Annotated in this window: 45 protein-coding genes (2 of these 45 cut by a window edge); 26 read left to right on the plus strand and 19 right to left on the minus strand. The window is 68.7% G+C overall.

Annotation, left to right across the window (positions count from 1 at the left end):
• From tssF to ACIGHN_RS15415, 7 genes are all read left to right on the plus strand, one after another.
• A protein-coding gene (gene tssF, locus ACIGHN_RS15385) for a type VI secretion system baseplate subunit TssF (RefSeq protein WP_056409710.1) crosses the window boundary here: on the plus strand, nt 1-309 show its 3' portion. The gene continues 1,566 nt to the left of window position 1, outside the view; the window shows 309 of its 1,875 coding nt (coding positions 1,567-1,875); its start codon lies off the left edge, out of view; the stop codon is at nt 307-309.
• Nucleotides 306-1,409: a type VI secretion system baseplate subunit TssG gene (gene tssG / locus ACIGHN_RS15390; RefSeq protein WP_396505058.1), complete on the plus strand. Its 1,104-nt coding sequence runs from the start codon at nt 306-308 to the stop codon at nt 1,407-1,409. The genes tssF and tssG overlap by 4 nt, the downstream gene beginning before the upstream one ends.
• A 69-nt stretch (nt 1,410-1,478) precedes the next feature.
• Nucleotides 1,479-4,253: a type VI secretion system ATPase TssH gene (gene tssH / locus ACIGHN_RS15395; protein WP_396505059.1), complete on the plus strand. Its 2,775-nt coding sequence runs from the start codon at nt 1,479-1,481 to the stop codon at nt 4,251-4,253.
• A 35-nt stretch (nt 4,254-4,288) separates the two neighbouring features.
• Nucleotides 4,289-6,604, plus strand: coding sequence for a S41 family peptidase (locus ACIGHN_RS15400; RefSeq protein ID WP_396505060.1), 2,316 nt, complete (start codon nt 4,289-4,291; stop codon nt 6,602-6,604).
• A gap of 82 nt (nt 6,605-6,686) precedes the next feature.
• Entirely contained in the window at nt 6,687-8,168 is a 1,482-nt protein-coding gene (locus tag ACIGHN_RS15405) for an AMP nucleosidase (protein ID WP_056409721.1), read from the plus strand.
• A gap of 287 nt (nt 8,169-8,455) precedes the next feature.
• On the plus strand, nt 8,456-11,017 hold the full coding sequence (locus ACIGHN_RS15410; protein ID WP_396505061.1) for an IPTL-CTERM sorting domain-containing protein: 2,562 nt from the start codon (nt 8,456-8,458) through the stop codon (nt 11,015-11,017).
• A gap of 329 nt (nt 11,018-11,346) precedes the next feature.
• Nucleotides 11,347-12,483 carry a GGDEF domain-containing protein gene (locus ACIGHN_RS15415; RefSeq protein ID WP_396505062.1) on the plus strand — a complete coding sequence of 379 codons (1,137 nt, stop codon included), beginning with the start codon at nt 11,347-11,349 and terminating at the stop codon, nt 12,481-12,483.
• Between the two features lie 171 nt (nt 12,484-12,654).
• Here ACIGHN_RS15415 and ACIGHN_RS15420 read toward each other — a convergent pair whose 3' ends face one another.
• Nucleotides 12,655-13,302, minus strand: a complete 648-nt coding sequence (locus ACIGHN_RS15420; RefSeq protein WP_396505063.1) for an FMN-binding negative transcriptional regulator — start codon at nt 13,300-13,302, stop codon at nt 12,655-12,657.
• Between the two features lie 309 nt (nt 13,303-13,611).
• On the opposite strand from ACIGHN_RS15420, the gene ACIGHN_RS15425 reads away from it, so the two are divergent.
• Entirely contained in the window at nt 13,612-14,556 is a 945-nt protein-coding gene (locus tag ACIGHN_RS15425) for an ATP-binding cassette domain-containing protein (RefSeq protein ID WP_396505064.1), read from the plus strand.
• A gap of 78 nt (nt 14,557-14,634) precedes the next feature.
• On the opposite strand, the gene purT is transcribed toward ACIGHN_RS15425, so the two are convergent.
• Complete coding sequence (purT, locus tag ACIGHN_RS15430; protein ID WP_396505065.1) at nt 14,635-15,849, minus strand: formate-dependent phosphoribosylglycinamide formyltransferase; 1,215 nt, start codon at nt 15,847-15,849, stop codon at nt 14,635-14,637.
• A 225-nt stretch (nt 15,850-16,074) separates the two neighbouring features.
• Between purT and ACIGHN_RS15435 the strand changes: the two genes are divergently transcribed.
• The 4 genes from ACIGHN_RS15435 (at nt 16,075) to ACIGHN_RS15450 (ending at nt 19,111) form a co-directional block, all read left to right on the plus strand.
• Nucleotides 16,075-16,839 carry a diguanylate cyclase domain-containing protein gene (locus ACIGHN_RS15435; RefSeq protein WP_396505066.1) on the plus strand — a complete coding sequence of 255 codons (765 nt, stop codon included), beginning with the start codon at nt 16,075-16,077 and terminating at the stop codon, nt 16,837-16,839.
• Between the two features lie 167 nt (nt 16,840-17,006).
• Nucleotides 17,007-17,597: a DUF3455 domain-containing protein gene (locus ACIGHN_RS15440; protein WP_056409741.1), complete on the plus strand. Its 591-nt coding sequence runs from the start codon at nt 17,007-17,009 to the stop codon at nt 17,595-17,597.
• Nucleotides 17,598-17,756: 159 nt separating this feature from the next.
• The gene (locus ACIGHN_RS15445; protein ID WP_056409744.1) at nt 17,757-18,326 is read left to right on the plus strand and encodes a sigma-70 family RNA polymerase sigma factor; all 570 of its coding nucleotides are present in this window, start codon (nt 17,757-17,759) and stop codon (nt 18,324-18,326) included.
• The gene (locus ACIGHN_RS15450; protein WP_396505067.1) at nt 18,323-19,111 is read left to right on the plus strand and encodes an anti-sigma factor domain-containing protein; all 789 of its coding nucleotides are present in this window, start codon (nt 18,323-18,325) and stop codon (nt 19,109-19,111) included. Before ACIGHN_RS15445 ends, ACIGHN_RS15450 begins: the two co-directional genes overlap by 4 nt.
• 165 nt (nt 19,112-19,276) lie before the next feature.
• Here ACIGHN_RS15450 and cynS read toward each other — a convergent pair whose 3' ends face one another.
• The gene (gene cynS, locus ACIGHN_RS15455; protein ID WP_396505068.1) at nt 19,277-19,720 is read right to left on the minus strand and encodes a cyanase; all 444 of its coding nucleotides are present in this window, start codon (nt 19,718-19,720) and stop codon (nt 19,277-19,279) included.
• 133 nt (nt 19,721-19,853) lie between these two features.
• On the opposite strand from cynS, the gene ACIGHN_RS15460 reads away from it, so the two are divergent.
• Nucleotides 19,854-20,714: an ABC transporter permease gene (locus tag ACIGHN_RS15460; RefSeq protein WP_056409752.1), complete on the plus strand. Its 861-nt coding sequence runs from the start codon at nt 19,854-19,856 to the stop codon at nt 20,712-20,714.
• 63 nt (nt 20,715-20,777) lie between these two features.
• On the opposite strand, the gene ACIGHN_RS15465 is transcribed toward ACIGHN_RS15460, so the two are convergent.
• Complete coding sequence (locus tag ACIGHN_RS15465; protein ID WP_396505182.1) at nt 20,778-22,367, minus strand: GMC family oxidoreductase; 1,590 nt, start codon at nt 22,365-22,367, stop codon at nt 20,778-20,780.
• Between the two features lie 178 nt (nt 22,368-22,545).
• Here ACIGHN_RS15465 and ACIGHN_RS15470 point away from each other — a divergent pair, with 178 nt between their 5' ends.
• From ACIGHN_RS15470 to ACIGHN_RS15505, 8 genes are all read left to right on the plus strand, one after another.
• Nucleotides 22,546-23,394: a 3-hydroxybutyryl-CoA dehydrogenase gene (locus ACIGHN_RS15470; RefSeq protein ID WP_396505069.1), complete on the plus strand. Its 849-nt coding sequence runs from the start codon at nt 22,546-22,548 to the stop codon at nt 23,392-23,394.
• Nucleotides 23,395-23,481: 87 nt separating this feature from the next.
• Nucleotides 23,482-24,312 (plus strand): crotonase/enoyl-CoA hydratase family protein, encoded by an 831-nt coding sequence (locus ACIGHN_RS15475; RefSeq protein ID WP_396505183.1) that lies wholly within the window; start codon nt 23,482-23,484, stop codon nt 24,310-24,312.
• Between the two features lie 194 nt (nt 24,313-24,506).
• Complete coding sequence (locus tag ACIGHN_RS15480) at nt 24,507-24,971, plus strand: MarR family winged helix-turn-helix transcriptional regulator (RefSeq protein WP_056409759.1); 465 nt, start codon at nt 24,507-24,509, stop codon at nt 24,969-24,971.
• 71 nt (nt 24,972-25,042) lie between these two features.
• Nucleotides 25,043-25,459 (plus strand): organic hydroperoxide resistance protein, encoded by a 417-nt coding sequence (locus ACIGHN_RS15485; RefSeq protein WP_056409762.1) that lies wholly within the window; start codon nt 25,043-25,045, stop codon nt 25,457-25,459.
• A gap of 76 nt (nt 25,460-25,535) precedes the next feature.
• Entirely contained in the window at nt 25,536-25,919 is a 384-nt protein-coding gene (locus ACIGHN_RS15490) for a DUF1304 domain-containing protein (protein ID WP_396505070.1), read from the plus strand.
• Nucleotides 25,920-26,170: 251 nt separating this feature from the next.
• The gene (locus ACIGHN_RS15495) at nt 26,171-27,271 is read left to right on the plus strand and encodes a DUF2855 family protein (RefSeq protein ID WP_396505071.1); all 1,101 of its coding nucleotides are present in this window, start codon (nt 26,171-26,173) and stop codon (nt 27,269-27,271) included.
• A gap of 124 nt (nt 27,272-27,395) precedes the next feature.
• Nucleotides 27,396-28,472, plus strand: coding sequence for a serine/threonine protein kinase (locus ACIGHN_RS15500; protein WP_396505072.1), 1,077 nt, complete (start codon nt 27,396-27,398; stop codon nt 28,470-28,472).
• A gap of 149 nt (nt 28,473-28,621) precedes the next feature.
• Entirely contained in the window at nt 28,622-29,338 is a 717-nt protein-coding gene (locus ACIGHN_RS15505; RefSeq protein WP_396505073.1) for a response regulator transcription factor, read from the plus strand.
• 139 nt (nt 29,339-29,477) lie between these two features.
• On the opposite strand, the gene ACIGHN_RS15510 is transcribed toward ACIGHN_RS15505, so the two are convergent.
• From ACIGHN_RS15510 to ACIGHN_RS15530, 5 genes are all read right to left on the minus strand, one after another.
• A complete protein-coding gene (locus tag ACIGHN_RS15510; protein WP_396505074.1) occupies nt 29,478-30,236 on the minus strand; it encodes a hypothetical protein in 759 nt (252 codons plus the stop codon).
• Between the two features lie 133 nt (nt 30,237-30,369).
• Nucleotides 30,370-31,191: a hypothetical protein gene (locus tag ACIGHN_RS15515; protein ID WP_156370505.1), complete on the minus strand. Its 822-nt coding sequence runs from the start codon at nt 31,189-31,191 to the stop codon at nt 30,370-30,372.
• Between the two features lie 688 nt (nt 31,192-31,879).
• Nucleotides 31,880-32,500 carry an exosortase H-associated membrane protein gene (locus tag ACIGHN_RS15520; protein WP_056409779.1) on the minus strand — a complete coding sequence of 207 codons (621 nt, stop codon included), beginning with the start codon at nt 32,498-32,500 and terminating at the stop codon, nt 31,880-31,882.
• 19 nt (nt 32,501-32,519) lie between these two features.
• Nucleotides 32,520-33,056, minus strand: coding sequence for an exosortase H (xrtH, locus tag ACIGHN_RS15525; protein WP_056409783.1), 537 nt, complete (start codon nt 33,054-33,056; stop codon nt 32,520-32,522).
• Nucleotides 33,057-33,263: 207 nt separating this feature from the next.
• Nucleotides 33,264-36,731: an IPTL-CTERM sorting domain-containing protein gene (locus ACIGHN_RS15530; protein ID WP_396505075.1), complete on the minus strand. Its 3,468-nt coding sequence runs from the start codon at nt 36,729-36,731 to the stop codon at nt 33,264-33,266.
• 332 nt (nt 36,732-37,063) lie between these two features.
• Here ACIGHN_RS15530 and ACIGHN_RS15535 point away from each other — a divergent pair, with 332 nt between their 5' ends.
• Entirely contained in the window at nt 37,064-37,372 is a 309-nt protein-coding gene (locus ACIGHN_RS15535) for a hypothetical protein (RefSeq protein ID WP_056409786.1), read from the plus strand.
• Nucleotides 37,373-37,628: 256 nt separating this feature from the next.
• Here the strand turns inward: ACIGHN_RS15535 and htpG are convergent, their stop codons facing one another.
• From htpG to ACIGHN_RS15570, 7 genes are all read right to left on the minus strand, one after another.
• The gene (gene htpG, locus ACIGHN_RS15540) at nt 37,629-39,605 is read right to left on the minus strand and encodes a molecular chaperone HtpG (RefSeq protein ID WP_396505076.1); all 1,977 of its coding nucleotides are present in this window, start codon (nt 39,603-39,605) and stop codon (nt 37,629-37,631) included.
• 214 nt (nt 39,606-39,819) lie between these two features.
• The gene (locus tag ACIGHN_RS15545; RefSeq protein WP_056409791.1) at nt 39,820-40,755 is read right to left on the minus strand and encodes a hypothetical protein; all 936 of its coding nucleotides are present in this window, start codon (nt 40,753-40,755) and stop codon (nt 39,820-39,822) included.
• A 96-nt stretch (nt 40,756-40,851) separates the two neighbouring features.
• Entirely contained in the window at nt 40,852-42,141 is a 1,290-nt protein-coding gene (locus tag ACIGHN_RS15550) for an esterase/lipase family protein (RefSeq protein WP_396505077.1), read from the minus strand.
• Between the two features lie 107 nt (nt 42,142-42,248).
• Entirely contained in the window at nt 42,249-43,271 is a 1,023-nt protein-coding gene (locus ACIGHN_RS15555) for a pseudouridine synthase (protein WP_396505078.1), read from the minus strand.
• 104 nt (nt 43,272-43,375) lie between these two features.
• Nucleotides 43,376-45,718, minus strand: a complete 2,343-nt coding sequence (locus ACIGHN_RS15560) for a putative bifunctional diguanylate cyclase/phosphodiesterase (protein ID WP_396505079.1) — start codon at nt 45,716-45,718, stop codon at nt 43,376-43,378.
• The gene (locus tag ACIGHN_RS15565) at nt 45,715-46,371 is read right to left on the minus strand and encodes a methylamine utilization protein (protein WP_396505080.1); all 657 of its coding nucleotides are present in this window, start codon (nt 46,369-46,371) and stop codon (nt 45,715-45,717) included. Before ACIGHN_RS15565 ends, ACIGHN_RS15560 begins: the two co-directional genes overlap by 4 nt.
• An 8-nt stretch (nt 46,372-46,379) precedes the next feature.
• Complete coding sequence (locus tag ACIGHN_RS15570; RefSeq protein WP_396505081.1) at nt 46,380-47,282, minus strand: DUF4394 domain-containing protein; 903 nt, start codon at nt 47,280-47,282, stop codon at nt 46,380-46,382.
• Nucleotides 47,283-47,732: 450 nt separating this feature from the next.
• Here ACIGHN_RS15570 and ACIGHN_RS15575 point away from each other — a divergent pair, with 450 nt between their 5' ends.
• Nucleotides 47,733-49,460: a methyl-accepting chemotaxis protein gene (locus tag ACIGHN_RS15575; RefSeq protein WP_396505082.1), complete on the plus strand. Its 1,728-nt coding sequence runs from the start codon at nt 47,733-47,735 to the stop codon at nt 49,458-49,460.
• A 111-nt stretch (nt 49,461-49,571) separates the two neighbouring features.
• Here ACIGHN_RS15575 and ACIGHN_RS15580 read toward each other — a convergent pair whose 3' ends face one another.
• The gene (locus ACIGHN_RS15580) at nt 49,572-50,318 is read right to left on the minus strand and encodes a Crp/Fnr family transcriptional regulator (protein WP_396505083.1); all 747 of its coding nucleotides are present in this window, start codon (nt 50,316-50,318) and stop codon (nt 49,572-49,574) included.
• A gap of 137 nt (nt 50,319-50,455) precedes the next feature.
• On the opposite strand from ACIGHN_RS15580, the gene ACIGHN_RS15585 reads away from it, so the two are divergent.
• Complete coding sequence (locus tag ACIGHN_RS15585; RefSeq protein WP_396505084.1) at nt 50,456-51,679, plus strand: ABC transporter substrate-binding protein; 1,224 nt, start codon at nt 50,456-50,458, stop codon at nt 51,677-51,679.
• A gap of 398 nt (nt 51,680-52,077) precedes the next feature.
• Here ACIGHN_RS15585 and ACIGHN_RS15590 read toward each other — a convergent pair whose 3' ends face one another.
• Both ACIGHN_RS15590 and ACIGHN_RS15595 read right to left on the minus strand, forming a co-directional pair.
• The gene (locus tag ACIGHN_RS15590) at nt 52,078-52,902 is read right to left on the minus strand and encodes a general secretion pathway protein GspB (protein WP_396505085.1); all 825 of its coding nucleotides are present in this window, start codon (nt 52,900-52,902) and stop codon (nt 52,078-52,080) included.
• 1 nt (nt 52,903) lies between these two features.
• Nucleotides 52,904-54,667, minus strand: a complete 1,764-nt coding sequence (locus ACIGHN_RS15595) for an ExeA family protein (protein WP_396505086.1) — start codon at nt 54,665-54,667, stop codon at nt 52,904-52,906.
• Between the two features lie 306 nt (nt 54,668-54,973).
• Between ACIGHN_RS15595 and ACIGHN_RS15600 the strand changes: the two genes are divergently transcribed.
• Together ACIGHN_RS15600 and ACIGHN_RS15605 are read left to right on the plus strand one after the other, a co-directional pair.
• Entirely contained in the window at nt 54,974-56,920 is a 1,947-nt protein-coding gene (locus tag ACIGHN_RS15600) for an AMP-dependent synthetase/ligase (protein WP_396505087.1), read from the plus strand.
• Nucleotides 56,921-56,955: 35 nt separating this feature from the next.
• Nucleotides 56,956-57,671 carry the 5' portion of an ABC transporter ATP-binding protein gene (locus ACIGHN_RS15605; protein ID WP_056411486.1) on the plus strand. It continues 70 nt past the right edge of the window, so 716 of the gene's 786 nt are visible here — the first part of the coding sequence; it begins with the start codon at nt 56,956-56,958; its stop codon lies beyond the right edge, outside the window.

Here is a 57,671-nt window from a genome sequence, read left to right on the forward strand (position 1 = left end):
TACCTCGCGCTGGGCAACCACGCGCTGGCGGGCCAGGTCGCGGGGCTCAAGGAGGTCAGCATCCGGCCCATCACCCGGCGCCTCGCACAGCACCGGCAGCTCGTCTACGGCCGCGGGGTGGGCGTGACGCTGACGGTGGATGAGTCCTCGTTCGCCGGCGTGAGCGCCTGGCCCCTGGCGTGCGTGCTCGAGCGCTTCTTCGCCCGCCACGTGGGCGTCAACAGCTTCACCGAACTGTCCTTGCATTCACGGCAGCGCGGGCCGGTGGCCAAGTGGGAAGTCCGCCCCGGACAGAGACCCAACACATGAGCGGCGCCGCCACGTCCCCCCAGCCCCGCGCCGCGCGGCGGCACAGCGAAACGGCAGACCTGTGGCAGCGGCTGCGCCGCGACCCCCATGCCTTCGACCTGTTCTTCACGCTGCGGTGGCTGCAGGCCCGCAACCCCGACCTGCCGCCCCTGGGCCGCGCCGCGCGCCCGCAGGCCGAGCCCATCCGCCTGGGGCAGGACCCCTCGCTCGCCTTCGCGCCGGCCACCATCGCCGAGCTGCTGCCGCCGGTGGCGGGCCAGCCGGAGCGACTGACCGTCTGGAACTTCGGCCTGTACGGACCCAACGGTCCCATGCCGACCCACCTGACGGAATACGTCCGCGAACGGCAGCGCCAGTTCGACGACCCGACGCTCGCGCGGTTTTCCGACATCTTTCACCACCGGCTGCTGCTGCTGTTCTTCCGGGCCTGGGCCGACGCGCAGCCCACCGTGTCGCTGGACCGCCCAGGCGACGGCATGTTCGGGCGCCATCTGGCCAGCATCGTCGGCATCGGCGAACCGACGGCACGCCAGCGCGATGCCGTCGAGGACCATGCCAAGCTGCACATGGCCGGGCACCTCACGCGCACCACGCGCAACCCCGAGGGACTGCAGCGCGCCATCGGGAGCTACTTCGGGGTGCCGGTGGTCCTGCAGGAGTACTGCCTGCACTTCCTGGAACTCGAGCCATCCCAGCAGACCCGCCTGTCGCGGCATCCGTGCAACTCGCAGCTCGGCGTCGACACCGTGGTGGGATCGCGGGTGCCGGACGCGCAGAGCAAGTTCCGCCTGCGCATCGGTTCCATGACACTCGCGCAGTACGAACGCTTCCTGCCCGGCCAACCCGATTTCAACGCCCTCGTGGACTGGGTGCGCAGCTACCTGGGCATCGAGTACGCCTGGGACTTCGAGCTGGTGCTGCAGCGCGAGGAAGTCCCCGGCACGCGCCTGGGCGGCGCAACCCGCCTGGGCTGGACCAGCTGGATGCTGGACGGCCCCGCGCCCCGCGACGCGGACGACTTCCGCATCGACCCGGAAAGCTGGCTGCAGTCGCGCGGCCGCCCGGTCAGGGCCCAGGCCGCCACGCCGCGGCCCGCATAGCCGGGCACCTCCTCGTCCAGCCTTCCAGCTTCAACCGTACTTTCTCTTCAACACACCGCCTTCACGCCCATGTCAGAGATCAGCCGCCTTGCCCTGTTCGGAAAACTCAACCCTTTGCTCTTCAAGTCGCTGGAGGGCGCCACGGTGTTCTGCAAGCTGCGGGGCAACCCGTACGTGGAACTGGTGCACTGGCTGCACCAGTTGCTGCAGGAAAACGATTCCGACCTGCTCAGGGTGTTCCGCCACTTCGAGGTGGATGCAGAGCAGCTTGCCGCGGACGTGCTGCGCAGCCTCGACCGGCTGCCCCGCGGTGCCACGGCGATCTCCGACTTCTCCGACCAGATCGAGATGTCGATCGAGCGCGGCTGGGTGTATGCCACGCTGATGTTCAACGAATCGCAGATCCGCAGCGCCTACTGGCTCTCCGGCATGCTGCGCACCCGCACCCTCGCCAATGAGCTGCGGTCCATTTCAAAGGAATTCGAGAAAATCAGCGAGCCCGGCCTGAGCGACGCATTCCCCAAGGTCTTGCCCCTGTCGCCAGAGGCCAAGCTCCAGGCGGCCGATGGCTCCGGCCTGCAAGGCACGCCCGGCGAGGCGAGCGGCGCGACATCGCCGCTGGGCGCTGGCAAGCAGGAAGCCCTGCAGCGCTACACCGTCGATCTGACCGAGCGCGCCCGCAATGGCGAGCTCGACCCGGTCACCGGGCGCGACGAGGAAGTGCGCCAGATGATCGACATCCTCATGCGCAGGCGGCAGAACAACCCCATCCTCGTGGGCGAGGCCGGCGTCGGCAAAACGGCGGTGGTCGAAGGCCTGGCGCTGCGCATCGCGTCGGACGACGTTCCGCCGCCGCTGCGCGGCGTGCAACTGCGCGTGATGGACGTCGGGCTGCTGCAGGCCGGCGCCAGCATGAAGGGCGAGTTCGAGAACCGCCTGCGCTCGCTGCTGGACGAAGTGCAGGCCAGCACGACGCCCATCGTGTTGTTCATCGACGAAGTCCACACGCTGATCGGCGCCGGCGGCCAGGCAGGCACCGGGGACGCGGCCAACCTGCTCAAGCCGGCGCTGGCGCGCGGCGTGCTGCGCACCATCGGTGCGACCACCTGGGCCGAATACAAGAAGTACATCGAAAAAGACCCGGCCCTCACACGCCGGTTCCAGCTGGTGCACATCCACGAGCCCGACGAACCCAAGGCCGTGCACATGCTGCGCGGCGTGGCCGCCAAACTCGAAGCGCACCACAAGGTGCGGATCGCCGACGAGGCCGTGGTGGCGGCGGTGAGCCTTTCGCACCGCTACATTCCGTCGCGCCAGCTGCCCGACAAGGCCGTGAGCCTGATGGACACCGCATGCTCGCGCGTCGCGATGGCCCTGACCTCCACGCCAGCGCGCCTGGAATCCGTGACCCGGCAGCAAGAGGCGATCCGGGTGGAGCTCGACGTGGTCGAGCGCGAGGCGTCCCTCGGCGTCACCGATGCCGGCCGCCTCGATGAACTGGCGGCCTCGCTCGAGCGCCTGCAGCAGGAACACGACACCCTGGCCGAGCGGCTGTCCCGCGAAAGCGAACTGGCCCAGCGCATCGTCGACGCAGAGAACGCGCTGATGGCCGCACGCACCGCCCGCGCGCCAAAAGAAACCGCCGCCCAGGCAGCGTCCACCGACGCGGCCCCCAACGGTACTGGCACCGGCAATGGCACCGAAGCCGGCGCGGCAGCAGCGGCAGCGCCCTCCCCGGCGGCGGCCCCGGCCCAGCCCGCGGTCACCGCGGCGGAGCTCGAAGCGCTGCGCAAGGAACTGCTGGCCCTGCAAGGCGACGACCCGCTGCTGCACCCCGTGGTCGACGCGGGCGTGGTCGCGGAGGTCGTGGCCGAGTGGACCGGCATCCCGGTGGGCCGCATGGTGCGCGACGAAGTGCAGTCGGTCCTGACCCTGACCGAGACGCTGGAAAAACGCGTGATCGGCCAGCGCCACGGGCTGGAGGCCATCACCCGCCGCATCCAGACCGCGCGCGCGCAACTGGACAACCCCGGAAAGCCCATCGGCGTGTTCCTGCTGGCAGGCCCTTCGGGCGTGGGCAAGACCGAAACCGCGCTGTCCCTGGCCGAGGCGCTGTACGGCGGTGAGCAGAACCTCATCACCATCAACATGAGCGAGTTCCAGGAAGCGCACACCGTGTCCACGCTCAAGGGCGCGCCGCCCGGCTACGTGGGCTACGGCGAGGGCGGCGTGCTGACCGAGGCCGTGCGCCGCAGGCCCTACAGCGTGGTGCTGCTCGACGAGATCGAGAAGGCCCACTCCGACGTGCACGAAATGTTCTTCCAGGTGTTCGACAAGGGCTGGATGGAAGACGGCGAAGGCCGCTACATCGACTTCAAGAACACCGTGATCATCCTGACCTCCAACGTGGGCTCCGAGCTCATCGCGGGCATGTGCAACGACCCGGACCTGATCCCCGGCCCCGAGGCACTGACCAAGGCCGTGCGCCAGCCGCTGCTCGACAAGTTCCCGGCCGCGCTGCTGGGCCGCCTGACGGTGGTGCCCTACTACCCGATCTCCGATGCGATGCTCGAGCAGATCATCCGCCTGCAGCTGCGCCGCATCCAGAACCGCATCGAGGCCAACCACGGCGCGCAGTTCCACTTCGACGACAGCGCGGTGCAACTGATCCGCGAGCGCTGCAGCGAGGTCGAATCCGGCGCCCGCATGATCGACGCGATCCTGACGCAGAACCTGCTGCCCCGCCTGGCCATGGAGTTCCTGCAGGCGTCGGTGGATGCCCACTCCATCGCCAGCATCGACGTGAGCGCGGCCGACAACGACTTCGTCATCCGCTACGCCTGAGTCCGAACGCCCTCCCCTTCGACGCCCAAGCCACCATGCCCATCGTCCGCCTGCTCCGCGCTCCCTCCCCTCCCCGCGCCGCGCGCGCCCTGCCCGGCCCTGCACCGCAGCACAGCGGGGCGCGCCGCGCGAGCGGTCGAAGAACCCGCGGCGCGCAGGCCGCCCTGGTGGCGGCTCTGGCGCTCGCGCCCGTGTGGGCGCTGGCACAGGCCGGGATGCTCGGCAACATCGGCCGCGCGGGCGAGGTGATGAGCCGTGGAGAAAGCGCGGTGTCCACCGGCCAGCAGGTGATGTCCACCGGCGGCCAGGTCATGGACGCCGGCCGCCAGGCCTGGAACAACCGCAACGGCACGCCGTTCCAGGCCCCCACCGGGCCTGCGGTGATGGCCCGCGACGAGGGCGGCCCCCTGCGGCTCATCGCGGCGCTGGAGCGCGGCGCCGGCGACCCCATGGCCGCTGGCAACACCCTCGTGGCCTTGCTGGACCAGGGCGCCTACTTCATACAGCGGCAGGCCGCGCACGTGACGCCTGCGCAAGACCAGTTGCTGGCCACGCCCCGCGCGGACAGCTCCGCCGTGTCCATCGACCTTCCGTCGTCGCCCCCGGGCACGCTGTTCGACCTGGGCTCGGGCCGTGCGCGCGCGTCGGGCCCGGGCGTGAAGATCTTCGCGCTGTCCGTGCACACCCACCTGCCGCGCCGCGCCGGCCGCAGGGCGCTGGATGCGATCGAGCAGCACGCCATGCTCACCACCAGCTCGGTGCAGATGGAATGGCCGCTGCAGCCGGACCTGGCCATGGAGCCCGTGGGCGGCAAGCTGCTGGTGTGGGCCAGCGAAGCCGGCGCGGCGTTCCCCGCCGGGTTCGGTGCGGACGGCAGGCTCTTTACCGCGGACGACCCCATGGTGCGGCTGCCACGCGGCTACACCGTGGTGACGCTGGACAGCCGTGGCTTCAGCTTCGACCGCAGCCGCGAGATCGCGCTGTCCCAGTACGGCGTGCAGTCCACCACCGACATCGACCTGTCCCGGCTGGCCCCCGGCGACGCTTTCAAGGCCTTCACCAGCGTGATGCAGGAGCGCTACCCTTTCCGCGGCGCGCAGCCCATGGACTGGGGGCGCCTGCACGGTGATCTGGCGGACAAGGTCCGCCAGGCGGGTGACCAGAAGGATCGCCTGGCGATGGGCCAGATCTACGCCGACATCGGGGCCCGCCTGCAGGACGGCCTGTTCCGGGTCGATGTGCGCGGGGCGGGCGGGTCGCCAGGACTTGCCGCCGGGCTCGATACGGGCCTGGCCGGGCAATGGCAGCCACGCGGCATCACCCCGCTGCCGCTGCCGGGCGTCTGGTGGCTGCCCGACGGGCGGGCCATGGTCGGCAGCGTCGCGCCGCGTTCTGCGGCAGAGCTGGCCGGGCTGCGCCCGGGTGCGGAGATCGTGGAAGTCAACGGCGAGAGCATCGCGCACTACATAGGCCGTGCGTCGCGCTACTCCAACCGGGCCACCGAGGCCAGCCGGCGCCACGATGCCCTCAAGCTCATGGCCTACGAGCGCGAAGCCATGGTCCTCAAGGTGCGGCAGGACGGCAAGGACCAGACCATCGATCTGCGGCAACGCATGGCCGAGCGGCCACAGTCGGCGGGCACGCCGCCCAACAATGAGTCGCTCTCGGGATTTCAGCTGCGCAGCCAGTCGGGCCGCCAGTATGGGTACATCGCGCTCAGCTCTTTCGCCGACGGCGGCGGCAACCTGGACGTGTGGGAGCGCAGCCTGGCCACGGTGAACCAGGCGCGGCTGCCCGGCCTCATCCTGGACTTGCGGGGCGCCAACCACGGCGCGTACCAGCTGGTTCCCCACTATGCCGCGTCGTTCTTCTCGTACGACCGCCCGCTCAGGCTGCAGGGCTATGCGCAGCGGCAGGTGGACGCGACCGCCAAGGTGTGGCGCACCCGGGGCAGCCTGGGCCTGCCACCGCAGCTGCCGCTGTTCACCCAGGGCGCGGGCTACTACAGCGCGCCGCTGGTGCTGCTGACAGGCCCGGACTGCACGGGCCCCTGCGAAATGTTCTCGGTCTGGCTGCAAAAGGCCGGCCGCGCGCATGTGGTGGCCACGGAAGCGACGCCCGGGGCGGTCGGCATGACCACCCGCGTCCTGCTGCCCGGCGACATCGTCGTGCACGCCCCCACCGTGGCCGAAATCGGCGCCAACGGCGAGCACTATGTGTTCGCCAAGGGCGTCGAGCCCAACCTGCGGGTACCCGTGGATGCCGGGTTCGTCCAGCGCGCCATGACAGGCGGCGACCCCGTGCTGGACGCCGCCGTGCAGTGGCTCGATGGCAGGCCCCAGGGCCGCTGAACGGCATCGCCGCCGCGGCGGCTTCTTCCCCCTGAAAAACCGCCCGCGCTCCTGCGGGACCGCGGGCAAGCGAAAATAGAGCATGCCCCTCATCCCCGAATTCCACGCCCCCACCCGCCACACCGATCCGGCCGAAGCGCTGGCCCAGGTGCAGCGCATCTATCAACAGCAGATCGGCCACCTGCGCGAGGCCATGCAGCGCTTCGTGGCGGGCGAGACGCCCACCAGTGCGGTGCGGGCCTTCTACCCCTTCGTGCGGGTGCACACCACCACCGTGGCGCGGGCGGATTCCAAGCTCGCCTACGGCTTTGTCGAGGGCCCGGGGCGGTATGAGACCACGCTGACCCGGCCCGACCTGTTCGCCCGGTACTACGCCGAGCAGTTCCGCCTGCTGCGGGCCAGCCACAACGTCGAGCTGGAGGTGGGCACCAGCGCCCACCCCATCCCCATCCACTTCTCGTTCGCCGAGCACGACCACATCGAAGGCACGCTCACGGCCGAGCGCCGCATGCTGATGCGCGACGTGTTCGACCTGCCCGACCTGGCTGCCATGGACGACGGCATCGCCAACGGCACCTGGCAGGCACGCCCGGGCGAGGCGCAGCCGCTGTCGCTGTTCACCGCGCCGCGCGTGGACTATTCGCTGCACCGCCTGCGCCACTACACCGGCACGGCGCCCGAGTGGTTCCAGAACTTCGTGCTGTTCACCAACTACCAGTTCTACATCGACGAGTTCGTGCGCCTGGGCCACTCGGAAATGGCCAAGCCCGACAGCGAGTACGTGGCCTTCATCGAGCCCGGCAACGTGGTCACCCGCCGCACCGGCCTGCCCGCGCAGCCCGGCGACGAGCTGGGCAACGCCCCGCCGCGCCTGCCGCAGATGCCCGGCTACCACCTGGTGCGCAAGGACGCGAGCGGCATCAGCATGGTCAACATCGGCGTGGGCCCGGCCAATGCCAAGACCATCACCGACCACATCGCCGTGCTGCGCCCGCACGCCTGGATGATGCTGGGCCACTGCGCCGGCCTGCGCAACAGCCAGCAGCTGGGGGACTACGTGCTGGCCCACGCCTATGTGCGCGAGGACCACGTGCTGGACGAGGAACTGCCGCTGTGGGTGCCCATCCCGGCGCTGGCCGAGATCCAGATGGCGCTGCAGCAAGCCGTGGCCGACGTGGCCCAGGTGCCCGAAGACCAGCTCAAGCGCATCATGCGCACGGGCACCGTGGCCAGCACCGACAACCGCAACTGGGAGCTGCTGCCCGACAACATGCCCCAGCGCCGCTTCAGCCAAAGCCGCGCCGTGGCGCTGGACATGGAAAGCGCCACCATCGCGGCCAACGGCTTCCGCTTTCGGGTGCCCTACGGCACGCTGCTGTGCGTGAGCGACAAGCCCCTGCATGGCGAGATCAAGCTGCCCGGCATGGCCAACCACTTCTACCGCGAGCGGGTGGACCAGCACTTGCGCATCGGCATGCGGGCCATCGAGATCCTGCGCAACGGCGGGGTGGACCGCCTGCACAGCCGCAAGCTGCGCAGCTTCGCCGAGGTGGCTTTCCAGTGAGTTTGCGGTGGGGCGTGGGGGAAGGCGCCTACACTTGCTCACACACTGCGTGAAAGCGCCCTCACTGAATGCATCTATTGAACTCCCCCCAACGCGCACATCGAAAAACATGGGGGGTAGTTGCAGCGTTGACGGGCCTCTTGGCTGCCAGTGGGCTCCACGCCTGGGCCGCAAGCCCTCCGGCCACGGCCAGCCCGACGCAGCCCACGCCCTCGCAGGTACGGCACCATGCAGACCACAGCATCGCCGTTCCCTTCGAGGCCAACCAGGGCCAGTTTGCACCCGAGGTGGCCTTCGGTGCACGAACATTTGCCGGTGCTCTCTACATCACCAAGGACGGCACCATAGTCCACGCTCTGGCCGGCCGGGCCACTGAGCCAATGCCCCGGTCCGCGGCCAGCCACGGCGCTGCCGCGCCAGCGCAGCGTGGGCCCGGCTGGGCCTTGGTGGAAAAGCTGGACGGCACGCCAGCGCTGGCACCTTCGGGCCTGAATCCCAGCCCGGTGCGGGTCAACCGCTTTCAGGGCTCCAACCCCGCGCACTGGCCGACGGACATCGCGACCTTCTCCAGCATCGCCCTGGGCGACGCCTGGCCGGGCATCAGCGTCTCTCTGGCCGCGCGCGGCAGCAATGTGGAGAAACTCTTCACGGTCGCCCCCGGTGCCGATCCGGGCAGCATCAGCCTGTCCATCGAGGGAACAACAGCGGGCTTGCGCCTGGCGCCCGATGGTGCGCTCATGGCCGCCACGGGCCATGGCGAGGTGGCGTTCACCGCACCGATCGCCTTCCAGCTCGACACCACCGGTCGACGCGTCGAGGTGCCAGTGCACTATGCGTTGCTGGCCGACCGCACGGGCTACCGCTTCCAGGTGGGCGACTATGACCGCTCTCGCGCCCTCGTGATCGACCCGCTGCTGCAGGCCACTTACCTGGGCGGCGGTGCCGCCGACGAGGCGCTCACCATCGCGCGAGACGCGGCCGGCAATATTCTGGTCGGCGGCTTCACAGGAAGCACCCCTTTTCCCGGCACGACCGGTGGGATGCAACCCGCCTTGGTCGGAAGCACGGACGGCTATGTCAGCAAGTTCAGCAGCGACCTCACGACCTTGCTGCAGACCACCTACCTGGGCGGCAGCGGCGATGACCAGATCCGCAGCATGCGCCTGGACGCGGCGGGCAACATCTATGTGGGGGGCAACACCTCCTCGACCAACTTTCCGGGTACCGCTGGCGGATTGCAGCCTGCGAAGGCAGGGGGCATGGATGCATTCCTCGCCAAGCTGAGCGGCGACATGGCCACGCTGCAACAGGCCACCTACCTGGGCGGCGGCGGGGACGAGTCGGACGGCGGCATCGTATCCATCGTGTTCGACGCCGGTGGCAACCTCCTGGTGGCCGGTACCACGCAGTCGGGTGATTTTCCGGGCAGGACCGGCGGCGGACGGCCGAACCACGCCGGCGCCCGCGATGCCTTCGTTTCCCGCATTGCGCCCGACCTGAAGACGCTCCTGCAGTCCACCTACTACGGCGGCAGCGGACTCGATTTCGCGTCGGTCATTGCGATCGACGGCAGCGGCAAGGTGCTGATCACAGGCACCCACTGGTCTACCGATCTCCCCATGACCGCAGGCGGTGCCCAGCCTGCGCACGGCGGGCGCTACGACGGCTACGTCGCCCGTTTCAGCGCCGATCTGACCTCGCTGGAACAGGCCACCTACTTCGGCGGCACCATGGACGAGAACACGGCCACCATGGCCGTCGACAGCGCCGGCCACGTATTCATCGCGGGTTACACCGCAAGCCCCAACCTGCCAGCGGCCGGAGCGGCTCAAAGCGCCCTTGGCGGCAGCGTGGACGTCTTCGTCGCCCGGCTGAGCCCTGACCTGACCGCGGTGCAAAAGGTCACTTACTACGGCGGCAACGGCTTCGACCTGGCCTCCACCATGGTGATCGACGCGGCCGGCAATGTCATCGTCGCCGGAACCGGTGAATCGACCAATCTGCCGGGAACCGCCGGTGGATACCAGTCCGTGTACCGGGGCTCCAGCGACGGGCTCATTGCCAAATTCAACAACGACCTCACGGTGTTGACCCAGGCCACCTATTTCGGCGGCAGCGGCCGGGAGGACATCCCTGCGATCCTGATCGATGGCGGTGGCAACTACGTCATTGCGGGTACCACGGCATCGAACAACCTGACGGGTACCACGGGCGGCGCCCAGCCAGTCTTCGGCGGCGGCGCCCGAGACGCCTTCGTGGCCCGATTCACGGCCAACCTGCTGGCCAACCCCGTCGTGACCGCAACGGCGGGCAGCCACGGCAGCGTGAACCCCGCCAGCCAGAGCGCGCTGCCGGGGCGCCCGGCCACGGTCACGGTGACGGCGGATTCCGGTTATGTCGCGAGCGCCACCGGGTGCGGCGGCACTCTGGCAGGAACGGTCTACACCACGGCGAACGTCACGGCAGATTGCAGCGTCACGGCCACTTTTCTGCTCGTGCAAACGATCAGCATCGGGCCCTTGCCGACGGTGCCAGCCTTTCGGGCAGGCACGAGCTTCGTACTTCCTGCAGCCACCAGCAGCTCAGGCCTGCCGGTCACCTACACCAGCACCACGCCAGCCATCTGTACGGTCGCGGGCACCACGGTCACCATGGTCGGTGCGGGCACCTGCGGGATCATCGCGACACAGGCGGGCAACGGGGCCTACGCGGCGGCGACGGCCAACCTGAACCTGGTATTGGCAGCTGCCGAGCCCGTCGGAATCCCCGCACTGTCGCCCTACGGTGTGGTCGCCATGTCGCTTTTGCTGTCGGGCCTCGCCTGGCGCAGACGGCGTGCTGACCGATAGGCCCAAGGCAGCTCCATCGACAATGCTACTGAATTAGGAGCTGCTTGCCCTTTCGTATACTGCCCGGACGTTCAATCTGATGCGCTGACGATGGCATGCACCCTTTCATTCATTGCACGGACCGAGCGCTGTGGCGGCAAGGTCGGGGTCGCCCGGGAACGGCGCCACGCCCGCACTGTCTGGCAACACGCGGGTGTTTCCAGTCCCCACCACACCGACGACCTCGCCGTCGGTGGGACGCGCACCGGCCCGGCGCAACGCCAGCGATGCCGTAGCCCGCGCAGTGGTGCCACGTGGGATTGCAGCCAACCGGACCGGGGCCGCAGCAGATGCCACTAGACTTCCTCACGCTCATGACCGCGATGGCGGCCAACCTGTTCATGATCTCGGCCGCGCTGCCGCTGATCATGGGCCGGGACGTGAGCCGGGCGGCGCGCCACGTGCAGGCCAGCCTGCTGCTGCAGGCGCTGGCCTGGGCGGCGATCATCGCGTCGAGCTCGCTGTGGGACCGCACGCTGTCCACCATCTCCATCGCCTGCAACGCCGCCGCGCAGTGGATGCTGTACCGGGCGCTGGAAGAGTGGCTGGGGCCGCGCCCGCTGCGCCGGGTGCTGCTGGCGCTGGTGGTCGCCGCACCACTGGGCTACGCGCTCGGCTTCGACCACTATGCCTGGCGCGTGGGCTGGGCCAACGGGCTCATGGCCGCCATCCTGTGCATCGTGGCGCGCGCCACGCTGTACCCGCTGATCCTGGCCGACGTGCGCTGGCGCAGCGTGCTGCTGGGCTGCCTGCTCACGTCCGCGGTGTTCACCCTGGCGCGCGGGCTGCTGGGCGCCTTCACCGACCAGTACCCGAGCTTTCGCTCGCCGCACCCGATCAACCTGGCCGCGGCCCTGGCGACCAACGTGAGCCTGGTGCTGGGCACCGTGGCCGTGCTGGTGGCCTGGCGCTACGAGGCCGAGCAGAAGCTGCGCACGCTGGCCATGACCGACGGCCTGACCGGGCTGCTCAACCGGCGCGGCTTCGCCAACCAGGGCGACAACCTGCTCGCCCACGCGTGGCGCCACCGGCTGCCGCTGACCGCGCTGATGCTGGACCTGGACCACTTCAAGCAGATCAACGACACCCACGGCCACGACGCGGGCGACCGCGCGCTGCAGCTGTTCGCGCGCCTCTTGGGCGACACCTGCCGCAGCGGCGATTTGATCGCCCGGCTGGGCGGCGAGGAGTTTGCCGTGCTGATGCTGCACAACACGGCCGCTGCGGGCGTGGCCTTCGACCGGCGCCTGCGCCACCGGCTGCACGATGCGAGTGCGGCCGAACTGGGCTTCGTGCTGGACTACAGCGTGGGCATGGCCGCCCTGGTGCCCGGCGAGGCCAGCCTGGCCGCGCTGATGGCCCGCGCCGACGGCGCGCTGTACGAGGCCAAGACCGCGGGCCGGGGGCGCCTGATGGCGGCACCGTAGTGCTGGGGCATGGCGCTACGCTATTGATAGCGCCTGGCGCGCTCCCATCCAGCGGTAGAGGCGTTTTTCCCGCTCAACATCCGGAACGGCGGCGGCGCTGGAACCTGCGGGGCATGCAGGTGGCATGCGGATCGCAGACGCGGGCACGGACCGGCGCCCGCAGGGTCAGCCTCAGGGCTTGATCAGCCCCGCCACGTCCCGCGCGGCACCGGCAGGTTCCTGCAGCAGGTGCGCGATCACGCTGCGCCGGTCGGCCTCGGTGCGCTGCTGCGACAGGAAGCGCTTGCCCACCAGCCGGTCCACCAAGACCTCGAACCCCACCAGCCGTGCCGCCGCCTCATCGATGAAGGCCGGCTGCGCATCGCCGATGGACCAGGGCTGCGCGCGGCCGCCTTCCTGCGCCGCGGCCAGCGCCCCCAGGTGGGTGCGCATCCAGCCGGCATCGTCCACCCAATGCAGGCGGCCACGGGCCTCGGCGGCGGCGTAGTTCCAGCTGGGTGCCAGGCGCCCGCTGCGCTGGCCGTTCACGTACCAGCGCGGCGAGATGTAGGCATTGGGGCTCTGGAACACCGCCAGCACCTCGGCACCGTCCGGCACCGACTGCGCCATGCCGTGCCGCCGCGCCACATGGCCGCGCAGGCGCACGGCGCCGCCCGGTTCTGCCACCACCTCCAGCGGCAGCAGGTCGGCCTGCAGCCCCGCGCCATCCGGTAGCGCAGGCAAGGTGGACAGCGTGACCACGGTGGCCAGCGGGTGGGCGCGCATCAGCGCGTGCAGTTCGCTCGGGTCGTCGGCTTGGAAGAGGGGCTGGCTGTGCATGGTTGTGGATTCAGATTCAGGTGGGGGTTTGCATGGCGGTCCGAAACAGGCGGCGTCGACGGGTTCAATCTGGCACCGTGCCGGCCCGCGCCCAGCGGGGCATAGCGCCCACTGCCTGCATGCGGGGAACGACAGCGCGGTGCCGCAGACCACTCCAACGCGGGTCTCATGGCATGCGGCGCGATGGGGCATGGGATGGCGTGGCAGGGCCTATGCCACGCACCATGCCGCAGGCCAGCGCCGGCGGCCGTCGCGGGCGCGACGCACGGGTGCCATGCCCGGGGCGCCCGCATCGCACACAATCGGTGCATGACCTCCGCACTCTTTGAAGTTGAGCAACTGCGCAAACGCTACGGCGAGACAACCGTGGTGAACGATGTCTCCTTTGCCATCGCCCCGGGCGAATGCCTGGGCGTGATCGGGCCCAACGGCGCGGGCAAGACCACCACCATCCGCATGTGCCTGGGCCTCACGGCGCCGGACGGCGGGGCGGTGCGCTTTTTTGCCGAGCCCGGCGCGCAGGCCCTGCATATGCCGCGCGACGCACTGGCCATCAAGGCGCAGCTGGGCGTGGTCACGCAGTTCGACACGCTGGACCCGGACTTCACCTGCGCCGAGAACCTGCGCGTGTTCGGCCGCTACTTCGGCCTCAAGGGCGCGATGATGGACGAGCGGGTGCCGCGCCTGCTCGACTTCGCCGCCCTCACGCACAAGGCCCACGCCAAGCCCGGGGAGCTGTCGGGCGGCATGAAGCGGCGCCTGAGCCTGGCCCGCGCCCTCGTCAACGACCCGCGCCTCTTGCTGCTGGACGAGCCCACCACCGGCCTCGACCCCCAGGCCCGCCACCTGATGTGGGAGCGCCTGCAACTGCTGCTGCAGCAGGGCAAGTCCATCCTGCTGACCACCCACTTCATGGACGAGGCCGAGCGCCTGTGCTCGCGCCTGTTGGTGCTGGACCACGGCAAGAAGATCGCCGAAGGCCGCCCGCGCGAGCTGATCGCCCAGCACCTGGAGCCCGACGTTGTGGAGGTCTTCGGCCTGGGCGCGGTGGCGCTGGCCGAGGACGCCGCGCTGCGCGCCCTGGCGGCGCGCGTGGAGATCAGCGGCGAGACGGTGTTCTTCTACACCCAGAACGCCCAGCCGCTGCTGCAGGCGCTGGGCGCGCACCCGCACCTGCGCACGCTGCACCGGCCGGCGAACCTGGAGGACCTGTTCCTGAAACTCACGGGCCGCCAGATCCGCGAGGACGGTTGACAGCGATTGCTACTGATCTAGTAGCAAACAAAGGCCGACCACCCAGCGGTAGCGGCCTTTTTCACCACAACCGCCCGCTTACGCCACCCGTGGCTTGACCTTGCTGGCCGCGAGCTTGGCATTGGTGCGGGCCGTCTCCACATCGGACGCACGCGCCAGGGCCACGCCCATGCGGCGCTTGGCAAAGCTCTCGGGCTTGCCGAACAGGCGCAGGTCGGTGTCGGGCACGCGCAGCGCCTCGTCCACGCCGTCGAAGACGATGCCCTGGGCTTCCACGCCGCCGTAGATCACGGCGCTGGCGCCGGGGTTGCGCAGGCGGGTGTCCACCGGCAGGCCCAGGATGGCGCGGGCGTGCAGCTCGAACTCGCTCTGGTGCTGGGTGCACAGCGTGACCAGGCCCGTGTCGTGCGGGCGGGGGCTCACCTCGCTGAACCACACGTCCTGGCCCTTCACGAACAGCTCCACACCGAACAAGCCCTGGCCGCCGAGGTTGTCCGTCACGGCCTTGGCGATCTGGCGCGATTTTTCGAGCGCGGCCGGGTGCATGGGGTGGGGTTGCCAGCTTTCCACATAGTCGCCGCTCACCTGCACGTGGCCGATGGGGTCGCAGAAGTGGGTTTCGATCTGGCCGCTGGCGCCCACGGCACGCACCGTGAGCTGGGTGATCTCGTAGTCGAAGTCGATGAAGCCCTCGACGATCACACGCCCGTGGCTCACGCGGCCACCGGCCATGGCGTAATCCCAGGCCTTTTGCACGTCGGCGGGGCCGTCGATCTTGCTCTGCCCCTTGCCGGAGCTGCTCATCACGGGCTTGACGATGCAGGGGTAGCCGATGCCCTGGCCATTCTCGCCATCGATGGCCGCCTGCAGCTCTTGGAGCGAATTGCAGAACTTGTACGGGCTGGTGGGCAGGCCCAGCGTTTCGGCCGCCAGCACGCGGATGCCTTCGCGGTCCATGGTGAGGCGTGCGGCACGGGCGGTGGGGATCACGCGCACGGTGCCGGCGGCTTCGAGCTCTTCGAGCATGGGGGTGGCGATGGCCTCGATCTCCGGCACCACGAGGTGCGGGCGCTCGGCTTCGATCAGCGCCTTGAGCTGTGCGGGGTCGCTCATGGTGATGGTGCGCGCATGGTGCGCCACCTGCTGGCCGGGTGCGTCGTCGTAGCGGTCTACCGCGATGGTCTCCACGCCCAGGCGCTGCAGGGCGATGAGCACTTCCTTGCCCAGCTCGCCCGAGCCCAGCAGCATGACTTTGGTGGCATGGGGCGACAGGGGGGTTCCGAGGGTGGTCATGTCAGGCTTTCAGAAAATCGAAGGGTTGGGGGCTGCACCCACGCGCGCGGACTCGGTCGATGGGCTGGCGGGTCGGTGCAGGCGACTGTAATGCACCCGCCCGCCCCGCCGACCGCGCCCCGGTCGCGCAAGTGCTTGCGCCCCTGCCGCCCTTTTCCTACGATAGCGGCCTGCCCCGGCCCGCCGGACAGCCCCCCGCCACGCGCACCCACCCATGGAGCCCCCTTGACCTCCGGCGACCACGACCAGCTTTTCCTCCAGCGTCTGAACGACGTGATGCAGCGCATCGCCCACCAGGGCGACCTGCATGCCGTCGAACCCCTGATGGCCATGACCGGCCAGTTGCCCCCGCACAGCACCCTGGCCCAGCTGGCCGAATCGTTCGCCCACATGGTGGTCAAGCTGGAGGCGCGCGAGTTCGAGCTCGAATGCCGCATCGAGGACCTGGACCAGACCCGGCGCGAGCTGGAGCAGGCCAACCTGGACCCGCTCACCAACCTGCCCAACCGCATGATCGCCCGCGACCGCCTGCGCCAGGCCGTGGCCGACGCCCGCACGCGGCAGGTGCAGTTCTCGGTGTTCTTCCTGGACCTCGACCGGTTCAAGAAAGTCAACGACACCCTGGGCCACGCCGCGGGCGACGAGCTGCTGGTGCAGGTCACCCAGCGCCTGTCGGCCTGCCTGCAGGAGGGCGACACCCTGGCCCGCCTGGGCGGGGATGAGTTCCTGTGCGTACTGCCCCGGTGCGCCGAGGCCGCGGCAGCCCAGGCCATCGCCAGCCAGATGGTGGCCGCGCTCAACCAGCCGTTTCCGCTGGCGGCGGGACAGGCCGACATCGGCACCAGCATCGGCATCTCGCACTTCCCGGAGCATGGGCAGACGGTGGACGAGCTCATCGCGTTTGCCGACGCGGGCCTGTACGAGGCCAAGCACCGCGGGCGCAATGTGTGGGCTTACTCGCCCAAGCAGGCGCCACTGCGCACGGGCTGAGGCCGGCAACGCGCCGGCCTGCGTGCACGCCGCCCACCCCGGCGGCGGGCCCATAAAAAAATATTTTGCGCAGCCTGCATCCAAATGGCGTTCTCGTGGGTAGTACCTGCAGCAGCCGATCTTCACCGGCCGCTGTCCTTTCCACCCAACTGAAGAAAGAGAACGCCATGAACACCACCCTGACCTTGTCCTCGCGCACCCTGGCCATCGCTGGCGCCGTGACGGCCGCCGCCCTGCTGACGGCCTGCGGATCGATGTCCTCGTCTTCCGCATCGTCTTCGCGCCCCATGATGTATTCGCAAGACGGCCTGCCCGACACCATCAAGGTGCCCGCGGGCCACAAGGTCGCCATGGAAACCGTGGGTGTGGGCGAGATCACCTACGAATGCCGCGACAAGGCCAACGCCCCCGGCCAGACCGAATGGTTCTTCGTGGGCCCCAAGGCCGTGCTGAACGACCGCAGCGGCAAGCAAGTGGGCACCTACTACGGCCCGCCCGCCACGTGGGAATCGCAAGACGGCTCCAAGCTCACGGCCACCCAGCTGGCCGTGGCGCCATCGGGCACCGGCAACCTGCCCTACCAGCTGGTCAAGGCCAACCCGGCCATGGGCTCGGGCGCGATGACGGGCGTGACCTACATCCAGCGCGTGGCCCTCAAGGGCGGCGTGGCGCCTGCCGCAGCCTGCACGGCCACGAACAAGGGCGAGCGCCAGATCGTGAAGTACCAGGCCGACTACATCTTCTGGAAGGCCGCGTAAGCCTGCGCCCCACCGCAGCCCGGCGGGGCCGCCCACTAATTCCCTTGGGCTGCGCAGGACTGCGCGGGTGTGGGGCGCATTGCCCGGTACGATGTGTGCCGCCGGGGCTTCCCCGGCAGACCCACCCATCCCGCCGACGCGCCCCCACACCTGCCCACCGTGCCCCACGAGCCGCCTGTTGACCTCGACTACGAAGCCACGCTGGCCGCCTGCGCGGCCGGCGACCGCCAGGCCATGCGCAGGCTCTATGAACACGAAGGCGCCCGGCTCCTGGGCGTGGCGCTGCGCATCGTGCGGCAGCGCGCCCTGGCGGAGGACATCGTGCACGACGCCTGCCTGAACATCTGGACCCGCGCTGCCAGCTTCGACGCCCAGCGCGGCAGCGCGCGCGGCTGGATCTACAGCGTGGTGCGCAACCTGGCGCTCAACGCCGTACGCGACGCGGGCCGCCATGCCGATGTGGACGACGACACCACCCAAGCGCTGCAGGACGCGCAGGCCGCACTCGCCCACCGCGAGGTGGCCGAGGCTTTCGAGCTGAACGCCAGCCTGGGCCGTCTGCAGCACTGCCTGGAAGCGCTGGACCCCGCGCGCCGCAATTGCGTGCTGCACGCCTACGTGGACGGCTGCTCCCACGGTGAGATCGCCGAGCGCCTGGGCGCACCGCTGGGCACCGTCAAGGCCTGGATACGGCGCAGCCTCACCTCGCTGCGGGAGTGCATGGCATGACCGGGCCCACGGACACCCACACGGACAACGCGGCACTTCTGCCACCGCAGGACGATGACACCCTGGCCGGCGAGTACGTGCTGGGCACCCTGCCCGCCGCCGCGCGCCGCGCGCTGGAGCAGCGCCTGCCCACCGACCCTGCGCTGCAGCACGCCGTGCTGGCCTGGGAGGCCCGGCTGCACCCGCTGACCCAATTGGCCGAGCCCATCGCACCGCCGCCCGCGCTGTGGGCGCGCATCGATGCGTCCCTGCAGGCCGCCCGCCCGGACACCGTGGCCGCGCCCCAGGCCACCGCCCCGCGCGGTGCCCGCACCAACCCCGCCAAGTCCGCATCGGCCTGGTGGAACCACCTGGGCCTGTGGCGTGCGCTGGCCGGATCGGGCTTTGCGATGGCCGCCGTGCTCGCTGCCGTGCTCGTCACCCGCACCGCCCCGCAGGTCGCGCCCACGCAGTTCATGGTGGTGCTGGTGGCGCCGCAGGACAAGGCACCGGGCTGGGTGGTGCAGGCCAGCGCGCCGCGCACCATCAGCCTCATCCCGCTGGGCGTGGCCGAAGTGCCCGCCGGCAAGGCGCTCGAATTCTGGACCAAGGCCGACGACTGGAACGGCCCCGTCTCCCTGGGCCTGGTGCAGCCGGGCCAGCCGCTGCAGTTGCAGCTCGACAAGCTCCCGCCGCTGCAGCCCAACCAGCTCTTCGAGCTGACCCTGGAGCCACCCACAGGCTCCCCCATCGGCAAACCCACCGGCCCGATCCAGTTCATCGGCCGCGCAGTCAAGGTGCTTTGACGGCTTGGGTCATTGACGTAACCAGTCGCCCCCGCACCTAAAAAAAGCACGCTCTCAACCAGCGACCGCCGCGCAAGGGCCGCCCCGCCGCGCTGGCGGTGTCCCCCTTCCCGAATTGCGCAGCAATTCGAGAGAAAGGGGGAAGGCGCGAAGCGACTCAGGGGGTTAGTACTGTTTATACGGGAGGAACTTGCCCGACAGCACGACGTTCACGCGGTCGCCCTTGGGGTCGGCCTCGCGCTGGATGTCCATGCTGAAGTCGATGGCGCTCATGATGCCGTCGCCGAACTCCTCGTGGATCAGCTCCTTGATCGTGGTGCCGTACACGCTCACCACCTCGTACCAACGGTAGATCAGCGGGTCGGTCGGCACCGGTGTGGGCAGCGAGCCCTTGTAGGGCACCACCTGCAGCCACTTCTGCTCTTCGGACGAGAGGCCGAAGATCTTGCCCAGCACCTTGGCCTGCTCGGGCGTGGCGGTCATCTGGCCCAGGCACAGCGCGGTGGTCCATTCCTTGGACTGGCCCACCTTCTTGGCGATGGCGTGCCACTGCAGGCCTTTGGCGACCTTGGTGCTGATGATCTTTTCGGTGACGTCGGTGCGGTTCATGCGGTCTCCTCGGGGGGGGGTGAAAGGGCTGGAAGGGGTACGCCCAGCCACAAGCAATGCCCATGCCCGCACGCCGCGCGGCCCTGCCGCGCAGGTGCTGGCGGCCGCCGGGATGACGCCGCACAATAGGCGCATGCAGACCCCACCTTCGTCCCCCGCCCACGGCATCGCCGACGCGCCGCAAGAGCCCTCCCACTGGCGCCCGCCACACCTGTCGCCCCGCTGGTGGCCGGTGTTCCTGCGCAACCTGCTGGTGTGGCGCAAGCTGGCCATTCCCAGCCTCGTGGGCAACATCGCCGAGCCGCTGATGTGGCTGGTGGCCTTCGGCTACGGCATGGGGGCGCTGGTGGGCCAGGTGAACGTGGGCGGCGCGGGGGGCACCACCACGCAGGTGCCCTACATCCTGTTTTTGGCCAGCGGCTCGATCTGCATGAGCGCGATGAACGCGGCGAGCTTCGAGGCGCTGTACTCGGCCTTCTCGCGCATGCATGTGCAAAAGACCTGGGACGGCATCATGAACGCGCCCGTGAGCCTGGACGACGTGGTGCTGGCCGAGATGCTGTGGGCCGCCTTCAAGGCGCTGTTCACCGTGTCGGCCATCCTGTGCGTGATGCTGGCGCTGGGCATCAGCCACAGCCCCAGGCTGCTGGTGGCATGGCCGGTGCTGCTGTTCGTGGGGGTGATGTTCTCCAGCATCGCGCTCATCTTCAACGCGCTGGCCAAGGGCTACGACTTCTTCACGTACTACTTCACGCTGGTGCTCACGCCGATGATGTTCCTGTCGGGCGTGTTCTTCCCGCGCGAGCAGCTGCCGCCCATCGTGCGCGCGATCTCCGACTGGCTGCCGCTGACCAACGCGGTCGAGCTGGTGCGCCCGCTGTTCATGGACCAGTGGCCCGCCCACCCCTGGCGCCACGGGCTGGTGCTGGTGGTGACCACGGTGGTGGCGTTCTGGGTGGCGCTGGCGCTCACCCGCAAGCGCTTCAAAGCCTGACGCAGAGCCCGGCAGTCCACCACGACGCGGGCGCAGGCACCCGCGCGGTGGACCGTCAGCCCTTCACGCGGCGGCGCGCAGCAGGTCCACGGCCTTCTCGGCAATCATCACCGTGGGTGCATTGGTGTTGCCGCTCACGATGCGCGGCATGATGGACGCGTCCACCACGCGCAGGCCCGCCACGCCGTGCACGCGCAGCGCGCTGTCCACCACGTCCATCACGCCCGGCCCCATGCGGCAGGTGCCCACGGGGTGGTAGATGGTGTCGGCGTACTGGCGGATGAACTGCTCGATCTGCGCGTCGGTCTGTGCACCAGCGGACGCAGGCAGCTCCCGGGCGCCGTACTGCGCCAGGGCGGGCTGGGTGAGGATCTCGCGCAGGCGCTGAAAGCCCCGCACCATGCGCTGCATGTCGTCGGGGTCGGACAGGAAGCGCGGGTCCACCAGCGGCAGCGCCATCGGGTCCTTGCTGGCCAGCGTGACGGACCCGCGGCTTTTGGGCTGCAGCAGGCACACGTGGGCCGAGTAGCCGTGGCCCAGCACCGTCTTGCGGCCATGGTCCACCAGCTTGCCGACCACGAAGTGCAGCTGCAGGTCGGGCACCGGCTCGGTGGGGTCGCTCTTGATGAAGCCGCCCGCCTCGGCGAAGTTGGTGGTCAGCATGCCGGTGCGGTGCCGGCGCCATTCGGCAATGCCGCGCAGCGCGTTGAGCATGCCGGTGGGCGACAGGCCGAACAGGTCGCGGTGGTTGGGTGCGTCGAGCACCTGCACCACGTCCGGGTGGTCGTGCAGATGCGCGCCCACGCCGGGCAGGTGGTGCAGCACCGGGATGCCGTGCCGCTGCAGCTGCGCGCCCGGGCCCACGCCCGACAGCATGAGCAGCTGGGGCGACAGCAGCGCGCCCGCGCTCAGCAGCACCTCGCGTGCGGCCTTCACCTGGTGCAGCGCGCCTGCCTGGCGGTATTCCACGCCCACGGCGCGCTGGCCTTCGAACAGGATGCGCGTGGCGTGGGCGCTGGTGATGACCTGCAGGTTGGGCCGCGCCCGGTGCGGCGTGAGGTAGCCCTTGGATGCGCTGTGGCGCTCGCCGTTCTTGTGGGTGACCTGGTACAGGCCCACGCCTTCTTGCGTGGCGCCGTTGAAGTCGGTGTTGTGCGGGTGGCCGGCCTGCACGCCCGCCTGGGTGAACAGGTGGCTGAAGCGGTGCGGGCTGCGCAGGTCTGCCACGTTGAGCGGGCCACCCTGGCCGTGCCAGGCATCGGCGCCGCGCTCGTTGTGCTCGGCCTTCAGGAAGTACGGCTTCACCTCGTCCCAGCCCCAGCCCGGGTTGCCTTCGCTCGCCCAGTGGTCGTAGTCGGCCTGCTGGCCGCGCACGTAGATCATGGCGTTGATGGAGCTCGAGCCGCCCAGCACCTTGCCGCGCGGCTGGTAGCCCTGGCGGTTGTTGAGCGCGGGCTGCGGCGTGGTGTTGAAGCCCCAGCCGTTGAGTTCGAACTTCGCCATGACCGCCAGGCCCGCCGGGCAGTGGATGAGCACGCTGCTGTCGGCCGGGCCGGCTTCGAGCAGGCACACGCGCACGGCGGGGTCTTCGGTCAGCCGGCCGGCCAGCACCGAGCCCGCCGAGCCGCCGCCGATGACGATGTAGTCGAACAACATGGTGTCTGTCTCCTCCGCCCTGCGGTGCCGCGGGCGGTTTGTGTAGAGTGAAATGCGGTTCGCACACCCCTGCACACGGGCAGGGCGAATCCACGCCAGGCCACGATAACCGAACGGTCGTGCGATTCGCTTTACCATCCCGTCCATCCGTTTCACTTTGAAGAGAGCTCTCTATATGACGATTCAGACCGTTGGCATCATCGGCGCGGGCACCATGGGCAACGGCATTGCGCAGGCCTGCGCGGTGTCGGGCATTGACGTGGTGATGGTCGACATCTCCGATGCGGCAGTGCAAAAGGGCCTGGCGACCGTGGCCAGCAGCCTGGACCGCCTGATCAAGAAGGAAAAGATCAGCGCGGCCGACAAGGATGCGGCGCTGGCGCGCATCAAGACCTCCACCAGCTACGACGACCTCAAGGCCGCGCAGCTCGTGATCGAGGCCGCCACCGAGAACTACGAGCTCAAGCTCAAGATCCTGAAGCAGGTGGACGCCATCGTGGCGCCCGAGGTGCTGATCGCATCGAACACGTCTTCGATCTCCATCACCAAGCTGGCGGCTGCCACCAGCCGCGCAGACCGGTTCATCGGCATGCACTTCTTCAACCCCGTGCCGATGATGGCGCTGGTGGAGATCATCCGCGGCCTGCAGACCAGCGACGCCACGCACGACGCCGTCAAGGCCCTGGCCGAAGCCCTGGGCAAGAGCCCCATCACCGTGAAGAACGCGCCCGGCTTCGTGGTCAACCGCATCCTGGTGCCGATGATCAACGAGGCCTTCTTCGTGCTGGCCGAAGGCCTGGCCACGCCCGAGGACATCGACGCGGGCATGAAGCTCGGCTGCAACCAGCCCATCGGCCCGCTGGCGCTGGCCGACATGATCGGCCTGGACGTGTGCCTGGCCGTGATGGACGTGTACCTGACCGAGTTCGGCGACAGCAAGTACCGTCCGTGCCCGCTGCTCAAGGAGATGGTCGCGGCCGGCCGCCTGGGCCGCAAGACCGGGCGCGGCGTCTATAGCTATTGAGTGTTCGAAAGGCGCTGTCCCACGCGGGACGGCGCTCGGGTTTCATAGCGTTTTCAATGGCGGGCAAGGAGACACCAAGCCATGTCCATGCCCGCCAGCGCTCACACCATCATCCCCACCACGCCCCCGCCCGAGGGCTGCATCGACACCCAGGTGATCGGCCATGTGCTGCTCATCGGCATCAACCGCCCGGCCAAGCGCAATGGCTGGACGCCGCCCATGTTCCGCCAGCTGGCCGAAGCCTATACCCGGCTGGACGATGACCCCGAACTGCGCGTGGGCGTGCTCCATGCGTTCGGCGACCACTTCACCGCGGGCCTGGACCTGCCCGCCGTCAGCGCCTACATGCAGCGCGGCGAAAAGGCCATCCCCGAGGGCCTGGTGGAGCCGCACGACTACGGCCTGCCCGGCTACCGGCGCCGCACCAAGCCCATGGTGGTGGCGGTCAAGGGCATCTGCTTCACGGTGGGCATCGAGCTTATGCTGGGCGCGGACATCGTGGTCGCGGGTGACGACTGCCGCTTCTCGCAGATGGAGGTGCAGCGCGGCATCATGGCCACGGGCGGCGCCACGCTGCGCATGGCCGAGCGCGCAGGCACGGGCAACGCGCTGCTGCATTTGCTGACCGCCGATGAGTTCGGCAGCAGCGAGGCGTACCGCCTGAACTTCGTGCAGAAGGTGGTGCCCGCCGCGCAGGTGCTGGACGAGGCCATCGCCATCGCCCAGCGCATCGAGGCCCAGGCGCCGCGGGCCGTGGTGGCCACGCGGCTCAATGTGCTCAAGGCCATCGAGCAGGGGCAGGCCGCGGCGGTGGCCGAGTTCATCCCGGTGCAAAAGCAGCTCTCCAACAGCGAAGACGCGGCCGAGGGCGTGCGCGCGTTCGTGGAGCGGCGGCCTGCCCGCTTCACCGGCCGCTGAACGGCCCACGGCCTGGGCCCTCACCCCGGCCTTGGCCCGAGCCTGGGTCATTCGCGGCTTGCACCCGCACGCGCGCCGTGCGTGAATAGCACCTTCGCCCGCCCACCGGCAGACCCGGCCGCAAAACCGCACGGGCAACAAAAGATTACACAATTGAATTGCGCACAATTCAAATTCGCCGCACAATTCACCCCATGGCCCGCAGCAAACCCACCACCGACACCCCCAGCCCAGCCCTGCTGCGCCTGGACAACCAGGTGTGCTTCGCGCTGTATTCCGCCTCGCTGGCGATGACCAAGCTGTACAAGCCGCTGCTCGAAGCCATCGGCCTGACCTACCCCCAATACCTGGTGATGCTGGTGCTCTGGGAGCGCGACGGCGTCACCGTGTCCGAGCTGGGCGAGCGCCTGTTCCTCGACTCCGGCACGCTCACGCCGCTGCTCAAGCGCCTGGAAGCCTCGGGCCTGATTGCCCGCCTGCGCGACGTGCAGGACGAGCGCCGGGTGCGCATCACCCTCACCCCCGCTGGCCGTGCGCTGCGCCAGGGCGCAGAGGCCATCCCGCCCTGCGTGCTGGAAAGCAGCCAGTGCACCATCCCCGAGCTCACGGCCCTGACCACCGAACTCAAGCAACTGCGCGACCGGCTGGGCCAGCGCTGACGGCAGCGGCCCAATTTTTCATCGATTCCCTCCCCGCCCGCCTGTGGGCAACAACCTCAAAGGAAGACACCATGACGCAACTCGAAAAAGTCCTGTACACCGCCAAGGCCCACGTGACCGGTGGCCGTGATGGCGCCGCCAAGACCGACGACGGCCGCCTGGACGTCAAGCTGTCCTCGCCCGGCACCTCCGGCACGGGCACCAACCCCGAGCAGCTGTTCGCATCGGGCTACGCAGCCTGCTTCATCGGCGCGATGAAGGCCGTGGGCGGCAAGATCGGCATCCCGGTGCCGCAGGACGTGTCCATCGACGCCGAAGTCGACCTGGGCCCCATCCCGAACGCCTACGGCATCGCTGCCCGCCTGGCCATCAGCCTGCCCGGCCTGGACAAGGAAACCGCCCAGAAGCTGGTGGACGCAGCCCACCAAGTCTGCCCCTACTCCAACGCCACGCGCGGCAACATCGACGTGACCATCACGCTGGTGTAAAGACCATGCCGACGACCCCGCGGTGGCCGCACGCCGGCCGCGGCGGGGTGGTTGGCGTGCGCTCGCCAGTCTTGCCATGAACCGCTTGCTGATTCCCCGCATCGCCGTGGCCCTGGTGGCCATCGAGCATGCGTACATCCTGGTGCTGGAGATGTTCTTCTGGAACAAGCCTCTGGGCCTCAAGACCTTCAACCTGACCCAGGAGCTGGCCGACGCCACCGTGACGCTGGCGGCCAACCAGGGGCTGTACAACGGCTTCCTGGCCGCCGGCCTGTTCTGGGGCTTGTTCACCAACAACCGGCTGTTCAAGATCTTCTTTCTGGCCTGCGTGATCGTGGCCGGCGTGTTCGGCGGCGTGACCGCCGTGCCCAAGATCTTCTTCACCCAGGCGCTGCCGGCCATCATCGCCCTGGCCCTGGTGCTGGCGCTCGACAAACCGGCCGCACAGCGCAGCCTGTAAGCTTCGGCCACCCGCCAAAGCTATCAAAACAATAGCTGCCAGCGCTTGCACAACAAGCGGTGGCGGCTATTTTTCATGGCAACCACGTGCCTGCAAACTGGCAGTCAGCCACTGCAAACGGGCTGGGCCCTGTGCGCTGCCCCGTGCGTGCACACGCGGCCGGACACGAGCGGATACCGCAGGGCGTGGCCGTGTCGCCCACGCGCCCGGGCCTGGTTGAGCCGTGCAGCGGTTTGCGCTAGCGTGTGAGGATGAGCACCACCACCCTTCTCGTGCGCCAGGACCAGCTGGCCACCACCCGCCTGCACACCGTGAATGACGACGCACCGCTGGCCGACGGCCAGATCCGCGTGCGCGTCGACCAGTTCGCGCTGACCGCCAACAACATCACCTACGCCGCCATGGGCGAGATGCTGCAGTACTGGCAGTTCTACCCCAGCGGCGAGGCAGGCTGGGGCATCGTGCCGGTGTGGGGCTTCGGCACCGTGGTGCAGTCGCAGTGCGCCGACGTGGCGGTGGGCGAACGCCTGTACGGCTACTGGCCCATGGCCGACCAGGCCGTGCTGTCGCCGCACCGCATCACGCCCGCAGGCTTCGCCGACGGCGCGCCCCACCGCGCCAGCCTGCACGCGGTCTACAACCAGTACCTGCGCGCTGCCGCCGACCCGTTCTACCGCACCGACAACGAAGACGTGCAGGCGCTGCTGCGGCCGCTGTTCGTCACCTCGTGGCTCATCGACGACTTCCTGGACGACCAGCAGTTCTTCGGCGCGCGCCGCATGCTGCTGTCCAGCGCATCGAGCAAGACGGCGTACGGCACGGCCTTTCAGCTGGCGCAGCGCGACGGCATCGAGGTCATCGGCCTCACATCGCCGGGCAACGTGGCCTTTTGCGAAAGCCTGGGCTGCTACGACCGCGTGGTGACCTACGACGCGCTGGAGGCCGAGATCGACGGTGCGACACCCAGCGTGTACATCGACTTCGCGGGCAGCGTGGGCCTGCGCCAGCGCATCCACGCGCACTTCAGCGGGCTGGCCTACAGCTGCGCCGTGGGCGCGAGCCACGTGCAGGACCTGGGCGGCGCAGGCCAGCTGCCCGGCCCGCGCCCGGTGATGTTCTTTGCGCCCGCACAGGTCAAGAAACGCAACGCCGACTGGGGCGCGCAGGGCCTGGGCGAGCGGCTGGTGCGCGCCTGGAACCACTTCAGCACCACGGTGCAGGCGCCGCCCGCGCCCTGGCTCACGGTGCAGCACCATGCCGGCCCCGAGGCCACGCAGGCGCTGTTCACCCACATGCTGGCAGGCAGCGGCGACGCGCGCACCGGGCACATCGCGACCTTGCAGGCCGGCTGAGCTGCACGTTATGGGCGGGGCCCGGGCGACCGCCGCAGGCCGTTGCCCAGGGACTTCCGGGCGCTCTGCAGCGGCGTAGCGACCCCACCGCCTGCACGGCGGCGGCGCACGGCGACAATGGGGCATGACCCGACCGCCCCCCGACAGCACGCCCGACGCCGCTGACACGACCGCTTCGCCTCACCCGCTGCACCCTTACGCCCAGCTCACACCCGACCATGTGCTCGACGCGCTGGCCGGCGTGGGCCTGTACGGCGACGGCCGCCTCATGGCCCTGTCGTCGTACGAAAACCGCGTGTACCAGGTCACCCTGGAAGACGGCCAGCGCGTGGTCGCCAAGTTCTACCGCCCCGGCCGCTGGAGCGAGGCGCAGATCCTGGAAGAGCACGCCTTCGCCGCCGACCTGATGGCCGCCGAGGTGCCCGCCGTCGGCCCGATGGTGCTGAACGGCCAGACGCTGCACCAGCACGACGGCTTCGCGTTTTCGGTCAGCCCCTGGCGCGGCGGGCGCCAGCCCGAGCTGGACGACTTCGAGGTGCTGGAATGGATCGGCCGCTTTCTGGCGCGCATCCACACCGTGGGCGCGGCGCAGCCCTTCGTGCACCGGCCGCTGCTGGACGTGGAGACCTTCGCCACCGCATCGCGCGACTGGCTGCTCGCCCACGAGATCATCCCGCTCGACATGCAGGCCACGTGGAAGGCCCAGTGCGACAAAGCTATTGAATTGATAGCTGCTAGCGCTTTACCATCGAGCGGTAGCAGCCCTTTTGGCTTGAAGGACGCCACGCCCATCCGGCTGCACGGCGACTGCCACCCCGGCAACATCCTGTGGACGCCGCTGGACGAATACGGCCGCGGCGGCCCGCACTTCGTGGACCTGGACGACGCCCGCATGGGCCCCGCGGTGCAGGACCTGTGGATGCTGCTGTCCGGCGACCGCCGCCAGCGCACCCACCAGCTCAGCGCCCTGCTGGACGGCTACGAGCAGTTCCGCAGCTTCGACCGCCGCGAGCTGGCGCTGATCGAGCCGCTGCGCACGCTGCGCCTCATCCACTACAGCGCTTGGCTGGCACGCCGCTGGCAGGACCCGATCTTCCCGGCCAACTTTCCGTGGTTCGGCAGCAGCGACTACTGGCGCGGGCAGGTGGACATGCTCATCGAGCAGTGCGAAGCAATGCAGGAAGAGCCGCTGGCGGCGTAGCGGCTGCGCGCGCTGCGCAGGCCTCGGCGCCACTGCAAACGATTGTCAACTCGCGCGCACAACCGGTGGATGTCGGGCAATATCAAAGCGCCTCCCCGAGAGGCGTTTTCGTATCGATTCCCAAGGGCTGACCCCCTCATCACACCACCATGCGCATTGCCGTCCTTGACGATGACTCCGACCTTCTGGAGCTCATCAAGGCCCACCTCGAACGCCATCACCATGTCTGCCACGTCTACGCGAGCGGCGCGAGCCTGCTCATGGACACACGGCATGAAACCTTCGACCTGCTCATCGTGGAGTGGCACCTCCCCGACATGGAGGGCATTGACGTGGTGCACAGCGTGCGCCAGGGCATCGGCCCGCAGTTGCCCATCCTTTTCGTGACCAGCCGCCACGACGAGCGCGATGTGGTGGAGGCGCTGAACCGCGGCGCCGACGACTACATGGTCAAGCCCCTGCGCATGGGCGAACTGGCGGCGCGGGTGGCCGCACTGCTGCGCCGCGCCTACCCCGAAGCGCTGGGTGCCGCTGCGCGGCAGGAGTTCGGCCCCTACCGCTTCGACCTGCAAAAGCGGCTGCTGCTGCTGCGCGGCACACCCCTGAACCTCAAGCACCGCGAGTACGAACTGGCGCTGTTCATGTTCCGCAACGCGGGCCGTCTGCTATCGCGTGCGCACCTGCGCGAAGTGGTCTGGGGTGAGATCAACGAAGCGCCGTCGCGGTCACTGGACACACATGTCTCGCGCCTGCGCAGCAAGCTGGAATTGACGCCGGAAAGCGGCTACACGATCACGTCGGTCTACGGCATGGGGTATCGGCTGGACTTGCCTGGAATGCAGCGGAGAGCCACCGCCGCAGGGTAAGGCGCCAGGCTGTGGCCGCTGGCGCGCAAGGCGCAGCGATCACCCCGCAGCCAGTACGCGCCAAAGAAAATGCCAGTCAGGGCTCGCCTGACCGGCATGGGACAGAACTCGCGTTCGTCGACCTCGTTCTGATGTTCTCCTATGGCCGCATGGCGCAACACGCATTGAAGATGACTTGCGCTCTGGCGACCACCTTGTCACGATCCACATTGCCGGCTGGCACATTACTGGGCAGCAATTCGCCCGCGATGTACGGATCGAGAATTTCAGCAGACGGATCTGGCGACAAAACCAATTTCCAGGCCGCAGACTCTACCGGGTCATAGAGATGATACCGGTCGGTGACCGTAATTTCATAGGCATAGGACATCGCGACTGGATCGCCGGTCATGGCCAAGCCGAGAAGTTCCTTGGCTGCGAGTTTGGCGTTTTCACTCGCAGGATCGTTCCACTTCTTGGACGACTCTTCATGGACAAGTTTTTCGATGGCCTTGAACGTTCTGGCACCCGGATCGCCTGCCAACGCGGCTTCCGTCATCAGCTTTTGAATGAGGGGGCGGTCTTCCGGCGGCACGTCCTGGCAAAGGATTTTGCGCACCTCTAAAAAAAATATCCTTTGCTGAACCTCCGGCAACTCAAGGTCTTGCACGGAACGGACTGGGCCAGCTGATTCCAGGTCGGAGATTTCATCCAGCAGATCCTGGCAATCCAGCATCTGCTGGGCCCTGACGTACGAGGGATGCCCTTTCGGAGGAGGCATATTTTGTACGAATATGTGCGGGTCCAGACCTGTGAAGTAATTTTGTTGTGCCCAGACGTTTCCAGCCGCCGTTCCACAAGCCAGCACAGCCATTGCCAGACCACTGCGCAGGAATAATTTTGGAGATTTGTACATCATGATTTCATCTCATGTTCGTTGGTGTTTGAAAATCAGGAAATCAGCAATCCGTCACCCCACGGATTCGAAGATTCCAACGGGAAACGCTCCCACGAAATCCAAGGCCCATTGACTGCCGACGGGTGCGCCCGCATCAAGGCGGGGCCAAACTATAATCAGGCTGCAGCTGATGAAAATATTCAACCGGGGTGTATCCCATAAAATACGGAAGATTGGGGTCCAATGGGTTCTGCCTGAAAGAAATGAATCCATAGAGAAGCCTATGCGTACTCACGACGGCCCCTCCAGAATCACCAGGCTGTACCGGCCGAAGTGTATTGATAGCCCCTTTGGCAACGCCTTCCGGTGGAGACTCCGGACCATGCGGAATGGGAGCACTGACCCAATCGCAAGTGATATTGGTGATAGCGCCGCTGGTACAAAACGGCAAACCCGGTGCGGGCGAGCCCACGCCTGCAAGAGGCAATGATGAAAATGTAGGTAATCCGAAGGGTACAGTGATCACCCTCCCTACTGCACGCGGTGTGGTCGTGTACGTCAAATGGCAAGGATTGTTCCATTTGGGGTCGACTACACACACGTGATTCCAGGTCACGTCAGGCGGCACACGCACCATGGCTACGTCCCGAATCTGATCCAACCAGACGACCTTCCCGAGCCACTGCCCGCTGTTGAAGCCAAGGCCCACCCTCACCTCTTCGTTTGCCACCACACAGTGCCTTGCAGTCACAGCGTACCGCGTATTCTTTCGGTACGCTGTAATGTTCTGCCAAAAGCCCCTTCTTCTGAAGACACCGCCTACCGTGCAGCTCTCCCCATTCTCCATGTGAATCTCAGTGCCAGCCATGGCAGGTATTTCCTGTCGTCGCTCATGCACGGCGAACGACATTGTCGATACAGTCGTTCCAGCAAAAAACACCAGAATTTTCAGTTTGTCGATTTTGCTCTTCTTCATTTTTTTCTCCAAAGTTGAAAACTTTTTGAACTATCGGTATCAGAAGGCGAAAACAGGCACCAGTCGAATTGCTTCATTCATATCAAACACTCCTTGTATCAAAATGCCAAATATTGCGTTGCAACAAAGCGTGCACCGATATCCCATGCACATATTGAATGTAGCTTTTGCAAAGAGTATGTTTATTCAAAAAAGCCGTCGACAAGAGCGACAAATGGCGATTAACTGCCGCTCGGCAAAATCTAAAGCAAGTTATTGAAATGGCGTCTCTGGACCGCGCAAGTGGGCGTAGGACCGGATCCAGAGTGAATCCTTCAACAGACCCAAGAAACGCACGGCAGGGCGCCTGAGCCGCGAGCATTGCGCTTGCGGCATCGGCTCTATCGCCGATTCGCCGGAGCCCAGTGCCGGGCTTCGTACAGGAACTGGTCCGCCGCGCCACCGCCCCTTCGGCACGGGGCCCGCTGTAGCCCGCAGGCCATACCCGTTCGAAGCTCGCAGTGGCAACGCCTGCGGCGCTGTCGGCGTGCGGGAATGCCGGTGTTTGCCTCACCGCCCGCGCCTGCCGGCCAAGACTCAGGGTCGGCTACACGCCACGGCGCCCACCCTTTCGATGGGGAGGTCGAACGCTCCCCCTCCCCACCACCACTTGAACGCTCTGCCAGCGCCCCCGCGAGTCCGCAAGCCCTCAGGACTGCGGGGGGGCCGATGGCGCCAGCGAATCGCGCCAGCCGCGCACCAGGACATCCTGGACGAACCGGCGATCCAGCCACAGCCACAGCAAGATGGGCACCAGGGTGGGCAGCACCAGCGAGCCCAGTTGGTAACCGTAGATGATGGCCTCCATCTGCCATTGAGAGACGCGCAGCAGCCGGATATTGGTCTGTGCCGCCATCACGATCTGCATGAGCAGGGACATCGTGAGGCTGAACGCCTGCCCCGGCAGCAGCAGGGCCCAGCCCGCCACCGCGCGCCAGCCAAGCCCTTTGCCCCGCGCCGCAAACAGCAGGGCCAGGAAGATCGGCAGTCCATAGGCATAACGCGCAGGGTTGGCCTCCACGGTGAGTTCTCCCCTGCGTCCGCCCTGCTCCGGCACGGGCACCGACACAGCGGTATCCACCTCGATATTGCCTGGCGTCACCGTCGCCTGGCGGATCCACATCGGCGCCCCCTGCTCCAGCGCGATGTGCGAGAGGACACCCACCGGATAGGACGTCCAGGCGGACACCTGCGACCACAGTGCGGTGAGCACCACGATCCAGCCAAAGGCCGAGAGCACGAAGACCGTGAGCGGTGAGAGGCGGCGCATGCAGTGGGTCTCCGTGGGGTCAGGCGGCGGCCGGGGTGTCGGGAGTACCGGGCTTGGGGGCCGGGTTGGCACGGGCCTGGGCCCTGGCGTCGGCCCGCACCCACAGCAGCCAGACGATGAGCACGTCCAGCATGATGAGCGCCTGCCACAGGTATTCGTGGGCGAAGTTGAACACCGGCGTGCTCCACTGGCCCAGGTAGAAAAGGCTGATCACGCGCACGATGTTCAGGCCCTGCACCGCCACGAAACCCACGACCAGGCCGACCAGCTTGTGGCGCCAGGACGCCGGGAACGCCATCACCGCCGCGAACAGCACGATGCACGCTTCGATGCCATTGCAGCCCGGCTCGATGGAGACACCAAAGCCCGTCACCGTGTTCCACAGCACCTTGCCCGCCGCGGCTGCGGTGGAGTCGAACAGCGTGACCAGCGCCACGCAGGCGCGGGCCAGCAGTGCCGTCCACGGCAGCACCACGTGCTGCTGCACCACCCCCAGCATGTTGATGCCGAAGAGCGTGAGTTGCAGGACCACAAAGGTAAGGAAGAAACGCAGCATGGGAACTCCGGGACAACAAGGCAGCGCCGGCGGCACTGGCAGCGGGTGCGAGCGAGCGGCGCAGGCAAGACAAAGCCAGCGATGCATGGCGAAGCGCGCATTATCGACAAACGCCACAGGCCAGCACGCCGGTGTCGCCGTGCTGGCCTGTGAAGAAGGCTCGGGGGGTTGGCTGCGGCCCGCTCGCGCGGGCCGCAGCGCGCCCTGTTACCTGCGGCGGATGGCGCCAGCGTGGCCGAAGGCCATCAGTGCCAGCAGCCCCGACAGGAGGATGAGGCCCCACTCGGACAGCGTGGGAATGCCGGTCGCGCCGCCGGGTGGCGTGGACACGGTGGTGGTGGCGCTGGAGGTGTTGTTGGCCGGGTTGGTGTCGCCCGGCGCGTCCAGGCTGGCGTTGTTCACCAGCGGCCGCGCGCCTGTGTAGGGCGAGCTCAGCGTCGTGCGAACGGTGAACGTGCGCGATGCACCCACCGCCAGCGGGCCGATCGCGCAGCGCACTGTTCCGGCGGCGTTCACGCAGCCCACGGCCGAGACGAAGTCCACGCCGGCAGGCAAGGCATCCACCACCTGCGCACCATCGCTCGCCAGGGGGCCGTTGTTGGTGACCACGAGGGTGTAGTCCAGGGTCGCACCGGGGGCCAGCGGGCCGCCGGGGGCCGTCTTGACCAGGGCCAGGTCGGTGGCCACGGTGAAGCGGCGTGCGGTGGTGTCATGCGTCACCACGTTGTTGGCCAGCGTGGTTTCGGTTTCGTCCACCGTCACGCTCGCACGGTTGAACGCGGTACCGCTGGTGGCACCTGCGACCGTCAGGGTCTCGGCGCGCATCGCATAGGTCACGGTGGCCGTCTGCCCGCTGCTGAGGCCCGGGAACACGCAGCGCAGCGTGCCGCTGGTGGAGCCGACCGAGGGCTCGGTACACACACCGCCGGCGTTGACCGTGAGGGCCCCCTGGTAGCTGAACGTAGCCGTGGGAGCGGAGCCGGGCGCAGGGAAGATGTCCGTCATCACCACGTTGGTACCGAACGACGGGCCGCTGTTGTTGATGGTGATGGTGTACGTCGTCGGCTGCCCCAGGTCCACCGGGTCGGCGCTGTCCACCTTGTTCACCAGGATGTCCAGTTGAGCGGCCGTGACGGCCGTGGTGGTGGTGGCGCTGTTGTTGCCCGCATTCGACTCGGCCGTGGCCGTGGTCGCCGCCAGGCTGTTGACCACCGTGCCGCCCGCCGCCGTGCCCAGGGGGCGCATGCGGTAGGTCACCGTCTGCTGCACGCCGGCGTTGATGCTGCCCCAGTTGCAGGTCAGCGTGCCGCCCACGGCCCCTGCGGTGATGGGCGTGCATGTGCCGCCGCCGCTCACCGAGACGATGTCGATGAAGGCCGCGTTCGATGGCAGCGTATCCACCATCTGCACCGTTTGCGCGTTCGAAGGACCGGTGTTGCCGATGGTGGCGACAAAGGTGATGGGTGCGCCCGCTGGCACGGAGGCCGGGGTCGCGGTCTTGGCCGCGGTCACGTCCACGATGGCCGTGACCTGGCTGGTCACGCTGCCGCTGTTGTTGCTCTGGACCGGATCGCCCACATCGGTGGAGCGGACCGTCGCGGTGTTGGTGCGCGGGCCGGTGGCGCCGATGCTGGGGCGCACCACCACGGTCACCGTGGCCTGCGCGCCCATGGCGAGGGCGCCCAGGTTGCAGCTCAGGTTCTGCTGCGTGCCATTGGTCACGCTGTTGGGCGTGCAGGTACCTTGCGATGGCGTGGCCGACTGGAAGCCCCCGGTGTTGACCAGGCTGGCCAGGGTGTCGGACACCACCACGTTGGTGGCGCTGGCAGGGCCCAGATTCTCCACGGTGATCACGTAGGTCAGGTTGGCACCTGCGACCACAGGGTCGGGCGCTGCCGTCTTGGACACCACGCGCAGGTCGGCCTGCGTGACGGTGGAAGACACGGCGACGCCCGTGCAGTTGTTGCCGCCGTTGCCGTCCACACGCCCGCCGCCGCCCAGGGCGACGCAGGCGTTGTTGGTGGCGGTGCCGGTGCCGGTCAGTACCGCAGACACGGTGATGGCGGGTGCATTGGTGTTGGCCGCAAGGCCCGAGTTGCGCGTGCAGTTCCAGGCGCCGGGGCCGGTGAAGGGCAGCGCATCGCAGGTCCAGCCCGAAGCGGTCAGGGGTGCGCTGAGCGTGACGCCCGCAGGCACCTGGTCGGTGACGGTGATGTCCTGGCCCGCGGGCACGGCCAGCGGACCGGCGTTGCGTGCGGTCAGTACGTAGTTGAACGCCTGGTTGGGCACGACGGGGTTGATGCTGGCCGTCTTCGTGAGCTGCATGTCCGCGTCGTTGCTCGATGTCACATTGATCGAGGCGGTGTTGTTGGCGGGCACCGGGTCCGACAACGCGGTGCTGATGCCAGCGGTGTTGGTCAGCGCGCCCGTGCTGGTCGCGGTGGCCACCACCGTGATGACCGGCATGTTGGTGAAGTTGGCGCCGGTGTACTCCGTGCGCGTGCAGGTGATGGTGGGATCGCACGTCCACCCGGCTCCGCTGGCGGAGACGAAGGACAGGCCGGCACCGAGCGTGTCGGTCACCGTGATGGGCTGGCCGGTCAGCAGCACACCGCCGTTCAGGCGCGGCGTGAGCGTGTAGGAGACATCGCTGCCCAGCGCCACATTGGTACCGCCGGGAGCGGACTTGGAGATCTGCACGTCGGCCCCGGAGGCGGACGTCACGTCGGCGGACACGGTGTTGTTGGACGCATCGCCATCGGGCATGGCGGAGTTGTCAGGCTTGATGCCGGCCACCGCGAACGCGGCGGTCACCGTGCCGTTCACATTGGACACCGCCGGTACCGTGAGCACGGACGATGTGGCACCGTTGGCGAGCGTGGCCGCACGCGTGCAGGCCACGGACGCACCGCTGGCCAGGGGATAGCCTGCGGAGGGGGTGCAGGTCCAGCCGCCGCCGCTAGGCGCCGCAGTCACCGAGGCCCCTGCGGGCACGGTGAAGCTGATGCGCTGGCTGCCGGTGGCCGCATCCGGGCCGTTGTTGGCCACCTGCAGCGCGTAGCTGTAGTTCTGGCCGGCGGTCACGTTGGCCAGCGACGGCGTGGCCGTGAGTGCCAGGTCCGCGGCCTGCGTGGCCGTGGTGTCCTGGATGCTGTTGACGTTGTTGCTGGTGTTGGGGTCGGACGTGCTGCTGCCCGCCGTGGCGGTGTTCGTCCACACGCCGGCGGAGGGCAGGCGCACGCGGATGGTCACCGTCTGGTTCGCATTGAACGGAATGTTGCCCAGGGCACAGTTGACGGTGCCGCCGGCCTGGTTGCAGGTGCCGGCGGTGGTGTTGACGTCGATGAAGGCCGAGCCCGTGGGCAGCGTGTCGACCAGGGTCACGGCGGTCGCGGCATTGGGGCCGTTGTTGTCGATGCGCAGGGTGTACGTGAAGATGCCGCCGGCAGGGCCCGGGTCCGGAGAGTCCGCATGGTTCACCACCAGGTCGGCCGACTGCGCCATCGCAGCCCCCGCGCACAGGCCACCGGCCAACAGCAACCAGCGCAGGCGCCGCACGGCGCGCGGTTTCACCGCGGCGCCCGGGGCGGCAGGCAAGGTATCGCCCGAGGCCGGCAGCTGCCGGCTGGGGGGATGTTCTCGCGCGAACAGGCGCGCCAATGAACTGAACAACATAAATGCTCCTGGGTGTGAATGGCTCAAGCCTTTTGGGTCACGCCGCAACCTCACCAAGCCCCTTTCGGGTTGGAACAAAGTCGGTGCAAAGGGAGTGCGTGAAATCTGCCTTGAGCACAGCGGCTGAAGGCTGGGACCGAATCTATCGGCACTACGGCCGGCAGGCCGCGTTGCAACAATCGTTCACATTCTACCGACTGGTAGCGTTGGGTTTGTGCCACGCCGCCACGGGCATTGAACAATTCGATCCGTGCAATCTGCTGCATGGCCGCATCTCGGCCACTGATATATGCTGCACCCATGACCAACCCTGTGAACGGACCACCCACCCCATGAAGGACTGGATTCGCAACGCCCTCTCGATTCGCCAGAAGCGCCGCGCCGCGCCCGTCGGCTCACTCCCCCCGGTGGGCGCCACCATCGTTCGGGGCCCGATCAAGATGACCATCACGCACGATGTGCCGCCCGACCTGTGGGACTGGCTGGTGCTTTCGGGCTGGCGCAACATGCCCGTCAAGAACGACCGGCGCAAAGGCATGCAGGCCTCCAAGAGCGCCCTCAAGGACCTGATCGACGCCGACCCGCAAGAGCGCAACCGCGCGCACAGCCGCATCCTGGAGCAGGCGCAGCCCGAGGAGTGAGCCGCGGGGTGCCACTCGTGCGCCCTTGGCACGGTTCGGGCACGGACCGGGCACGGATCGGGCACGAACTTGGCACGGACTTCGGCGTGCGCATCGCCCCCCTGCAGCCTGCGCCCCGCGTGCGTTGATGGCGCAAAAAAGCCCGGGTCCTTGCGGAGCCCGGGCTTGCTATCAAATAAGTAGCTGCTTGCGCTCTACCGGCCAGCGTCAGAGGCAGAGAGAGGCACAGGCCGATGCCATCACCAGCCCGGCCGCATCAGACCAGCAGCGCATTCACGCGGCGCACGTAGGCTGCCGGGTCTTCGGGCAGGCCGCCTTCGGCCAGCAGGGCCTGGTCGAACAGGATGTGCGCCAGGTCGTGGAAGTGCACGCTGCCGTCGAGCTTCTTGACCAGCGCGTGCTCGGCATTGACCTCCAGCACGGGCTTGGATTGCGGGGCCTGCTGGCCGGCCTGCTTGAGCATGCGCGCCAGCTGGGTGCTCATGCCGTCGTCCTGCACCACCAGGCAGGCGGGTGAATCCACCAGGCGGGTGGTCACGCGCACGTCTTCGGCCTTGTCCTTCAGGGCTTCCTTGAGCTTGGCGAGCAGGGGCTTGAAGGCCTCGGCGGCTTCTTCGGCGGCCTTCTTCTCGGCCTCGTCCTGCAACGTGCCCAGGTCCACCGCGCCCTTGGCCACGCTCTGCAGCGGGGTGCCGTCGAACTCGTGCAGGTAGTTCAGCGCCCACTCGTCCACGCGGTCGGTCATGAGCAGCACCTCGATGCCCTTCTTCTTGAAGACTTCGAGCTGCGGGCTGTTCTTGGCGGCGGCCAGGGTGTCGGCGGTGATGTAGTAGATGGCCTCCTGGCCCTCTTTCATGCGCGCCTTGTAGTCGGCAAAGCCCACCGTCACGGCGTCGCTGGCGGTGCTGGCAAAGCGCAGCAGCTTGGCCAGGCGCTCGCGGTTGCCGAAGTCCTCGCCCAGGCCTTCCTTGAGGACCGAGCCGAACTCGGCGTAGAACGCGGTGTACTTGCCTTCCTTGGCCTTGTCGTCGGCATCGACCACATCGGTGACGCCGTCATCGCCACCGGCTGCAGCTTCGTGCTTGTCGTGCTTGGCCAGGTCTTCCAGCATGCCCAGCACGCGCTTGGTCGAGCCTTCGCGGATGGCGCGCACGTCGCGGCTTTCCTGCAGCAGCTCGCGGCTCACGTTCAGCGGCAGGTCGGCCGAGTCGATCACGCCCTTGACGAAGCGCAGGTAGGTGGGCATCAGCGCCTCGGCGTCGTCCATGATGAACACGCGCTTGACGTAGAGCTTCACGCCCGCCTTCTTGTCGCGGTTCCACAGATCGAACGGCGCCTTGGCAGGGATGTACAGCAGCTGCGTGTACTCGGTGTTGCCCTCGACGCGGTTGTGCGCCCAGGTCAGCGGGGCCTCGTGGTCGTGGCTGATGGCCTTGTAGAACTCGGCGTACTGCTCTTCGGTGATGTCCTTCTTGGGGCGGGTCCACAGGGCGCTGGCCTTGTTGATGGTTTCCCACTCGCCGGTCTTGACCATGCCGCCGGGCTGGCGGCCGCCGGCTTCGTCGCCGGGGGTGATCAGCTCGCCGTCTTTCCACTCTTCCTTTTCCATCAGGATGGGCAGGCTGATGTGGTCCGAATACTTGGCGATGACGGACTTGAGCTTCCAGGCGTTGAGGTATTCCTCGGCATCGTCGCGCAGGTGCAGGATGATGCTGGTGCCGCGCTCTGCACGGGTGATGGTCTCCACCTCGAAGTCGCCCGTGCCGCCGCTCACCCAGCGCACGCCCTGGTCGGCGGGCAGGCCGGCACGGCGCGATTCGACCGTGATCCTGTCGGCCACGATGAAGCCCGAGTAGAAGCCCACGCCGAACTGGCCGATGAGCTGGGCGTCCTGCTTCTGGTCGCCCGAGAGCTTGCCCATGAAGTCCTTGGTGCCGCTCTTGGCGATGGTGCCCAGGTGGTCGATGGCCTCCTGCTGGCTCATGCCGATGCCGGTGTCGGTGATGGTCAGCGTCTTGGCGGCCTGGTCGAACGTCACGCGCACTTGCAGGTCGGGCGCGTCTTCGTACAGCGCGTTGTTGTTCAGCGCCTCGAAGCGCAGCTTGTCGCACGCGTCCGACGCGTTGGAGATCAGCTCGCGCAGGAAGATTTCCTGGTTGGAATACAGCGAATGCGTGACCAGGTGCAGCAGCTGGGCCACTTCGGCCTGGAAGGACAGGGTTTGCTTGCTCATGGGATGAATGCTCTGGATCAGGATAAAAAAACGTCAGCCGGCGCAGCCCCGCGGGAGCCGCCCGGCCTGGCAGGCGATGACGTGGGGGCACACGGCCCCATTTCAAGAGGACTCCGGGAACGGCCCGGACGCGGGTGTGGCAGCCAGCGATTGTTGGCGCCGCCGGGCACCACGGTGCGCGCTCCGGGCGGACACCCCGGGCGCGGCGTCGGCCTCAGCCTTCCAGCGTGATGCGCTGCACCAGCGACTGCAGGATCTTGTCGGCCCGGTCGTTGGCCACCTGGCAGGTGCCGGCCGCTGCATGGCCGCCGCCGCCGAACTCCAGCATCAGGTTGCCCACATGCACCTGGCTGCTGCGGTCCAGGATGGACTTGCCGGTGGCGAACACGGTGTTCTGCTTTTGCAGGCCCCACATCACGTGGATGGAGATGTTGGAGCCGGGGAACAGCGCATAGATCATGAAGCGGTTGGTGGCCCAGATGGTGTCCTCCTCGCGCAAATCCAGCACCACCAGCTTGCCGATGTCGATGCCGCAGCGCAGCAGCTGCTCCTTGGCCTTGGGGGCGTGTTCGCGGTACAGCTGCACGCGCTCCTGCACGTCGGGCAGGGCCAGGATCTCTTCGATGGTGTGGTCGCGGCAGTACTGGATCAGGTCCATCATCAGCGCGTAGTTGCTGATGCGGAAGTCGCGGAAACGCCCCAGGCCCGTGCGCGAATCCATCATGTAGTTCAGCAGCACCCAGCCCTGCGGGTCCAGGATGTCCTCGCGCGAGTACTGGGCCGAGTCGGCCTGGTCCACGGCGGCCATCATCTCTTCGGTGATGCGCGGAAACGCGGCCTTGCCGCCGTAGTAGTTGTAGACCACGCGCGCCGCGGACGGGGCGTGGGCCTCGATGATGTGGTTCTCGTCGCGGCGGCCCGAGTTGCGCACGGTTTCGGACTCGTGGTGGTCGAACACCAGATGGGCGCCCGGCACGTAGGGCAGGTTGGTGGTGATGTCGCGGCTGGTGACGGCGATCTTGCCGTCCTGCATGTCCTTGGGGTGGACGAAGGTGATCTCGTCGATGAGGTTGAGCTCATTGAGCAGCACGGCGCACACCAGGCCGTCAAAGTCGCTGCGGGTTACCAGGCGGTATTTCACGTCGCTCACTAGCTTCTCCTTGTTTCGGTTCTCACAGCCGCATGGTAGCGGCGTCTCCACGTCCGTCCGCACCGTTGGCATCAAAAAGGCACCCTCCGGTCGTTTTCACGCGGTCTCCAGCCATTGTTCGACCTGGCGGGCCACGCGCACGTCGTCCAACATCGCCAGATGCCCCATGTTGTGGAACACCGCCTGCCGCTCCTGCGCGAAGTGCAGGCAACGCCGCGCATCATCGTGGATCCCCAGGGCGCTGCGCAATGGCACCAGGCCGTCGCCCAGCAGGCGCTCGGCCACCGGGCTGCGCCGCGGCGCCAGCGTGGCCGCCACGGTGCAGCATGCCACCCCGGGGGGCAGCGGCACGGGGGTGCGCTGGTCGGGGCTTTGGCGAAAGCGGTCGCGCCCGGCCCAGTCGGCATCGCACACGTGGCCGTAGCGCAGGTCGGTGATGCCGGCACTGCGCAGTTGCGCCAGCCGCGCAAAGGGGCGCGAATAGGCAGAACTGCCCAGCAGCACGTCCACCCAGCTGCCGGCCCGCTCCAGCGGCGCGCCGTGGTGCGGCGTGCCCAGGCACACCAGGTGGCGCAGCAGGCCCCGCCAGCGCGTGGCCGGCGCCTGGTCGCCGGCCGCCGCGTGCTCGCAGGCGCTGCGGGCCACCAGACCGCCCATGCTGTGGGCGAGGATCGCCAGGTCCGTGACCGGCACGGGCCAGGCCGCCACCAGTGCGTCGAGCATCCGGGACAGTTCGGCACCGTTGGTGGAGGTGTGCAGGCCCGTGTTGTAGCGCAGGTAGACCGGCGTGTAGCCCAGCGCCTCTCCCAGGTAGGCGCCGTGGTCGTGGCCGCCGCGCTGCCACTGCAGGTCGTTCATGCACAGGCCGTGCACCAGCACCAGCAGCTTGCCGCTGGCGCACCCCGCAGCGCCCAGCGCGGCCGGGTCCAGCGGCAGGCCGTGCTGGTAAAAGCCCATGGGCGTGCACAGCGGGTTGTGGTCGGCCTGCAGCCGGTCGCCCATCACGCCGTTCAGCGCTGCCAGCACGGCCTGGCGCTCCCACTGCACGCCGGCCTCCGCCTGGCCCTGCACCAGGGGCACCAGGGGTTCGAGCCGCTGCAGTCCCGCCTGCAGGCCGGCATCCACCAGACGGGTCACGCCGCGGATGCTCTGGTAGACCAGCCCGGTGAACCCGCGCGCCTGGCCCGGCTGCGCGCCGCCCGGCAGGCCCAGCGTGCCCAGCACCGACTGGTGCACGCCCTCGACCACGCGGGTGATGCCCGTGGTGGCCTGGGTGGCCAGCCGGGCCACGCCGCGCAGGTCCGACGCCCGCAGTTGCCGCAAGGGGCGCGCCGCCGCCGGTGGGACCACCGGCGGGCGTGAGCGGGGGCGTGGCGTGGAGGGCATGGCGGTGTGTCCAATCCTGATCAAACGGGCTCCATGGCGGGCCCTGCGGCCCGCACCCGGCCAGCCGAATCCCCACCCGGCAGGCGGGCCTGTGCGCTCATGCGGCGTCAGAACTGTTCATGGGGCGAGAGGTAGCGCCACTGGCCCACGGGCAGGTTGCCCAGCGTCACCCGGCCGATGCGGATGCGCTTGAGCCCCACCACCTTCAGGCCCACCTGCTCGCACATGCGGCGGATCTGGCGCTTCTTGCCTTCGTTGAGCACGAAGCGCAACTGCTCGGGGTTCTGCCACTCGACCTTCGCGGGCTTCAATGCTTGGCCGTCCAGCGACAGCCCGTGGCACAGCAGCGCCAGCTGTTCGCGCGGAAACGCCGACTGCACATCGGTGGTGATGTCGCCGTACTGCACGCGCACCAGGTATTCCTTGTCGACCGTGGAGTCCTCGCCGATGAGGTGGCGCGCCACGCGGCCGTCCTGGGTCAGCACCAGCAGGCCCACCGAGTCGATATCGAGCCGCCCGCAGGGCGCCAGGCCGCGCAGCTGCGGCGGCGAGAAGCGGTTGCGGCTCGGGTCATCGCGCCAGTGGGTGCGGGGGTTGATCAGCGCCACGGCGGGCGTGTGGCCGTCTTCGGCCTGGCCGCTCACGTAGCCCATGGGCTTGTGCAGCAAGATGGTGACGCGCTGCTCCTGAAAGCTCTGCGCGACCTTGTCGACCTCGATGCGGTCGGTGGGCAGCACCTGCTGGCCCATCTCCGCCACCTGGCCATTGACCTTGACCCAGCCCAGCGCCACCCATTCGTCGGCCTCGCGGCGCGAGCACATGCCCAGCTCTGCCATGCGCTTGTTCAGGCGCGAGCTGACCAGGCCGTTGGGTGCCACGGTGCGTGCGGCGGGCGCGGGGGCCTGGCGCACCGGGGCGACAAACCCGGTGCCCGACGCGGTGCGGTAGCCCGACGGTGCAGGCGCGCGGGACGGCCGGGGCGGCGGCGCGGGCCGTGCAGGGGCGGCCTTGGCGGCCTTGCCCGCGATGACGGGACGGCGAAGCACGGGCCGCGGTGCGGACGGGCCACCGGCATCCGGGGCGGGGGCCGCGGCGGGGCCGGCGGGCGGGCGGGAGCTGGAAGAGGACATTGCGCGTATTTTCGCCTGTGGGCCGGTCGGGCCTTGCGGGCCCGGCGCCAAAAGACCGGAAACGGTGCCGCTGCGGCACCCGCCCCCGGTGAAAAACGGAAAGCTTACCCCTGGCGCGCCTGCCAGGCCAGGAAATCCTCCACCGGCAGCGGGCGGGTGATGTGGTAGCCCTGCGCCTCGTCGCAGTCGAGCACGCGCAGCCGCTCCAGGATGCCGGCCGTCTCCACCCCTTCGGCCACCACCGTGAGGCCCAGGTTGTGGGCCAGGTCGATGGTGGAGCGCACGATGGTGGCGTCGTCCTCGCCCACCTCCATGCCCATCACGAAGGACTTGTCGATCTTGAGCTCGTCCACCGGCAGGCGCTTCAGGTACGCCAGCGACGAGTAGCCCGTGCCGAAGTCGTCAATGGACAGCTTGAAGCCCTGCTCCGACAGCTTGTTGAGCATGGCCTCGGCGCGCAGCGGGTCGTCCATGATCGCGCTCTCGGTGATCTCCAGGCAAAACGACGCGGCCTGCACGTTGTGGCGCACCAGGATGGCGCCCAGGCGCTGGCTCAGCTCCGGGTCCAGCAGGTCGCGCGTGGACAGGTTCACCGACACCCGCAGGGGCAGGCCCTGCGTGCGCGGGTCGGCCAGCAGCCGGGCCACGGCCTCGAACATCCACAGCGTGAGCTGCCGCACGAAGCCCGTCTGCTCGGCAAACGGGATGAACTCCATCGGCGGCACCAGGCCCCGCTGGGGGTGCGCCCAGCGCACCAGCGCCTCGGCCGCCAGGCCGCCCTGCCCGTGCAGCGCCACCTTGGGCTGCAGGTACAGGCGCAGCTCGTTGTGCTCGACCGCGCGGCGCAACTCGCTCAGCAGCGACAGGGTGAGCGAGCTGGCCGAGTCGAACGAGGCGTCGTACTGCAGCGCGCCGCTGAGCTTGCGCTTGGCCGCGTACATCGCGATCTCGGACCGGCTGAGCAGCGTGTCGGCATCGTCCGCATCGCCCGGCCAGCACGCGATGCCGATGCCCGCGCTCAGGTCCACCGTCTGGTCCGCAAACGCCAGCGGCTCCTCGAACGACCGCGTGATGCGCTGCGCCATCTCGTGCGCCGCTGCGGCATCCGCGTCGGGCAGCAGCACCCCGAACCCGTTGCCCCCCAGCCGCGCCACCATGTCGTCGCCGGAGCGCACCTGCTGGCGCAGCCGCTCGGCCACGGCCTGCAGCAGGCGGTCGCCGAACGCGTAGCCCAGCACGTCGTTCACGTGCTTGAAGCGGTCCAGGTCGAGCGTGAGCACGGCCAGCGGCTGCGCGGGCGCGCCCTGGCGGGTGCTTTGCGTGATGGCCTGCACCACGGCTTCGCGAAAGCGCTCGCGGTTGGGCAGGCCGGTCAGGCGGTCCCAGTAGGCCAGGCGGCGGATCTCGGTTTGCTGCGTGCCGATGTCCACGCGCATGCGGTCGAACGAGCGCGCCAGGTTGCCGATCTCGTCGGTGCGCTGGGTGTGCGCCAGCGGCACGTCGTACTCGCCGCGCGACAGCCGCTGCGTGGCCCCGAGCAGCGAGCGCAGCGGCGTCGCCAGGCGCTGGGCCATCAGGCCCGTGCCCACCGCGAACAGCAGCACGCCCGCCACGGTGATGATGGCCAGCAGCACCTGCAGCTGGCGGTACGGCGCCAGCACATCGTCCACGGAGCGCAGCAGCAGCGCCTGCACCTCGCCGCCCACGCTGTCCATGCGGATGGCGCGCGCCAGCAGCGTGCCGTCCGCGGTGGTCAGCTCGCCGGCCCCGGCGCCCTGGCGCTTGAGCTGGGCCAGCGGCTCGGGCGGCAGGGTGGAGACCGGCATGGTCACCACACCGTTCTTGTCCTGGAGCGCCAGCACCACGTGCACCGACAGCAGGCGGCGCATTTCATCGGCCAGCGGCTGGTCGATGGGAAAGCCCATCAGCACCCAGCCGATGACCACGGGCGCGCGCAGCGGCACCATCACGAACTGGTAGGGAACGCCGCCCATCACTGCGATCTGGCTGCCCTGCGGCTTGGCGGCCAGCGGCGGCACGATCTGGCGCAGCGTGGCCGGAAACTCCTCCATGCTGTCCGACAGACTGGCCGCGCGCAGTTCCAGGTCGGTGCCCAGCAGCGCCGTCACGGCCGCGCCGATGCGGCTGCCGTGGTTCTCCAGCACCGACTGGATGGTCTGCGCGTCGCCCGAATTGACCGCCGACCGAAAGCCGTAGTCGGCCGCGAGCAGGGCCGAGCCCTGGCGCAGCTTGTCGGCGTTCTGGTCGAGCAGGCGCAGCCAGACGTTCTCGTCCAGGTCCAGAGCCTGCGCGATCTGGGTGCGGGCATTGCGCTCGATGCTGGCGCGCACCACCGCGAAGCCCGCCGCCTGCACGATGAGCAGCAGCAGGAGCGACAGCCCCACCAGCCGCACGATGAGGCTGCGCCGGGGCCAGCGCAGCGTCAAGGCAACAACCCCGTCATGCGCACCGATGCGGTGCCGGTGCCCGTGGCGGGCACGGTGATCGCCTGCTCCAGCGCGGGCGCGCCCACGGGCAGGCGGCTGTGCCAGGTGCGCAGCGTGTAGCTGCCGGGCGGCACGTTGTCGATCTGCGCCCGGCCGGTGGCCGCCTGGCTGCGGGTGTAGAACGGCGTCTCCACCACCAGGATCCAGCCCACCATCTGGTCATGGATGTTGCAGCCGAGCACCGCCACGCCCGGGCGGTCGAACAGCACGGGGTTGGCAGGCGTGCCGGCATAAAGCTTGAGCTCGAACTTCTTGGTTTGCGAGAACGAATACACGTGGTGCCGCACCGAGTCGTTGTTCGGAAAGCGCACCTCCGAGCCCACCGGCACCACCAGCACCCCGGGCACGAACTGGCGCTTTTCCTGCGCCATCTCGGCGTTGGCCAGGGGCTTGGCCAGCTTCTTCGCATCGGCCGAATCCAGAAGCACCACGGCATCGGCCACGGGCTTGCCCGCGGCGTCCAGCACATCGACCTGCACGGTGGCGGCGTGGGCGCCGGCCACCGCACCGGCCAGGCCCAGGCAGGCCAGCGCCGCGCGCACCGCGTGGCCGGTGCGGCCGCGGGCCTGGGTGGCAATGGAAGGCGCGCGCATGGGCGGCCTCAGGGCTCGATGGCCATGCCGACCAGCGGCGCGCCGTCGCCCACCTGGCCCAGGGGCTGGGCTGCGCCGGTCTGAAGGTTCACCAGCACCAGGCGCGTCGGGTTGTCGGCCGCGGTGCGCACCACCGCCAGCGCCGCGTTGCCCACGTCGGCAATGTCGAAGGACACGTCGGTCAGCCGCCCCAGGCCCAGCGGCCCCACGGTGCGCAACTGGCCGGAGTTGGGTGAGACCACGGGCGTGGTGCCTTCGAGCGAGCCCTGCATCACCAGCACGCCCAGCGCGCGGTCGATGGCGTAGTTGGTGGTGAGCTTGCTGTCCTGGGTGTTGTAGGTGTAGGCGGCGCCCGCGATGCTTGGCGTGCGGCCGGCGTTCACGTCGCTGGCGGCGTAGCGCAGCCAGGGGTCGGCCTGCACGCCGTCCACCGCCGGATCGCCGTCCACCACGGCGCCGGTGTCGGGGTGCAGCCGCAGGTTGAGGCCCGCGTCGGAGACCACGCGGATGCGGTCGGCCGCGGGGTTGAAGTCGAAGCCGAACACCTGGCCCCTGAGCGGCACCACCGCGGGCGCGGCGCCCACGGGCCGCAGCGCGCCGGAGGGAATGTCGAGCGTGTACAGGCGGCCCGACTGCGCCAGCGCATACAGCACGCCGCGCGCCACGCGAAAGTCGATGCCCACGAGCCGGTCGCCCGCGGCCAGGCCCGTGACGGGGCGGCGCTCGAGGATGCGACCGGGTTCGCCGGCACTGAAGGTGATGAGTTCGTGCGAAGCCGTGACGGCCACGACGAGCTCGCGCCGGGCCGGGTCTGCAGCGGGCGGCGCGGCACAGCCGGCGATGAACGCAGCCACCGCCAGCAGCACACCCGCGGCCGGACGGCGCGCGAAAGAGAGGGATTTCAGTGACATCGACGGCCTCGAATCTGTAACATGGTTATAACCCAACGGCCCTGCCGAAATGCGGCACAGGGTATTGCAGGCCACCGGAGTTGCTATTATTTTAATAGCTACAAACGATTTAAAAACAAGCGTGAAAGCCTATTTTGAATCATAATTTCAGACTTGCACAGGTCCATCTATCGTCGCACCATCCGGCCTTGCGTGGCGCGGCCATTTGTAACAGACAGGCTATGCGCTTTGGGCATGCCGCTATCCGCAAGCGTCATGCCGCAAACAGCACTTTCTGCCTACACTGCCCGGCGGGTATGGGCATCGATATTGCTTCCGCCGTTGTTACCGCGCGGTAGCACCGCCCGCCTTGCACCCTGACCGACCGATGGACCTTGGTGGGTTCGCCCGTTGTTTGTTCGTTTGCTTGTTTGTTGTTCGCTTCTTTACCGAGACCCAAGGAAAAAAACCATGCCGGCCGCCTCCTCCTTCAAATCCTTGTCGATCTCCACCCGCCTGGCCCTGGGCTTTGGCTGCCTGCTGGTGCTGCTGCTGGCCGTGGCCGCGGTGGGCCAGTGGTCCATCGGCAAGGTGCACGACCAGATGCTCCAGATCACCGGTGCGGGCGCGAGCAAGGCCAAGCTGGTCAACGGCATGCTCGAGAGCGTGAGCGCCATCGGCATCCAGGGCCGCTCGGCCGCGATGCTCAACGACATCGACCCCAAGCAGGCGCGCGAGCAGATCGTGAGCGTGGGCAAGACGCTGACCGAATACGCACGCCAGGAGGCCGCCCTGGCCGATCTGCTCAAGCCCGACAGCGCCACGCCCGCCGAGGTCAAGCTGCTGGGTGAAGTGCAGGAGCTCGGCCGCAAGGCGCGCCCCGAACTGGACACGGCGATCAAGGCCGCCGACGACGGCGACACCGTGAGCGCATCGCTCGCGCTGATGACCCGCGTGGCCCCGGCAGAAACCGCCTGGCGCGCCAAGCTGCGCGAGCTCATCGACCTGCAGAACACGCTCAATGCCGAGGCCACCGCGTCGGCTGAAACCACGCAGAGCCGCTCGCGCGCCGTGGGCGGCCTGCTGGTGCTGCTGGCCATCGGCCTGGGGGCGCTGATCGCCTGGCGCATCACCTCCAGCATCACCGCGCCCATCGGGCGTGCGGTGGTGCTGGCCGAGCGCATCGCGCGCGGTGACCTCACCTCGACGGTGGAAGTGCGCATCCACGACGAAACCGGCCGCCTGCTGGAAGCCATCGCCGCCATGCAGGAGCGCCTGCGCACGCTGGTGGGCGAGATCGGCCAGACAGCGGACTCCATCCTCGTGGCCAGCTCCGAAGTCGCCTCGGGCAACCTCGATCTGAGCCAGCGCACCGAGCAGACGTCGCACAACCTGCAAAGCGCCGCCACGTCGCTCGTCGACCTGACCGGCACCGTGGCCCAAAGTGCCGACTCTGCCCGCCAGGCCAACCAGCTCGCCTCCACCGCATCGGACGCCGCCACGCGCGGCGGTGAGGTGGTGTCGCAGGTGGTGCGCACCATGGACACCATCAGCGCCAGCTCGCGCAAGATCGCCGACATCATCAGCGTGATCGACGGCATCGCGTTCCAGACCAACATCCTGGCGCTGAACGCCGCGGTGGAAGCCGCCCGCGCCGGCGAGCAGGGCCGCGGCTTTGCGGTGGTGGCGGGCGAGGTGCGCAACCTGGCCGGCCGCTCGGCCAACGCCGCGCGCGAGATCAAGGCGCTGATCGGCGCCAGCGTCGACCAGGTGCAGGAGGGCAGCACGCTGGTGAACCATGCGGGCAAGACCATCGAGGAGCTGGTGCTGTCGGTGCGCCGCGTGTCCGACATCATGGGCGAGATCACCGCCGCCACGCAGGAGCAAAGCCAGCGCATCGGCCACGTGAGCCAGTCGGTGGGCGAGCTCGAAGAGATGACGCAGCAGAACGCCGCCTTGGTCGAAGAAGGCGCGGCCGCAGCCGACAGCCTCAAGGACCAGGCCGGGCGGCTCACGCAGATGGTGGGCGCGTTCCGCCTCTCGCGCAACGGCGGCGACGCCGACAGCTGGGAACCCCCGGCCATCGGCGCCCTGCCAGCATCCGCGCCCGTGCCGGCACCGGCTGCGCGCAGGCCCGGCACGGCCGCCCATCCGCTGCAGGCACCGCGCCGCAACCTGCCGTCGCTGCCGCGCCACTGACGGCCCCCGGCGGGCTGGCGGGGCGCGCGGCGGCCTGTCTGCCAGCCCGTCCTCCTACCGGCCTACGGCCCCGGCCTGCGACCGCGCAACGTCATCTCGCGGTGCGCCGGGTCACTCCGCGCCCTGCTGCGCCTGCAGCTGGAAAATGCTGGATCGCAACGCCGCCAGCTCCAGCACGCGCAGCCCGCCGTACTCCACGCGGATCGCGCCCTGCGCCTCCAGCGCCTTGAGCGCCTCGTTCACCCGCTGGCGCGACAGCCCCACCAGGTAGGCCAGCTCCTGCTGCGTGATGCGCAGCACCTCGCCCACCCCCGGGTACAGCACCGGATTGAACAGTGACGCCAGGCTGCGCGCCACGCGCACGTCGGGGTTGCCGAAGCGGTCGATCTCGCGCGCGGCGATGAACTGCCCCAGCCGCTCGTTGAGCTGGTTCATCACGAAACGGTTGAAGCCGATGGAGTGGTCCAGCAGCCAGTGGAAGGTGTCGATCGGCAGGCCCGCCACCACGCTCCTCCTCAGCGCCTGGATGTTGTAGCGGTAGGGCTCGCGCTTGAGCGCCGTGCCCTCGCCGAACCAGCCGCCCGGCGGCACGCCGGTGAAGGTCATCGTCTGGCCTTGCGCGTTGTCGCTGCTCATCTTGAGCAGGCCCTCCACCACGCCGAACCAGTACGTCACCGGCCGGCCCACGCGGCACACATAGTCGCCCGCCTTGGCATCGCCCACCAGCAGCGCCGCCACGGCGCGCTCGCGCTCGGGCGGCTGCAGCTGGTCCAGCCACGGGATGCCGTCGAGCTCGTCGGCCGTGGGCGGCCTGCGCCGCTGGTGCAGCGACAGGTCCTGGTGCGTGCGGGGGTCCATGGGGGGATGGGGTCGGTTCGGTGGGTACGGGAAATCCTGAGACCAATTGTCGTCAGAAAGACAAAAAAATGCCAATCTCCGCCGGATGATGGCGCCTCCCCGGGCCGCAGGCCCGGGTCCACCGAGGAGACAACAACATGAAAAACCAACGATCTACCGGGTGCGGCACAGCCACGGGCACCGGGCCCGGCCCCGCCGCGCCCGCCCACCGCAGCGGCCTGGGCCGGCGGCAGCTGGTGGCGGGCGCCGCCGCACTGCCGGTGCTGGGGCTGGCGGCTTGGACCGGCCGGGCCCGCGCGCAGGACGGCGCCACGGTCCGCATCGCCCAGTCCACCGCGCTCACCGGCCCGCTGGGCGATCTGGGCTCGGCCATGCACCAGGGCGCGAAGGCGGCGTTCGCCGGCATCAACGCGCGCGGCGGCGTGAACGGCCGCACCATCGACCTCGTGACCCAAGACGACGCCTACGAGGTGCCCAAGGCGCTGGCCAACGTGGAGCAGTTCCTGGCCGACCGCGACGTCTTTGCGCTGTTCAACTGCATGGGCACGCCGATGATCGATGCCATGCTGCCCAAGGTGGTGGACAGCGGGATTCCGTTCTTTGCACCGTTCACGGGCGCGCAACTCAGCCGCACCAAGAGCGCGCGCAATGTGTTCAACATCCGCGCCAGCTACGCCGACGAGGCCGAGAAACTGGTGCAGCACCTGTCCACCATCGGCATCCAGCGCATCGGCATCGTCTACCAGAACAACTCGTTCGGCAAAGAGGTGTTCAGCGCTGCCAAGCAGTCGATGGACCGGCTCAAGCTGCCCGAGGCCGTGGCGGTGACCGTGGAGAACAACGCCTCCGACGCGGGCAGCGCCGCCGCCAAGCTGGCCGCAGGCAACCTGGAGGCCATCGTGATCGGCCTGGCCGGCAAGCCCACGCTGGAGTTCGTCAAGTCCTTCCGTGCCCTGAAGCGCGGGGTGACGCTGTACGCGCTGTCGGTCATGGGCACGCCCGCCACCGTCAAGGCCCTGGGCGCCGATGCCACCGGCATGGCGATCTCGCAGGTCGTGCCCCTGCCGTCCAACGTGGTGATGCCGGTGGTGCGCGATTTTCAGGCCGCGTGGAAGGCCTCGGGCGCCACGGCCGAGCCGTCGCACCTGGCGCTGGAGGGCTACATCAACGCCCGCGTGTTCGCCGAGGCCCTGCAGCGCGCCGGCCGCAACCCCACGCGCGCGGCGTTCATCGACGCGAGCTGGAACCTGAAGAAGTGGGACCTGGGCGGCTTCGAGGTCAGCGCCAGCACGCCGGACCGCAATGCCTCGCGGTTTGTGGAGCTGACGCTGGTGGGGCGGGATGGCAGATTCATTAAATGACCCCCTGAGCCGCTGCGCGTCTTCCCCCAAGGGGGACGCACCCCCTGGCCCGGAGAAGCCGGTTCCACGGGTGCGCTCGCGGTGGCGGCGTGGGGGTTTGGAGGGTGGTGGGCTGTAGTGGGCGTTTTTTACGGCGCTATTTATTTGATAGCTGCTGGCGCTTTCTGGATGGGCGGTAGCAGCCGGTTTTTATCTTGCAGCTGCTGCTCTGGGGACCGGGCCTCACTCACCACGCCTCGGCGGTGGCACTACGGTGGCGGTGTGCGCGGTGGTGGGGCTGGGGCGCCGCGGCAGGGCGGAGAGGGGGCCGCATGGCGGGCTACTTTGCCACCCACTATATTTTTGATAGCTGCTAGCGCTTGCCAGACAAGCGGTAGTGGCCTTTTTTAATCAAAACCCTATTGCGACGCGACCCCGTAGCGGTAGCCGCGGAAGGTCCAGACGGTGCGGCCGGGCTCGACGCGTTCGAGCACCAGGCCGGGGGCGGCCAGGTCGCCTTCGTGCAGGACCTGGCCGTTGACGATGGCCATGCGGTAGGCCGGGTTGTTCGAGTGCGTGGCGCCGCTGATCTTGAGCGTGGGCAGCTGTGTGCGCACCGACTCGGGCAGGTCGGCCTGTGCGAACACGGGGCCGCCGGAGGGGGCGGCGACGGGCTGGTCGGCCGCGGGGCGCTGTGCGGCGGCGGGCTCGCGCGGGGCGGGTTCGGCGCGCGCGCGGGTGGGCTCCGGCAGGGGTGCGGGCAGGCGGGCGGCGGGCGGCTGCGATGGCGGCGCTGCGGCCACGGGCCGCTCGCGCGGGGGCGCTGCGGGGCGCTTGTCCACGGCACGCGGCCCGGGCGATGCAGGTGCGGCCGCCACCACGGGCGGTGGCGCGGGGGCCGCTGCGGGGGGAGCGATGGGCGCTGGCGCTGCGGCCACCATGGGTGCCTGTGCAGCAGGCGCGGTGGTGGACGTGGCCGCGGGCACGGGCGGCGTGGTGGCGACCGCCACGGCGGCTGCGGCCGGCGCCGATGGCCGCGGCTGCATCACCCACCAGGTTCCGGCCACGGCCAGCACCGCCACGGCGGCGACACAGGCCACGCCGATCCACAGGCCGGAGGCGCCGCTGCGCCCTGCCGAGGGCGACAGTCCGGCCGTGGGCGCTGCATGCGTGTGCAGGCCGGGCACAGCGCCCCGGCCCCGTTCGGCGTCCGCGCGCCGCAGCGCATCAAGGATGTACGACATATCAGTTTCCGTTGCGCAGGCGCGGTTCGTTCACGCCGGTGGCGCGGTTGAGCAGCATGAGGGTCAGGGGGCCAGCGCGTCCATCGGGCGTCACGCCCTGGGCCAGCTGGAAGCGGTGGATGCGCGACTGGCGCAGCGCGGGCGTCATGGCCTTGGCGGGCGCGGCACCCGTGCCGCCCGCGGCCTTGCTGGCCAGCCGCTGGTCGAGCCAGGCGGCGCCCGCCGGCGACTCCGCGATGTCGCCCCGCTCGGGCATGCCCTCGGGGGTGCGCCACAGCGTGGCGATGTCGCCGCGCCAGGCCTGGGCGAGTTCGGCCACCGGCACCCGCAGGGTGCGGCCCGCGCCCTCCAGCGTGGCGGTGTCGTTGTCGAGGCCGCGCAGCACCACCGAGACCGGCGCCTCCGCGTCTTCGGACGCATACAGCGCCAGCAGCACGGGCCGGTCGATCTGGCGCACCAGGTTCAGGCCCGCGCGGCGGTTGCGGTAGCAGCGCAGGCCGTCGCGCGGCAGGGTGGCGCAGGCGTCTGCGCCAGCGGGCAGGGTCACGCCCCACGCCGACGCCAGCGCCTGCCAGGCACCCGCATCGCTGGCGGGCTGGGCCTGCACGAACTGCTCCAGGGCCGACGCAGGCACGGCCGCCGCGCCGGCGCCGGATGCTGAACGTGCAGGCGATGCTGCCGCTGTGTTGGTGGCCGTGGTGGCTGCCGATGCAGACACTGCTGCAGGCCGCGTGGTGGGCGATGCCGATGCGGCCGATGCCGCGCCGCGCGCCGTGGGTGCGGCGGCGGCCCCGGCCCCCGCCGTGCCCGCAGGCGGCACCGGCCACACGCCCAGCGCCCAGCCCGCGGCCGCCACGGCCGCCGCACCGGCCACGGCGCCGATGCCAGCGGACGCCCAGAGCGGCAGGGCGCGCGCTCCTTGCCAGGCCCGGCCCGATGCGGGCGCATCGAACACCTCGCGCGCGGCGCGGTTCACGATGGTTTTGGTGACCTGGCGCGCGCCCACGGCGTAGGCGCCCAGCAGCGCACGGTCGCACAGCAGGTTGATGCGCCGCGGAATGCCGTGCGAGAGCGTGTGCACGCGCTGGATGGCGCGCCGGTCGAACGGCAGCGGCCCGTTGAGCCCCGCCACCGCCAGGCGGTGGGCGATGTACTGGTGCGTCTCCTGCGGCGTGAGCGCCCCCAGGTGAAAGCGCGCAATCACGCGCTGCGCGAGCTGCTCCATCGCCGGTTGCGCCACCATGGCGCGCAGCTCGGGCTGGCCGATCAGGATGATCTGCAGCAGCTTGCGCTCGCTGGTCTCGAGGTTGGTGAGCAGGCGCAGCTGCTCCAGCACATCGGCCGACAGGTTCTGCGCCTCGTCGATGATGAGCACCGTGTTGCGCCCGGCGCCGTGGGCGGCCAGCAGCGATGCGTTCAGTGGGTCGATGTAGTCCTTGACCGTCTCCACGCCGCCCGGCACGGTGGGCTTGTGCGGCACGCCGAACTCGTCGCAGATGGAGTGCAGCAGTTCCTGCACCGTGAGCTTGGGGTTGAAGATGTAGGCCACGTTGCAGTGCTGCGGGATCTGCTCCAGAAAGCAGCGGCACACGGTGGTCTTGCCCGCACCGACCTCGCCCGTCAACAGCACGAAGCCCCCGCCCGCATCGAGCCCATACAACAGGTGGGCCAGGGCCTCGCGGTGGCGCTCGCTCATGAACAAATAGCGCGGGTCGGGGGCGATGGAAAACGGCGGATGCTGAAGACCGAAAAACGGGGCGTACATACCCCTGAGGATACCCCTGGCCCGTGACGCGCCCTCTGGCGGCCCGGGTGGTGACCCTTCGGCCCGCAGCGGAACGCGGCGGCCCGCACCCGGGGCGCGCCTCGTCCGTGGGGAGGGTTTCACCCACCGAGGAGTTTCCCGTAAATTGTCGTCGGCAAGACAAGATGACGTCAAAGTGGGTTCTAGCATTCATTCCAACGCGCTGCCTGCCTGCCTGCTGCCCCCTGGCGGCGAGCGATCCCGGCTGTCGCCGGATCGACCCGCCGCAGGCCAGCCTGGGCGCCCCTTGTCACACCGAGGACCGGAATGAAGACCACGTTCCCGCAACTACTGCTCCGGCACGCCGCCGAACGCCCGACGGCGCCTGCCCTGCGTGAAAAAGAGTACGGCATCTGGCAGACCCACACCTGGGCCGACCTGGCGCAGCTGGTGGAGCACGTCGCCGCCGGCCTGCACCAGGCGGGCCTTGCGCGCCACGAGCACATGGTGGTGATCGGCGCCAACCGCCCGCGCCTGTACGCCACCATGCTCGCCGCGCAGTCGCTGGGCGCCATCCCCGTGCCGCTGTACCAGGATGCGGTGGCGGCGGAATGCATCTTCCCGCTCAACAACGCCGAGGTGCGCTTTTGCCTGGTGGAAGACCAGGAGCAGGTCGACAAGATGCTGGAGATCCGCGAGCAATGCCCGCAGATCGAGCGCATCTACTTCGACGACCCGCGCGGCCTGCGCAACTATGCCGAGCAGGGCCTCGACTCCCTGGACGCACTGATCGCCGCCGGCCAGGCCTACGTGGCCCGGCACCCCGGGTGGTTCCGCGCCCAGGTGGCCCAGGCCAGCCCCGACGATGTGGCCGCGATGTTCTTCACCTCGGGCACCACGGGCAACCCCAAGGGCGTGGTGCACACGCACAGCACGCTGCTCGACCGCGCCTCCGCCGGTGCCGAGTTCGACAGGCTCACCAGCAGCGAAGAAGTGCTGGCCTACCTGCCCCCGGCCTGGATCGGGCAGAACATCTTCAGCTACGCGCAGTGGCTGGCCTGCGGCTACGTGGTCAACTGCCCCGAGTCGGCCAGCACCGTGACCATCGACCTCAAGGAAGTGGGCCCCACCTACTACTTCGCGCCGCCGCGTATTTTTGAAGGCCTGCTGACCAGCGTGATGATCCGCATGGAAGACGCGGGCACCATCAAGCGCAAGATGTTCGAGGCCTGCATGGCCGTGGCAAAGCGTGTGGGGCCGGCCCTGATGGACGGCGAGCCCGTGGGCCTGCTCGACCGCATCAAGTACACGCTGGGCAATGTGCTGGTGTACGGCCCGCTGCGCAACAACCTGGGGTTCAGCCGCGTGCGCGTGGCCTACACCGCGGGCGAGGCCATCGGGCCGGACCTGTTCACCTTCTACCGCTCCATCGGCATCAACTTGAAGCAGCTGTACGGCTCCACCGAGACCGCCGTGTTCGTCTGCCTGCAGCCCGACAACCAGGCCCGCGCCGACACGGTGGGCGTGCCGATCCGCGGCGTGGAGATCAAGGTGGCCGACAACGGCGAGATCCTCGTCAAGTCCGCCGGCCTGCTCAAGGAGTACTACAAGAACCCCACGGCCACGGCCGAGGTGCTGACGGCCGACGGCTGGTACCACACCAGCGATGCGGGCTTCCTCGACGCGCACGGACACCTGAAGATCATCGACCGCGTCAAGGACGTGGGCCGCATCAGGGGCGGCGCCAACGACGGCGCCATGTTCGCGCCCAAGTATGTGGAGAACAAGCTCAAGTTCTTCCCGCACATCAAGGAAGTGGTCGCCCTGGGCGACGGCCGCGAGAAGGTGTGCGTGATGGTCAACATCGACTTCGAAGCCGTGGGCAACTGGGCCGAGCGCCGCAACCTGCCCTACGCGGGCTACACCGACCTGGCGCAAAAGCCCGAGGTGTACGCGCTGATCCGCGAGTGCGTGGAAAAGGTCAACGCGGACCTGGCCACCGACGCCATGCTGGCCGGCAGCCAGGTCAGCCGCTTCCTGGTGCTGCACAAGGAGCTGGATGCCGACGACGGCGAGCTCACCCGCACCAACAAGGTCCGCCGCGGCTTCATCGCCGACAAATACGGCGTGCTGGTCGAGGCCCTGTACGCAGGCCGCACCGAACAGTTCATCGAGACCCAGGTCAAGTTCGAGGACGGCCGCACCGGCAGCGTGAGCGCCACGCTCAAGCTGTCCGACACCAAAACGTTCACCCCCGTGAAGACCGCCGCATGAAGCCCGCGCTCTACCCGCCCGAGAAGCCCCACGCCATGACCACCAAGAAGATCGGCGACGTCATCCTCGACGTCAAGAACATCAGCCTGCGGTTCGGCGGCGTGAAGGCGCTCACCGACATCTCGTTCAACGTCAAGGAGCACGAGATCCGCGCCATCATCGGGCCCAACGGCGCGGGCAAAAGCTCCATGCTCAACTGCATCAACGGCGTGTACACGCCGCAGGACGGCTCCATCACCTTCCGCGGCAAGACCTTCTCGCACATGAACTCGCGCCAGGTGGCCGAGATGGGCGTGGCCCGCACCTTCCAGAACCTGGCGCTGTTCAAGGGCATGAGCGTGATCGACAACATCATGACCGGCCGCAACCTGAAGATCAAAAGCAACCTGCTGCTGCAGGCGCTGCGCTGGGGCCCGGCCGAGCGCGAGGAGATCGCGCACCGCGAGAAGGTCGAGCACATCATCGACTTCCTCGAAATCCAGGCCTTTCGCAAGACCCCCGTGGGCCAGTTGCCCTACGGTCTGCAAAAGCGCGTGGACCTGGGCCGGGCTCTCGCGATGGAGCCGCAGGTGCTGCTGCTCGACGAGCCCATGGCCGGCATGAACGTGGAAGAAAAGCAGGACATGTGCCGCTTCATCCTGGACGTGAACGACGAGTTCGGCACCACCATCGTGCTCATCGAGCACGACATGGGCGTGGTGATGGATATCAGTGACCGCGTCGTGGTGCTCGACTACGGCAAGAAGATCGG

Origin of the sequence: Acidovorax sp. NPDC077693 (assembly GCF_044542805.1) — a bacterium.
In the GTDB taxonomy this organism is placed as follows: Bacteria; Pseudomonadota; Gammaproteobacteria; order Burkholderiales; family Burkholderiaceae_C; genus Acidovorax.

Bases quoted from the DNA above. Each gene is read 5' to 3' on its own strand.
- tssG (WP_396505058.1), top strand. From the start codon at position 306: ATGAGCGGCGCCGCCACGTCCCCCCAGCCCCGCGCCGCGCGGCGGCAC.
- tssH (WP_396505059.1), top strand. From the start codon at position 1,479: ATGTCAGAGATCAGCCGCCTTGCCCTGTTCGGAAAACTCAACCCTTTG.
- ACIGHN_RS15400 (WP_396505060.1), top strand. From the start codon at position 4,289: ATGCCCATCGTCCGCCTGCTCCGCGCTCCCTCCCCTCCCCGCGCCGCG.
- ACIGHN_RS15405 (WP_056409721.1), top strand. From the start codon at position 6,687: ATGCCCCTCATCCCCGAATTCCACGCCCCCACCCGCCACACCGATCCG.
- ACIGHN_RS15415 (WP_396505062.1), top strand. From the start codon at position 11,347: ATGCCACTAGACTTCCTCACGCTCATGACCGCGATGGCGGCCAACCTG.
- ACIGHN_RS15420 (WP_396505063.1), bottom strand. From the start codon at position 13,302: ATGCACAGCCAGCCCCTCTTCCAAGCCGACGACCCGAGCGAACTGCAC.
- ACIGHN_RS15425 (WP_396505064.1), top strand. From the start codon at position 13,612: ATGACCTCCGCACTCTTTGAAGTTGAGCAACTGCGCAAACGCTACGGC.
- purT (WP_396505065.1), bottom strand. From the start codon at position 15,849: ATGACCACCCTCGGAACCCCCCTGTCGCCCCATGCCACCAAAGTCATG.
- ACIGHN_RS15440 (WP_056409741.1), top strand. From the start codon at position 17,007: ATGAACACCACCCTGACCTTGTCCTCGCGCACCCTGGCCATCGCTGGC.
- ACIGHN_RS15450 (WP_396505067.1), top strand. From the start codon at position 18,323: ATGACCGGGCCCACGGACACCCACACGGACAACGCGGCACTTCTGCCA.
- cynS (WP_396505068.1), bottom strand. From the start codon at position 19,720: ATGAACCGCACCGACGTCACCGAAAAGATCATCAGCACCAAGGTCGCC.
- ACIGHN_RS15460 (WP_056409752.1), top strand. From the start codon at position 19,854: ATGCAGACCCCACCTTCGTCCCCCGCCCACGGCATCGCCGACGCGCCG.
- ACIGHN_RS15470 (WP_396505069.1), top strand. From the start codon at position 22,546: ATGACGATTCAGACCGTTGGCATCATCGGCGCGGGCACCATGGGCAAC.
- ACIGHN_RS15475 (WP_396505183.1), top strand. From the start codon at position 23,482: ATGCCCGCCAGCGCTCACACCATCATCCCCACCACGCCCCCGCCCGAG.
- ACIGHN_RS15480 (WP_056409759.1), top strand. From the start codon at position 24,507: ATGGCCCGCAGCAAACCCACCACCGACACCCCCAGCCCAGCCCTGCTG.
- ACIGHN_RS15485 (WP_056409762.1), top strand. From the start codon at position 25,043: ATGACGCAACTCGAAAAAGTCCTGTACACCGCCAAGGCCCACGTGACC.
- ACIGHN_RS15490 (WP_396505070.1), top strand. From the start codon at position 25,536: ATGAACCGCTTGCTGATTCCCCGCATCGCCGTGGCCCTGGTGGCCATC.
- ACIGHN_RS15495 (WP_396505071.1), top strand. From the start codon at position 26,171: ATGAGCACCACCACCCTTCTCGTGCGCCAGGACCAGCTGGCCACCACC.
- ACIGHN_RS15500 (WP_396505072.1), top strand. From the start codon at position 27,396: ATGACCCGACCGCCCCCCGACAGCACGCCCGACGCCGCTGACACGACC.
- ACIGHN_RS15505 (WP_396505073.1), top strand. From the start codon at position 28,622: ATGCGCATTGCCGTCCTTGACGATGACTCCGACCTTCTGGAGCTCATC.
- ACIGHN_RS15510 (WP_396505074.1), bottom strand. From the start codon at position 30,236: ATGATGTACAAATCTCCAAAATTATTCCTGCGCAGTGGTCTGGCAATG.
- ACIGHN_RS15515 (WP_156370505.1), bottom strand. From the start codon at position 31,191: ATGAAGAAGAGCAAAATCGACAAACTGAAAATTCTGGTGTTTTTTGCT.
- ACIGHN_RS15520 (WP_056409779.1), bottom strand. From the start codon at position 32,500: ATGCGCCGCCTCTCACCGCTCACGGTCTTCGTGCTCTCGGCCTTTGGC.
- xrtH (WP_056409783.1), bottom strand. From the start codon at position 33,056: ATGCTGCGTTTCTTCCTTACCTTTGTGGTCCTGCAACTCACGCTCTTC.
- ACIGHN_RS15530 (WP_396505075.1), bottom strand. From the start codon at position 36,731: ATGTTGTTCAGTTCATTGGCGCGCCTGTTCGCGCGAGAACATCCCCCC.
- ACIGHN_RS15535 (WP_056409786.1), top strand. From the start codon at position 37,064: ATGAAGGACTGGATTCGCAACGCCCTCTCGATTCGCCAGAAGCGCCGC.
- htpG (WP_396505076.1), bottom strand. From the start codon at position 39,605: ATGAGCAAGCAAACCCTGTCCTTCCAGGCCGAAGTGGCCCAGCTGCTG.
- ACIGHN_RS15550 (WP_396505077.1), bottom strand. From the start codon at position 42,141: ATGCCCTCCACGCCACGCCCCCGCTCACGCCCGCCGGTGGTCCCACCG.
- ACIGHN_RS15555 (WP_396505078.1), bottom strand. From the start codon at position 43,271: ATGTCCTCTTCCAGCTCCCGCCCGCCCGCCGGCCCCGCCGCGGCCCCC.
- ACIGHN_RS15565 (WP_396505080.1), bottom strand. From the start codon at position 46,371: ATGCGCGCGCCTTCCATTGCCACCCAGGCCCGCGGCCGCACCGGCCAC.
- ACIGHN_RS15570 (WP_396505081.1), bottom strand. From the start codon at position 47,282: ATGTCACTGAAATCCCTCTCTTTCGCGCGCCGTCCGGCCGCGGGTGTG.
- ACIGHN_RS15575 (WP_396505082.1), top strand. From the start codon at position 47,733: ATGCCGGCCGCCTCCTCCTTCAAATCCTTGTCGATCTCCACCCGCCTG.
- ACIGHN_RS15580 (WP_396505083.1), bottom strand. From the start codon at position 50,318: ATGGACCCCCGCACGCACCAGGACCTGTCGCTGCACCAGCGGCGCAGG.
- ACIGHN_RS15585 (WP_396505084.1), top strand. From the start codon at position 50,456: ATGAAAAACCAACGATCTACCGGGTGCGGCACAGCCACGGGCACCGGG.
- ACIGHN_RS15590 (WP_396505085.1), bottom strand. From the start codon at position 52,902: ATGTCGTACATCCTTGATGCGCTGCGGCGCGCGGACGCCGAACGGGGC.
- ACIGHN_RS15595 (WP_396505086.1), bottom strand. From the start codon at position 54,667: ATGTACGCCCCGTTTTTCGGTCTTCAGCATCCGCCGTTTTCCATCGCC.
- ACIGHN_RS15600 (WP_396505087.1), top strand. From the start codon at position 54,974: ATGAAGACCACGTTCCCGCAACTACTGCTCCGGCACGCCGCCGAACGC.